A 56,641-nucleotide genomic window follows, 5' to 3' on the forward strand; every position below is an offset into this window, starting at 1 on the left:
GCACGCGTCGCCCTGCACACGCTGGATCAGAAGGTCAAAGCCCTGTTCCTGAATCAGCCCCAACAAATTTTTGCGAGAGCCTCCGGCAGCAGCCGACTGATGCTGGATCCCGCCACAATCAACCGCTGGCTCGCTGACCTTGGGCAGGCAGAGGCCGCCGCACAACTGAATAGCGCGGGCACGCCCGCCCACCGCGTGCGCGTCAAACAGTGGATGGACCAGCATTTGGGCAGCGCGCTGCCTGGATTGCTGGTGGCACTGAACATGTGGAATGTGCACAACACCTTCAGACAAGCGCAGAACGACGGCAGGTTTACGGCGGATGAGTTGCGCAGCTTGGGTGCCAATGCGGGGTATGCAGCGAATGCGATTGCGGCGTTGTGGTTGGGGCCGGCATGGAGTCGGGCTGCGGGGATGTCGGCGAGTTTGGGCGGTAATGCTCTAAACGTCGCTAAGGCTGGATATATTGAATGGTTGACCGCGGCTAGAAACTCGGCCAAAGACAGCATGGCTTTTGCGACGAAAACTGAATTTGCTAACTTTTCCAAAAATTTGATTTGGCGAACTGCAATGTGGGCAGCGCTTGCCGTTCTAGCAACAGCGTTGGAAGCTTGGCAGCTGTACAAAGACATCGATACCGCAACCAGTACAGGAGAACAAAATCTTCTAACAGCTAAATTTATAACGGTTACCTCGATGTCTGTAGTTGGGTCACTCCAGTTAGGCGGCGCAGTAGCTGGCTATATCACCGGCTATGCTTGGTTAATGTCCAATCCAGTAATGATCACCATAGCGCTGCTTGGCATCGCTTATCTATTGATTAGTATGGCTGCGAACCGCTACAAACGAGAAGAGCTACGCCTATGGTTATACCGCTGTAACTGGGGTCGGGGGGCAGTGAGGGAGTGGCTTGATGAAAAAGGTCATGTGTGTCAAATGCAGTCGTTGCTGGAAATATTGAGCAGACCCAGTGTTGTAGGGAAAGCGATAGTGTATGGGGGTGAACGAATGCCAAGAAAATGGCTAGGCCATTGGTTGCAAATACAGCTCCCTGCCATGTTGGAAGGACAAGAAGTGTCGATCCTCCCAACACTGGTCGAAAGAGCCTCCCAAAATAAGGAGGACAGTGACCACACGAAGACTCGCAAGTTATACGACCAGTACCTAAATGGTAATTGGGTAGATCCCAGAAAATTGGGAGAACTACCGAGCATTCCTGGCAGCAGGCTGCATTTTGAGGATTTCACTTACAGTGCAAGTGATCAGCATCGGCTGTGGCAGGTATGGATAGAGTCTTCGCTTGACAATCCTGTAATTGAGTTAGCAATCAGCTACCCATCCGATGCGCTACAAATGAATTACAGCCAACGCTATGGGTTTCGGCTGGAGCTCGATGTTTACACACGAAAGGCAGACCGAGCTAATGACTTGCTAAACGGCGAACTGAACGACTTTAAAACCATAAAAAGTCAATGCTTTCAGGGCATAAAAATATCTCTTCCTAAAAAGAAATGATGGACACTAAATTGTTTAAATTCCTCAAGCCACCGCAGCCACCTAAGAAACTGAAGTGGAAGATGGATGCAGAGCCAGAGTTACTGGCGTGGTCTATACGCGCTAGAAACTACAATGTCTTCCTAGGAAACATATTATTTTTCATACTTACAACGCTGGCAGCGACAGTCTCTATAATTATATATTCGGTATTTAAAAAGACGGGCCAGCCCTGGGGATTATTGTGGGCAACGTTTTTATTCTTTGTCTTGGTATCCCTGATTTTCTACGGAAGCCACCAAAAGGTTAACATTGCTTATCGAATTACACCCTCCGGCATTGAATATTGCAAATGGAAGTACGCTATCAGATTAAATTCAAAACTAGTAGGCATCATCTCGATTTTCGTCACTGTAGCCTTTCTTTCCCTCGCAATCACTACGTCAAGCTTGTCGCTGGTCGCCTTGGCAGGGCCAGGCGGCATGGGTGTGATTGCGTTGATGAGGCTCAGCTCAAAAAAATTTCGTGACCCGAACACTGAATATAATCATCTCGAATTCAAATGGAGGCAAATCACACAGTTGGCAATTGCCACTAATAGGGACGTTGTGGACTTGAAATATACCTATATTGATGACGGCCATGAAACGCACTGGAACTTCAATATTTTCTGCGAGAAAGGTCAGAAAGAGTCAGTGGCTGCTGTTATCCGTCTCCACTTGTCACCTGAAGTACCCTTCATCAGAGCCAAGGTCAATGTTCCACTTAGCACGGAGTAGTTCTTTAGCCTCGCACCAGGATAATGGAGATATTTAACCCGTGAACATTAGACGTTGGACTGTGTTTGCCAGCCCCCATTACCAAACCAAAAACACCAACCGACGAGACTAATAAACCCAGGAAAATAGCCAGAAGATTGGTCAAAAATTAGATTAATTGCCAGGCTTAAGTAAGGGTGCGAATGCGGAGTGTGCAGCGAATGCGATTGCGGCGTTGTGGGTGGGGCCGGCTTGGAATCGGGCTGGGGCGATGTCGGCGGTATTGGACGATAAAACGAAAAAGGTTGCTGAAGCGGGATACAGGCAATGGTTATCCGCCGCGAGGAACGCATCGAAAGATGGCGTTGCCTCGGCTGTGGCAAATGAATTCGTAGCGACCTCTAAAGCGCTAATCTGGAGAACTGCAACTTGGGCAGCTACTGCAGTACTAGCGACCTCGCTTGAGGCTTGGCAGATCGCTGACGATATTGATGAAGCGAGTAGCAGCCTTGAACGAAAATTGTTAAAAACAAAATTTTATATAGTTTCCGCGATGTCTATTGCTGCAACCGCACAGCTTTTTGGAGCGGTATCCGGACTTATGTGGACCTATGCCTGGGCGATGTCTGGACCACTAATTATTATCACTGCCGTATTAGGCATCGCCTATCTACTGATCAGCTCCGCTGCAAACCGTTATAAGCGAGAAGGCCTACGTCTGTGGCTGTACCGCAGCATATGGGGTCGCGGCGCGATATTCGAGTGGATGGGCAGCACAGGGCATACAAAACAGATGCATGCTTTGTGGACGATCCTTAACCAACCAAGCGTAGTAGCACGAGCGCTAACCTATGGCGGCGAAAGGACGCCGAGAAGATTTATAGGGCATTGGATACAGATACAATTTCCTGCAACATTTGAAGGAAAAGAAGTTACTCTTCAACCGACGCTTAATAAAAAAGCCTTTATGAATGGCAAGTGCGACACCACCCTCAACACTAGCCACTTATATAGTCAATACATCAATGGATACTGGGTTGATCCTGTGCAATTAGGTAACTTACCCGACCGCCCAGGCGGAAAGTCCAATCAGTCAGACTTCATTTACACCTCAGGTCATCAGCATCGACTGTGGGAGACATGGGTAGAAACTTCGCTTGACAGCCCCGTACTTGAGATCGAAATCGGCTACAGGTCTAATTCGGCGCAGCTTGAGAATAAACAAGATTACATTTTTCGGCTAGCGCTCGACGCATATACAAGCAAGGCCGATCAAGTCGAAGCCACGTGCGCCCTAGCCTCATCTGATGGAAGACTCAAACTACAGCTAGCAATTCCAAAATCCAAAGCAGGGCAACCGAAATGATCACACTCCGCAAGCCACTACCCCCCCCTCAAGAGCTTGATTGGAAACACGGAGAGGAACTCACGTCACTGACATGGACAATTCGAGCAAGAAATTACAATACGTTTGCAGCCAGCGTGATTTTCTGTCTACTCGCCGCTGTAGCTCTTACTTGGACAGTTATCATATACACCGTATTTGACGACACAGTCCAACCGTGGAGAAGTATATGCCCTGCCAGCTTCTTCATGATTGTTCTAACCGCAATCTATTTCCTAACGCACCAGAAAATTAACTTTTCCTACAGGATCACATCTTGCGGGATTGAGTACTGCACGTGGAAGAGAAATTTCAGGATCAACCCAAAATTTATAGGCGGCATAACAATCTTCATTACCGTGACTCTTATCTCCCTCGCTGCCACTACGCCGGGCCTTTCGTTCATCGCCATAGCCGGTCCGGGCGGCATGGTTGTAATGGCGCTGATAAGGCTCAGTTTGAAAAAATCTCAGGAACCTTATAGCGAATACAATCATCTTGAGTTCAAATGGAAGCAAATCACACAACTGGCAATTGCCACAAATAGAGAAGTTGTGGATTTGCAATACAGCTATATCCATGAGGGTCACAAGCGACACTGGAACTTCAATATCTTCTGCAAGAAGGGTCAGAAGGACTCAGTGGCTGCCGTCATCCGCTCCTACCTCTCGCCAGACGTGCCCTGTGTTAGAGCCAAGGTCAATGTTCCACTTAGCACCGATTAAATTTTCAGCGGTAGCAGCATGACGATGAGACGTCGATCACTAATATCAGACACAGGAGCATCGTGGGGATATTTAGAGTTTTCTGCCTCAGGTTTGAAACAGTCAGTAACCGCCCTCACCGGCCCTACAATTTCCCTGACCTGCTTGTGATAAGCCAAGGTCAACGCGCCAATGAGCACAGGCCGAAGTTTATGGGTAAAAAGCTCTCCTGAGGAGGCGCAAAAAAACTACGTAGCCCCACCCCAGGGTATTGAATACCTGTATAGACGTGCCGCAGATCAAACCGCTCCTGGCGCCGCGCCGACTGAACTCAAACCGCCATCGGCGCCGTCAGCGGCGGATGGTGCTCATACCCTTCCAGGGTGAAATCGCTCGGCTCGATCTTCTCCAGCCACTCTGGCTCGTACTTCCCAGTGTCGGCAAATGCCGGTACCCGGTCGCTGATGCGCAGCGTTGGCGCTGGCAAGGGTTCGCGGGTGAACTGTTCGTTGAGCATGTCCAGGTGGTTTTCATACACGTGGGCATCGCCGATGAAGTAGGTGAACCAGCGCGGTGTGTAGCCGGTCAGGCGGCCGAACAGCGAGAGCAGCGCGGCGCCTTCGGTGAGGTTGAAGGGCGTGCCGAAAAAACTCAACCCCCCAGATTACTGCACATTACGCTCTAACCTGAAGCCTTTCAAGCAACTTGCTATATGTGCATTTTAGCTTTTGCACAGTTCGAGATCAAGCTTATTCTGAACAAACTGAGTGGATAGAACCCAATCCATTGCGCTATGGGCACCATTACCGAGCCCTTAAATTAAGTTCTGCCAGGCGCCCTCAAACACCCCGACCCCGCGTTTATCAGACTCCCGAAACTAGTCAGCGAAATGGTAGCCTTGGGCAGGCCATTCAAGGAGGAAACCATGCGACTCGATCAGATGCCTTATCACTCTGTCCCCACCCTGGCGGTACTACCATTCCGCCGATTCCACATTGGCTGGGTATGGCACCTGCGCGCGTTGAAACTTTTCCCCGAGTCGCACCTCGCGTGGAAGCGGTATTTTTTTGATAACGGCAGCGGACATGCCAGGGGAGCGGTGTTCACAACCTATGCAGAGGCCATGAGCGCTGCTGACGAGTTCAACCAAGGCGTTGATGACCGAGTCAGACAGGCTCTGAGCGACCCACAACTCCAAACCTCTACCATCCTGAAAGTCGAGAAAGCCCTGACATCTGGGCGCCGAATCCGAGATGAGGAAGAGCTGATGGAGCGCGAGGCTATAAAGCGAAATGCCCAGCTACCTCGCCCGGCCAGCCAAGATCTTGAACTCCCCATGAGTCTCGAACGCTTACGTGAGCCTTTATCAAAGCAACTGGACATCGCTCCGTACCTTCAGCTCGCAGCTTTTCCAGAATTCAAAGCCTGCCTGCACCGTACCGGGGAGCTGAAATGGGAGTACCTTGGCGCTTTGAACCCAAAGCTTTCGCAGGCCTGTTTTCGTGAGTCGATTGCCAGAGGCTACGGATATTCGGGGTTCGATCATTGGGGACAAACCAAAGCGCTGATTCGCGAACAATTGCTTCCTCGGGCAAATAAGCTGCTTCAGCTGGCCAGCGTCAGACAATTACTGGCCGAGGCGAGGAGCCGAGGACAAAGCGTGCTTGTGATTGGAGGCTTCGTCTTTTGGTATGAAGAGGATGGGGTGCCTCAATGGGTTGTGAAGAGCACGGGTGGCGAATCCAGTGGCGGCGAAGGCACTACCCTTTGGCATGAAGGCACCATTCTGTCGAAAAACCATGGCCGCATCGTAGTGCTTCCGTACGTTAAGGCAAACGGCGAGCATGTCCAGGGCCACACGAAGAACTCAGGACACGACGGAAAGGCGCTGCCACGCCACCCCGATCAATACGTCACCCTTCCTTTCGAGATCCTAGACGGCGATCTTATGATTGGTTTATTCGGTGAGTTGCACTACGAGTAATGCCCCGAGCAAGCACCAGTGCTTTTGAACAGTCAAAGCACGTTGGAAGATTAAAGCCTCAAAAACAAAACACAACTCCAAGTCTCTACCCTCCACCTAAGGACAGCAGATGATCACGAAGATCAAAATCCAGGGCTATCGGATCTACGGCGACTTCTCGCTGCTTCCAAACAAGGATCTCAACATTCTTGTAGGTGGCAATGACGCGGGGAAGTCGACCCTGATGGAGGCGATTGGTCTTGCGCTCAATGGGCGTATCGGTGGCCGCTCCGCTCAGGAAGAGCTGAACCCATTTTGGTTCAATAAACAGGTGGTTAATCAATTCCTGAAAGATTGCGACCGGGATGAAAATCCAGCTCTTCCGGAAATCCTGATTGAGCTATTTCTGGAAAATCTGCCTGAACTGCAGTTTCTCTGTGGCGCGGTCAATAGCGATAGGAAGACGAATGCCTGCCCTGGCATCTCGTTCAAGGTCATCCCCAACCCTGAGTACCACGAAGAGTTGACGCAATGGCGTACCAACCCGAGCGCACTGATACCCGTTGAGTACTACAAGATTGAATGGCGTACTTTTGGGGATGAGGTACTGACTCGGCGCCCCCGGCAACTCGCCGTTGCGACTATCGATTCCCGTACCGTCCGCTCGACCTCTGGCATCGACTACCACCTGCGCCAAATCCTCAGTGACCATTTGGAGCCGGGCGAGAAAGCCAAGATCTCCCAGCATTACCGCGAGGTCAAAGAGTCCATGACCTCTAACTCATTGGGAGAAGTGAACAAACGCCTGAAGAACATTCGAGCGCCACTGGATAACCAGGAGATGGCTTTGGCCATGGATCAAAGCGCTCAATCTTCCTGGGAGGGGTCGGTCACACCGCACGTGGATCATGTGCCTTTCGCGTTGGCAGGCCAAGGGCAGCAAGCTTCGATCAAGATTTCGCTGGCCATGCAGCGTATGTCCGAGCACACCAGCATTGTGATGATTGAAGAGCCTGAGAATCATCTGTCGCATACGAGCTTGACCACGCTGCTATCTCGCATTGAGGAGGCTGCAGGCGAGCGGCAGTTGTTCATCTCGACCCACAGTGCCTATGTGCTAAATCGCCTAGGTCTGAGCTCCTTGCTCCTCCTGCATCGCGGCAAGGCATCTCACATCGAGGCACTTGATCCGGACACGGTCGGCTATTTCCAAAAGCTCCCAGGCTTCGACACACTGCGGATGGTGTTGGCTCACAAGCTCGTCCTAGTAGAAGGCCCTTCAGACGAGATCCTGTTCGAACGCTTCTTCAAAGACCTCTACGGTAAACACCCGATGGAGCTGGGGATTGACGTGATGAGCATGCACGGGCTGACGTTGAAGCGCTGCCTGGAACTTTGTACGGCCATTGATCGGCCCGTTGCCGTGCTTCGAGACAACGACGGGGAGGATCCAGAAACCCTTAGGGAAGCTGTCAGCGAACTGCTCGAAACAGGAAAACGTGAGCTCTTCATTGGAGCGAAAGAAGCGGGCAAGACGCTGGAGCCGCAATTGATGGCGTGCAACAGCGATGAGTCTCTGCGCAAGATTCTTAAAGTCACTGATCGGGCCATTCTTGGCAAATGGATGTCGAGAGAAAAAACGGAAGCGGCGCTTCTCATCGCCAAATCCAAGGAAACAATCAACTCCCCGCCATACATGACTGCAGCAGCGAAGTTCATCCATGGCTAACAATTACCTGACCTTGGCAGTTGCGGGCGCACGTAAGACTCAAGGCCTGGTTGAGCACTGCAAGGCATTACCAGCCGATCGCAAAATCCTGCTCATCACCTTCGCACAGGCCAATCAAATCGAGTTGCGCGCGCGTGTGAGGCGGTATGTCGGCGATCGCCCCAGCTTGGAAGTCTCTGGGTGGTTCAGCTTCCTGCTGCGTCATTTCGTCAAACCCTTCGTGCCATTTGCATTCCCCGGCAAGCGCTGCAGGGGCTTCAATTTCGAAGGTGATCCAGGACGATACGCCGTCGACGAGAATCGATTTTTCGATTTTTCGGACAGCGTATATGCCAAGGAATTAGCACGCTTGGCCCACCAACTCATTGGCCAAAGCGGCGGTGCTTTGATTCAACGCCTCGAATGCCTCTACGACGAAATACTCATCGACGAGGTGCAAGATCTTTCGGGTTACGACTGGGACATCCTGGAGGCGCTGTTCGGCACCCGCATTGCTATAAGGCTCGTAGGGGACGTCAGGCAGGCAGTCTTGTCAACCAACCCTCGTGGCCAAATGAAGAAGGCGTTTGCCTACTCGAAATCAATTGCATGGTTCAAAAAACAGCAGAAAGCTGGCCGGCTTGAAATCAACTTCAGTTCTGTGACCTGGAGGTGCTGCCAGACAATCGCTACCTTTTCCGACACTATCTTCGAGGCGAGCTGGGAGTTTCCGGAGACGACCTCTCAGAATCACACGATCACACCCCACGATGGCGTGTTCCTAGTGAAGAAGACTCATGTCCGTCAGTACGTTGAGACATTCCAACCCCAGTGCCTGCGCAATAGCATCAGCTCGGGCAAGGAGTTCGATTTCGACTATATGAACTTCGGGGTATCCAAAGGCCAGACTTTCAACCGCGTACTGATCTATCCGACTGTCCCCATCGGCAAGTTCATCAGCAAAGGGGAGCATCTCGTGCCCCTATCCGCAGCCGATTTCTATGTGGCGGTCACACGGGCCGAGCAGAGTGTTGCGATTGTCCTGGATAAACCAGGGGCGTCACAGATCCCATATTGGCATCCACCTGTCGATGCTTCACCGCCAGATTGATATCTCGCTGTGTTACAGCTGAACTTATCTGGAGCCGGCGTCCTACATGGGCAATTGTATTGCACTTGACCACCCGTTTGCATTACCCCTGACCGGTCATTTGCATTCGACCTGACCAGCTGTTTGCATCCGATTTGACCAGCGCAATGGAGGCGCCTTGACCGGCAGCTGGCGACCCATTGCTGTCGTAGAAGGCCTAGTGGCAATCAGCCGGAAGCAGTCAACAAACTAAGCCGCAAATGGGTAGCGCCAATCTGAAAATGATGTTATACCGACGAAAATAAATGTCACTTAAATAATCTAGAATGTCATTTGAGAAAAACATGAACAGTTTTGACAGCTCCGAAACTGCACAGCAACTTCTGGATGCATGGAAGGCAATGAGAGAGGGGAAGCTGAAATTTCCTCCTTCTTTACAATCCCATGCGGATGAGCTATTGGCTGCCCCTTTGACGGTTACTGGATTGGTAGATACGAAAGGTTTATCTACAGAGACCGTACTGATGGCAAAGACTCTTGGCGCTGCGCTGTCAATACAGAGTGCAGAAGCGCCAAAGGATAAAGCCCCTCAGCCAGCAACTGCCATAAACGAAGTTCAAGCCGAACTATTTGCCCTTTTCAGTTCGTTATTTGCTGCATTGATATGCCGTTCGGTCGACTTGGTCAAAGACGAGGACGAGATCAAACAACGGATGATGTGGCGAGTGAAATATCAGCCAGACGTATTCGCCAACTCCGTAAACCAAGCAATGAATGAGCTGGGTGAATTCTATAATCATCACTCCGCCAATATCTACCAGCAAGCACAGAATTTTGGTGGAATGAAGTTGGTCACGGGTGGGCAGCGTTACTTTGGGCCATCCGCGCTAAAGGCAGTTCGCATAACCGGACTTTACGCAGACACACAGTTGATCCCGGATCCTATATTTCCATTCTTGAGTTCAGATCTAAACCTGAATGCTAAATACTTACAACTTGCCATTCAGCTCTTCCACATACTGCAATTGCGCCCGCTAGTAGATGCAAAACTTTCTGTGCCAGCTGTTTTTATTTTCCCAAGCTTTGAGGAGGTTTTGGAGCAAAACGATGCACATACCAAGCTGGGTTTTGAGCAGTTGGCGATTCGCTTGATATCCCCATTGTGCCACGGGCAGATTCAATCACTGGAAGAACTCTCCGAATATTCAATAAAGCAAGAAAATGCATTCCTTAAGGCACTGATGCCATCAGGCTTATTCGTCCCACCAGGTGCGGAGCCCGGCATTCAACTCAGCGCCAGCGAAGCGGCGAACCAGTATCTCACTGAGCTTAAGGGAACGCGCGCGCTCCATAGTCTAGATCAAATGAAGCGAATGCCAATCGGCGCACTGCTCCTCAATGGCGTCTTAGAGAGACTGCGCCCTCAATACCATTTATTTGAGAATTCCAGTGAGCTTGGGGCACAGGCACTTCTGTCGCAGCCTGTTCACTGGCACTATTTCGAAAAGATCGCCCAAGCAAACGCAAGAGATCTCCGTTCAAGAAATGTGATCTCTGATCAAGCGCTTCAGACGCTCCATGCGGTGCAGGATGACAGCCTATCCTGGCTCGCTAATATTCCTGTAACGACTCTCGCTCAGCTAATTTCGAATAGTGAACACCAGTGGCTCCGAGAGGAACTAAATAGATACACCAGTCAACTGGCATCCATCGGCCCAATTGATACGAATGAAATGATCAAAGAGGTCAGCCATGGCCTCGCGTCGCTGGTGCAGCGGCAACGTAAAAGTCTTAAGGATATTGAATCAAAGTACACGCCGAAGAAAGCGGCGATCCTTACAGGCGGCTTCTTAGGCGCGGGCCTGGTCGCATCGGCGGTCATGCTTCCCTTACTCTCCCCGCTTTTGGCCGTAGGTGCTCCGGCAGTTGCGCTCGCCGGCGTAGCCAGCGGTGCACTTATTGGTTTCGGTAAGGAAAAAGTAAGTGAAGTCGTTGAGAAGCGTCACGCGGGTAAATCCATGCTTGGCGTGCTCGCTACGACAAGACCTATTTAGTATCCACATATTCAGGATATCTGATGGGTAGCACGTCCGGTGCGGCACCTACCTAACTGGGGCGAGATACCGAAGCAGGTTCAACTGGCAAAGTCCCCAATGCTGCCCCCTTCGACGTGTAGAAGTATTCAACTCAAGCATCCCATTTGGGCGACTCCTGCCCCTCGTGAAGGGCAGCTTCGGGCCTATTTCGACCGGTTAGGTTCGGCTAGCGGACTGTTCAAATCCGATGCAAACGGCTAGTCAAGTCGAATGCAAATGGGGGTCAAGTCCATGCAATTACTCACTATACATTGAGGGTGTCCAAACGCAGCCTCTCGCAGATCTCTGCATGACGCTCTGAGACTTATACTCAGCCCTTCTGGATGCCCGGCTTATAGACCGAAGCCATGTTGCCATGCATTGGCTTCGGAGAGGCTATTCAACACCGACAGACAAATAGTCTGGTCGGCTGGATTGTAGGTTTCGTCCCGCTCGCTCTCTAGATTTGGCTCGACATGGACTTGACCAGTCCTTTGCATCGGATTTGACCAGTCGCTGGCCGACCCCTGACCGTCGGAAATCGGCCAGTAGCTGACATTCCTTTAACGACGGCAACCGGCCTCAAACAGCGAGGCATCCTTGAAAAAAAGGGGGATTCAGTTATGCCGCCTCATTACCTGATTTTGATAACGATCCCACCAAATCCCTCAGCCGGGTTTCCGAAAGCGGTTCACTGAACAGAAACCCTTGCGCCATGGCACAGCCTGCCTCACTCAGCCACTGCGCTTGAGCACGCGTCTCAACACCCTCCGCAAGCGCTGTCAGGCTCAGTCCTTTGCTTAGGGAAAGGACGGCCTGAACAATGCGGGCATTCTTGTCGTTTTGAAGAACCGTGCTGATGAAAGCGCGATCAATTTTGAGCTTGTCAAAATTGAACTGGGCCAGTTGAGCTAAGCTGGAATAGCCTGTTCCGAAGTCGTCCATTGCGATACGGATGCCCATGTCATGCAGCGCTTCTATGTGCTTACTTGCCAATGCAAAATCGCTCACTACAGCTGTTTCGGTCACTTCCAATTCGAGCCTATTGGGCGGGAGACCACTTCGCTGTAATACGCTTCGTACCCGGTTGACGAGACACTCATCACGAAGATCTAAAGCGCTCAGGTTAAATGCCAGCAATAGGTGCTCAGGCCAAACTGTTGCCTCCCGGCAGGCTCGTTCCAACAACAACGTGGTGAGCTCGCGCATCAGACCGGATCGCTCCGCAGCAGGGATGAAATGCAAGGGTGAAATGGAACCATGCACGGGATGATTCAGCCGGGCTAAGGCCTCGAACCCAACAATACGCTCATCCTCCAGAGCAACAATTGGCTGATATGCCAAGCTCAGATATCCATGATCCAGAGCTTCGCGCAGCAACTGCACTACTTGGGATTGCTCTTCTAACTGCACATCCCGACTCGGATCAAAAAACCGAACAGTATTCTTGCCGTCATGCTTACCCTGGTACAGCGCAAGATCGGCCCGTCGGAGCAAGCTGCTAAGGTCTATCCCGTCTTTTGGAAATTGCGCAACACCATAGGTGCCCGCTGTGCAGAGACGTACGGAGTCAAACACCATAGGGCTTGAAATCAAAGAGGCGAGTTGATCCAGGAAAAGACATGCGGATTCAGCGGTTTTTGTAGACCGAAGGATGAGTGCAAACTCATCCCCGCCCAAGCGGCAGGCAAAATCACCGTCTGGCAAGCTCGCACTGATACGGTCTGCCAATTCCCGCAACAACCGATCGCCATAGCTATGGCCATAGACATCGTTTACGGATTTAAAGCCATCTAGGTCAAACAGCACGAGAAAGAAAGGATCATTAGGACAGAGCCGGCGTGAATGGAACTCCAATTCCAGTCCTCTGCGGTTGGGCAACCTCGTCAAGGTGTCATGGATGGCCATGTCGACGGCAGCTTTTTCAGCAAGACGTCGATTGAGAATCTCCTTGCGAAGCTCGTAGACCCTCCGGATACCAAAGGCAAAGCCACACCAGCCCATGACGACGAGGCCTAAAAAGAACTCGTCTGCCTGCCAGCTCTCGTGCTGGGTATTGAAACGAGCAAGTTTTTCATACAGGTCAAGGTGAATGCCAGCCCAGAGCACACAAGCACCCAAACAGGCGACGACGAGTAAGTCTAACCACGCTTGGTGAAGGCTTAAGAAGCGACGTAGTGCATGGTCGGCCATAGGAATGCCATCATTTGGGGGCTTTGATCTTTAGCTATCGACGCATTCAACATTTCCTTGAGTCCATCGATGACTCAGGCCGCATCCCCCTAGTCAGTGCTAGTCATGCTTTCACTTTTGGCCACGTGCTGTCACGGGCAATGGCCGCTTTGGGTCGAAAGCAGCCGGTCGTGGCTGATGGCTTTCGACCCGAAGCGGTCACTCCGCCCGCTGGCCCCTGGCCGACTCCTTCTTAAAAATGTCCGTCGTCTGGACAAAATCGACGAAACGCTTGTTAGCGAAGGAAAGGTATTCGCCCGCGCGCCAGCGCAAACTGAAACTCATGGTTTGTGGGGGGGTGAAAGGCACGCCCAGAATGCCCGGCTCGCGCTTCTGAGCAGAGCGCAATAAGGTGGAAATCCCCATACCATCGGCAGCGGCCTTAATGACGAGTGACACGAAGTTGCTTTGCAGTGCAATCCGGTAATTTGCGCTCCCCGCATCGCAGAAAGCGTCGAGTAATGGCGTTGCAGGAATGTTTGGTCAAACACCACCATGGGCTCATCCTGCAAGTGCCGGGCTTCCAGAAAGGGTTTCTGGGCTAACGGGTTGTGTTCGTTCATGCATAGCACCATCTCGTCTGTTCCCAGTACTACTGAGTCCCAACTCGATTGCACTCGCCGCGACTCCAACAACGCGACGTCGATGTTGCGGTCTTCAAGGCGCTGCCCATCGTGTCGACCCGCGACAGCAACTGCGCTGCCAAAGCACGCAGTTGCTCGGGGGAAATTTGGTCGAGATTGGGAGAAGAAGTCATGCGCCGGATTTTGCCAGAGCAGGCGCTTCGCGGCGATAGACCGATAGACTAATGGCAGCCGTTAAAGCAGTGTGATCGAGCCTCCAGAACCCGCGCGTAGCCATGGCAGACCCGGCACCAATGCCTGAAGTTGCTCGGTATCCAGTTCCATCTCAGAACCATGGCGAATGCCAGGCCGATGGAACTTGCCTTGGTTCAACCGGCGCGCCGCCAGCCATATTCTAAAGCCGTCATGCACCAGCACTTTCATGCGATTGGCGCGGCAATTGGCGAACAGATAAGCACAGTGCGGCTGCGCCGCACCGAACACCGCTATCACGCTGACCAATGCCGTCTAGGTGCCGGCGCGCATGTCCATCGGCTCGATGGCAAGCCAGATGGCGTCGATGCGAATCATCGCAAAAGGTCTCGAAGAAAGGTCGCGCAGGCAGCAGCATTTTCAGCGGGCCAGTTCACTTTGACGGTGCCTCGCGGGTGCTGTATTTCAACGCAACTGTTCGATGAGGACGGGTGAGATTTTGCCCCAGCCAGCCACACGGGTAATGGAATAAATGCAGGTCGCAGCGCTGTGCTTTTCTGCGATTGCAGCCGAATCCATTTGTGGACGAGGTTATGGCTGAGTGCGATGCTGGCAATCGAAGCACCAGGCTGGGCACACTCTTGAATGACTTGGGCTCTGAAGGAATTGGAGTAGGAACGGCGTGTTGGTTGCACGAAATACCCGCTTAAAAGGCTATAACTGGTGTCCACTTAATTTAAGTGAACACCATGTCTTGGCTTTTCGGAGCTGGGTAGATGACTTGGCCGGACGCATACACCGTATCGTTCACAAGTCCCACATCATCGAACTGAAAGGCGAATCAATGCGAAGAATCAAAATTCGCAAACGGTCGTAAGAGCATCTGACGCTTATCCAGGTGGGGAATACGAATGCAATTGGTCAAGTTGAATGCAAGCAGGTGGTCAAATACAACTAAATCAGATTTTTTAAGTAATTTTTCCTTAACGGAATTAAGTTTTTTGCTATGCTCCTTGGATCATCCTACCTAATCAGATCTGTGGGTTGAAACCGTAATAAATCCCAGTCCCGCTGCTAGCCCCTATTGGAGTTCAACAGTCCAGAGGTGATCCAGGTGGGTTGTGTAGATGCGGCTTAGTTTCTGGAGGCTTCATACCCCAGGCTGGCGTTACGGGAATACGTCCAAGGTGTACCGTACCTCGGCCCCATTTTTCGTTGAAATGATCCATCAAAGATTTATGAGGCGCGGCGGCTGTATGTTGGCGAAATTATCAGGTGTGTATTCTTCTGGCTTACGCCACTGACAAAGCCAGTGGGGTAAGCCAGCCTATTAATTATTTGACGTTACGGCTTGGCAACGTGCCAGACTTGGTTGACGCCGTCACCGGTTGTATCCCCTGGCTTGGTATCTTTGACCCAGCTGTAAAGTGGCATGCCTTTGTATGCCCATTGTTTTGTGCCATCGTCTCGAGTGACGACAGAGTAATCATGACCCGCTTTCGCGTCTGCGGATACCGGTAAAGGTGGCCAGTTTGAAGCGCATGGCCCATTGCAGACCGACTTGCCCGAGGTGTCCTTCCCGAAGGTATAAAGAGTCATTCCTTTCGCGTCTACGAGTACTTTTCCCTTGTCCGTTTCAGCAAGCTTGACTGGCGCATCGGCGAGCGCCAAACCCGACATGCAGCTGGCGGCAATAGCGACGGTGAGAATCATCTTTTTGAACATCTGTATTTCCTTTGGTCATTTTTAATTTTTAGAAGACCCACCTGCTTTTGAAACGGCAAGCGATCAGACAGTAGACGAGCCACAAACAGGTTAATTCGATTCCGTAGAAAAAACGTCCCGATATCATTTTTTGCTGGAATGCTGGGCTCCCCCCCCCCGGACCCTGTGCCTTCCTCAATTGAGCAAAGCGACGCTCACGGTCAAGCATCACTGGCTCATCTCAATGAGCGACGGCGATCCATCATCCAGGACTCATCATTTTCACTCATTATTATTCACTTGGTCGTGGAGTATCAGCAGGCCCCCATGAAGGCCTGCGCTGTTCAATCAGTCGGCCTTGAGCGTCGACACCACCTTGTTGCTGGCGAGATCGACTGTGGAGATACTCAAGTCCTCATTAAGGACATACGCCTTCGATTTGTCTTTGGTGAAGACAATGGCCTGGCGGGGTGCCTTCAAACCGGTCACAGTGGTGGTCACTTTCAGCGTTTTGGTGTCGATCACTGAAAGGCTGTTGTCACCGAGGTTACCCGAGTAGACGTGCAGCCCGTCTGGAGTGAGGGCTGCGCCGTAGGGGTCTTTGCCAACCATGACGGTGGTTGTGATGGCGCGTTTTTGAGTGTCGACAACTGCGATGCTGTTACTGCCGCTGTTAGCCGCGTACAGCGTATTGCCGTCCGCCGATATGGAGATGGCGCGCAACTTGTTGAAGCCAGTGATCTCACCTTCAATCGTATTGGTTTTGCTGTCGACCAAGGTAATTTTGTCCCCAAGAAAGTTGGTGACATAGACGGTTTTGCCGTCAGGGCTTACTCGGATGCCCTGGCGCGGTTGGGAGAAGCCAGGTACCACAGCTACTGGCCGCTGGTGATCAAGGTCAATGACCGACAGCGTGCTGGCCGCTTCATTGTTGACGTAGAGCAGGCTTCCGTCCTTGCTGAGTGTGGTACCAAAAGCACCTGCGCCCAACGGAATATCTGCAATCACTTTTAAAGTCTTGGTGTCAATCTTGCGCACGACCCCCAAACTGCTGTCGGAGAGGTAGAACACATCGCCAGTTGGCGAAAACACAATATTTCGCGGCGTGACGTAGCCGGTGAGAACCTGGCGAACCTTACCGGTTTTCAAATCATAAACCACTACATCTGGACGCTGACTGTAAGAGACCACCGCCGTCGTTTCATCAGGGCTGACGGCCAGCGAGTTGTTGTGAATATCGCCGTCAAACGTCCAGCGATCTTGCGCGGCCCACGCGCTCATTGATGCGGCCAACGCAACACCCAACGTCAGGGCTGTGACGGTTTTCTTTATCACATTCATCAGAGTTTCCTCATAGGGTAAGCAAGGCATCCAGTCGCGCCTTGGCATATACAACTCGTTCATCGCTGCAGGGCAATGAGTTGACTTTATGCGTCGTTGATAAGTTCCGGAAACAAATTGTTTTGGTAGCTCTTACCTGTTTTATAAATAGGTCTAGCTATTCCTGGCTCACGAATTGACTGCAGTTTTCCCAGAATCGCTCAAGTCCAGGCGAGATGTATTTGTCCCGGTGGCGGATCAGAAAAAAACGTCGGGTCAGTGCAGGCAACGCGTGCGGCAGTCCAACCAGAACTTCAGAGGCCAGTAGATCCCGAACGACCCAGCGGGACAGGCAACTGATGCCGATGCCTTGTGCGAGGGTATGCTTGATGGCCTCTGAACTGCCGATCTGGCGCGTTTCGGCGAGATCGTGCAGATGAAGCAGCAGCAATCGTTCGACTTCTTCACGGGTACCAGAACCTGGCTCGCGCAGTAGCCATTCAGCCGTACGAAGATCATCAAGTGTGACCTGCTGCTTTAGTGCCAAGGGGTGCCGTTGGCCTGCGACAATAAGCAATTCATCAATTAGCCAAGGCTCGGCACTGAGTTCGGGCAGGTGGCAAGGCCCCTCGATCAGGCCCATATCAATCTCGAAATCAGCGACTCTTCTTGCGATAGCCATGCTGTTGGCCATGTCGACATCGACCCTCAAATGTGGTGCTGATTGACGTAGCTCACCGAGAATCAATGGCAGAACATAATTGCCTATCGTGGTACTGCATCCTACCCGCAAGCGTGTCTTCAGCCCGGCATGGCCGGGTAAGAAACTGGCCTCTATCTGTTGTGCATTCTCAAGCATCCTTCTGGCTTGAGGCAGTAAGGCATGGCCGTTATCGTTCAGCACTAAACGCTTGCCTACTCGGTCGAACAGCCTGGTATCCAAGGCGCTTTCCAACTCGTTCAGTGCGGCGCTGGTTGCAGATTGGGACAGTGACACCGAAATGGCGGCGCTGGTGGTGCTACCGTGCTGCGCGACGGCGCAGAAAATTTGTAGCTGGCGTAGGCTTAGCTTCAAGTAATCTACCTTCTTAATAGGTAATGTAAACCTATACTATCCGTTTTTACCGCTATGCCCATCAAGCTATACTTCAACCATGTCATATTGAAGGCACACTGAAGCGGGAGCGCGAAAATGAGTGAGACACGACTCGCAGCTATAATTGGCGGCAGCCACCCACTGGCGGCTTTGTCCAATCCACGAGAAGCGATCCGCCAGTTCACACCCAACTGGTTCGCCGCCACGATGGGCACCGGGATTCTGGCGCTGGCTCTGGGCCAACTGCCCTTTGTTGCGCAGTGGCCCAAAGCGTTAGGGGAAGCCTTGTGGTTTTTTAATATCGTGCTGTTTTGCCTGTTTACGCTGATGTACGCGAGCCGTTGGGTATTGTTCTTCGATGAGGCCAAACAGATCTTCGGCCACTCCACTGTATCGATGTTTTTTGGAACTATCCCCATGGGATTGGCGACCATCATCAACGGTTTTCTCCTTTATGGTTTGCCACGCTGGGGGGGTGGGGTAGTCGCTTTAGCCGAAGTGTTGTGGTGGATCGATGTCACCATGGCATTGGCCTGCGGGGTGCTGATCCCGTATATGATGTTTACTCGCCAGCAGCACAGCATTGATCAGATGACAGCGGTATGGCTGCTGCCAGTAGTTGCGGCTGAGGTGGCTGCCGCCAGTGGCGGTCTATTGGCTCCGCACCTCGCTGATGCGAGCGCACAGTTCACCATGCTCATCACCAGCTACGTGCTGTGGGCCTACTCGGTGCCCGTCGCCTTGAGCATACTGGTGATCCTGTTACTGCGCATGGCGCTGCACAAACTACCTCATGAAAGCATGGCAGCATCGAGCTGGCTGTCTTTAGGGCCGATCGGTACCGGGGCTTTGGGGATGTTGCTGCTGGGCAACGATGCTCCAGCAATCTTTGCTGCTCATGGAATGGCAAGCATCGGCGGCGTAGCCGAGGGCATTGGCTTGATCGGTGGTGTGCTGTTCTGGGGGCTGGGATTGTGGTGGATGGTATTGGCGCTGCTAATTACCGGGCGCTACTTCAGGGAGGGCATTCCGTTCAACCTCGGCTGGTGGGGCTTCACCTTTCCGCTGGGAGTGTACGCCGTAACAACCCTCAAATTGGGCTCTATGCTGCACCTCACGTTCTTTAGCTTCTTTGGCGTGGTGCTGGTGTTGATGCTGACTGTCATGTGGATGATCGTCGCGGCTAAAACCCTGGCTGGTGCCTATCGCGGCAACTTGTTCGTCTCGCCGTGTATCCGCTCGCTGAGCAAGGCGAGCAAAACCTGAGCCTTTGGCTACTTGATCGACTGTTTGGCGTGACGCAGTGTGGACAAAATGCGCTGCCTAACATTCGGGTGAGTGCAAACAGAAAGGGGACTTGGGTGTGGCATTTCCAGCAATGAAAAATTAGGGAAGGCGAGCCGAACACGCGGTATGGCTTTCTGGGCAACACGTCCAGCAAACACGATAGTGACGAGATCAGGGAAAAGCGTCAGTAGCGTGATCAGCATCTCGATACCTTCCTCAATTTGCGCTCTGCGGAGCGGACCCTTGGGCTTATCGAGATCTGGTAACCAAGGGTACAAATTCCAAAGGACGGTTTTGTGACGTGCCAGTCCAACCTGCTCAATGAAACCTTTCAGGTTGCGTTGTGCAGGCCCCGGATTGTCTCTTGAGACATACCGTGGAAGACTGACCGTTCGAGCGGGCGATTCCAACAAGATCAATACCCTTGCGAAGACGCCGCCATCCAGTGGATCGAAATACGGTAATGTTCTTTCGCCCGTGGACTGGGCCATTACCCAGCGCGTCAATTCAGCAGTTTTCGGCAGCAGCAGAAAGTCTTCTCTTACCTTCAGAGAAATTTCCTGCTCTGCGCTCTTCTGATTGAGTAACACTACTTGGAAGCCTCCTTCTTCAGGTTATAGGCCGCTACCGATTTACGAATATCTTCCCGCGCTTCGTCTGCGCTCCCCCAGCGGCCCATTTTCACCCACTTACCCGGCTCTAACGCTTTGTAGTTTTCGAAGAAGTGCTGAATCTGTGCGAGGAGTAACGCAGGGAGGTCAGAGCATTCCTTTACATTGCTGTACATAGAGCTGAGTTTTTCATGAGGCACTGCGATTACCTTGGCATCCGCACCAGCTTCGTCCGTCATGTACATCACACCTACTGGGCGACTGCGGATGACAACGCCAGGTGATACCGGGTAAGGGCAAATCACGAGGACGTCCAAAGGATCGCCGTCATCGCTCAAGGTATTTGGAATGAACCCGTAGTTAGCCGGGTAGAACATCGGCGTGCTGAGGAAGCGATCAACGAAGATCTGTCCACTTGGCTTGTCCACCTCGTACTTGATCGGCGAGTGGTTTGCAGGAATCTCGATAACGGTGAAGAAGTCATCGGGGATCGCGTTACCAGCTGGAATATCCGTGTAGCTCATGCTCATATCTCCAAGCGTCTAGGAAAGGCCAATGCCACTGACGTTTTTGCCAACAGCTATACGTGGTTCATTTTTTACGGTAACCAGTCCAACAGGTTTAGCGGCGATAGGCCGTCAGCGCACGAATGCATCATGTCCTGCATAAAACGCACGGCTGCCAAGATGCTCTTCTATTCGCAGAAACTGATTGTATTTCTCGACCCGCTCCCCCCGGCATGGAGCTCCTGTCTTGAGATGGCCAGTCCCCATCGCGACAGTCAGATCAGCGATGGAGCTGTCCACCGTCTCCCCGCTACGATGAGAAACCATCGCCCCCCAATTTGCCCCATAGGCCATTTCGATGGCGGCTTTGGTCTCAGTCAGCGTTCCGATTTGATTAGGTTTGATCAATACGGCATTGGCGACGTTTTCTGTGATGCCTCGCTGAATCCGTTCGACATTGGTGACAAATAGGTCATCTCCAACCAACTCGATCCGGTCACCCAGCGCAGTATTCAATAGCTTCCAGCCCGACCAATCGTCTTCCGCGAGGCCATCTTCCAGTACCGCAATCGGGTACTTGTCGACCCAGGAGGAATAGAGGCTAATCAGCTCTTGGGCATCTACCTTCCGACCTTCCGAACGCAGATGGTAAAGACCGTTTTCATAGAAACCGCTGGATGCTGGATCGATAGCGATCTCGATCTGAGATCCAGGGGCGTAACCGGCCCTTTCAATTGCCTTGATGATCAGCTCAATGGCATCTGAGTTTTTCTTGAGCGTCGGAGCAAAGCCGCCTTCGTCTCCGACCGCAGTTGAGTAGCCGGCGTCCTTAAGCACTACTTTCAGCTCGTGGTACACCTCAGCGCCCCAACGAAAGGCTTCCTTGAAACTGCCAGCCCCTGTAGGTGCAATCATGAATTCCTGAAAGTCAGGGCCTTGCCAGTTGGCGTGAACACCGCCATTGAGAATATTGAACATTGGGACGGGCATTCTTGCTGCTTGCTCGCCGCCCAGATATTGGAACAAGGGCAAGTTCAGCGCAGAAGCCGCCGCTCTGGCAACGGCGAGGCTCACGCCTAAGATCGCGTTTCCTCCAAGCCTGGATTTATCAGAGGTTCCATCCAGCTTAATCATCAGATGATCAATCTGTTCCTGGTCAGCCGCATCCAGGCCTCTCAAAGACTCAAATATTTCGGTATTTACATTGCTAACGGCCTTCAAAACTCCTTTGCCGGAATACCGCTGTATATCTTGGTCACGCAACTCAACTGCTTCGTGAGCGCCTGTAGAGGCACCGGACGGTACTGAAGCCCGGCCCATGGCGCCGCACTCCAAGGTGACGTCGACTTCAACGGTAGGGTTGCCGCGTGAATCGAGAATTTCACGTGCATGAATGGCCTGGATTTGCGTTTTCATAGATTTTCTCCAAGTAACGATTCGGGAACGTCATTAACGATGTGAAACCGTTGAGAGGCCTCTATGTCGGACGTCAGCTCTCCATGAGTATCCTGAACAGCTGCACTGCCGACACCGCGATTGCGGGAACCAAGAAGCCTCCAATAATTAGTTCAGGAATCTCTCCCACCAAGGGCATGAACTGCCCTCTTTTTGCCATCTGGAAAAGCTCCATCATTTGGTTTGAAGCAACCATTACAGAGCAGCAATACGCCGTCTGGGCTTGTAGCCTGACGCGCCTTTGATTTAGCAGATGAAAGGTCAGCAAGGACACTCCAACGCTTACGATGAAAAGCGCGGCGAACTCATAGACGGATCCTGTGAAAAACCTGCCCATCACAAGCCCGAATACGATGCTCAGCGTCACTGCGCTCATGTGGTCTCCCAATTCTCTAAAATGATTTTGATGAGCCGACGTCGGTGAGCTCCATTTCGCGATCTCATCTTTGGATTGCCAACCGCCATCGCGCTCAATGTTGCTGTGCTCTCAGCTCGTAGCCCGGTACGCAGGTCTGGGCTACGTCGGCCTTGCAGGACTTCTCACTGGGCATACGCAGCGTAACCAATGCGCCTTCGAGCGAGGTGACGATGTACCACCCCTCGCTCGAGACCTTTTGACTGCCTGCGATGCCGGCCAGAAAAAGTGACCAGAAAACCAGTCCTACGAGAAGCGGCTTGTTGTCACGAGCCCAGTTAGCAGGGGCTGGCTGTGGACGTAGGTTATAAACTCGGTACATGGCGCTTATCCTTTTTATTGGTTGTCCAACAAGGTGCGTTTTTTAGTTTTTCGCCTGGCCCACTCGACCGTATTCGATGGGCAATTTGATATAGCTCAGTGAAAACGACTCCTTGGCCAATGCCTCCAGCAACCTGTCGCACCCAATTTCATCAGTGGATATAGTCACCGTGACGGGATGGTCGGCACCGCCGAGGAAATGCGCCGTATGCAAATGCCCCAAATGATCTAGCCCCTCTGTACCGCTCACCAACGTCGCACCCAACGCGCCCTCTCGCTTGGCGAACTCGACCAACCACTCTCCCAGTGGAAGGTGCTGGTAGTTGGTACTCTGTTCGGTGAAAAACGTCAGTTGAAAGCCGTTCATAGCTACATCCTCTAATGTCGCGAGTGACCGACGCTTCGGTCGGCCGTACCTCTTCATTTCCGAGCTGTTTTCAAACTGAATTACGACGCGTCAGTGAGCGGTAACTCACATAAGAGAAGAACTGCTCGCACTTTGCGTAACTCGTCAGCGTGGTCGCGCAGGAATGCGCGCAGCTTGTCCTCTGTATCTAGCAATTCCAGACTGTAGTGGTCTAATGAAACCGGACACCCATTTAGGCGAGAATGCTCGCCACAGAGAGGTGTCTGATGACCAAGCAACGTCGTACCTTTACCCCTGAGTTCAAGCGCGAGGCGGCGTGCCTGGTGCTCGACCAAGGCTACACCCATACCGAAGCAGCCCGTTCGCTTGGGCTGGTTGAGTCGGCCTTGCGTCGTTGGGTGAACCAGCTCCAGCAAGAACGTGGCGGTGTTACTCCAACCAGCAAAGCCCTGACGCCTGAGCAGCAAAAAATCCAGGAACTCGAAGCTCGTATCAATCGGCTCGAACGGGAAAAATCGATCTTAAAAAAGGCCACCGCGCTCTTGATGGCCGAGGAACACGAGCGTTCGCGTTAATCGATCAACTTCGGGCTCAAGAGCCGATTGATCTGTTGTGCTCGGTATTTGAAGTAACCCGATCTTGCTACTACGCCTACTGCCGGAAACGTCGGTATCCGGATGCCGAACGGGTGGTTTTGCGCAGCCGTGTGAACGAGCTGTTTACGCAAAGCCGAAGCGCTGCGGGCAGCCGGAGCATCATGCTGATGATGAAAGAGGACGGTATGCGAATCGGGCGATTCAAGGTACGCAAGTTGATGCGCGAGATGAACTTGATCAGCAAACAGCCGGGTTCCCATGCCTATAAAAAGGCGACCGTGGAGCGGCCTGATATCCCGAACGTGCTTGATCGAGGGTTCAGCGTGGCGTCCCCCGACAAGGTTTGGTGCGGTGACATCACGTACGTTTGGGCCGAAGGTCGGTGGCACTATCTAGCGGCGGTAATCGATCTTTATGCGCGCCGGGTTGTGGGCTGGGCGTTCTCGGCCAAGCCCGACGCCGACCTGGTGATCAAAGCGCTGGACATGGCCTATGAGCAGCGTGGCCGGCCTCAAAATGTGCTGTTTCACAGTGATCAAGGCAGTCAATACGGCAGCCGGAGTTTCCGCCAGAGACTGTGGCGATACCGCTTCACGCAGAGCATGAGTCGTCGCGGCAACTGCCATGATAATGCGCCGATGGAACGACTATTTCGCAGCCTAAAAAGTGAATGGATACCGACGGTGGGCTACATGAGCGCTGCGCTAGCGCAACAGGATATCGGCCGGTTCCTGATGGAGCGATACAACTGGCGGCGACCGCATCAGTTCAACGAAGGGCTAGCGCCTGCGGTCGCTGAGGAAAAACTCAATTCAGTGTCCGGGATCAGTTGACCACTACATCTTAACCACCGACAAAGCCTCAGCGCAGGGACGTTCGGCGTCTGCGGCGAGAGCGATTAGCTCCCGGATATCTTCGAGAGGAAAGCCCAGCTCCCGATTTTGACGGATGAAGACAAGCCTTGATCGATGCTTTTCTGTGTAAATGCGATGCCTTCCGGTCGACCGCAAGGCTGGGGGAAGAAGGCCTATTTTTTCGTAGTAGCGAATCGTTTCGATGTGGCAACCCGTGGATTTTGAGAGCGCTCCGATTCCTGACATGTGATCTCCTCAAGCAACCTCTTGAATCTGTAGTGGCTACAGATATTAACCTGTCCCCAGAAAATAAATTCGTGCATCTGAAGGGCAATTCGTGGACAGAGAACAGCTAGAGAAAAACCAGATTCCCGTGTACTTCATTGCGGTCATTGTCGCAGCCATAGGCGGTCTGCTAGCACCCAATGCTTCCCAAAATTTGGGGGTGATGGTGACGCCGGCCATTGCAGTGCTGATGTACGCCATGTTTCTGCAGATCCCGTTTTTGGATCTTCGCGAAGGGCTTACGAACAAACGCTTCATGGCAGCCCTGCTAACGGCCAATTTCCTCGCCATCCCCCCGTTGGTTTGGGGGTTGACCTCAGGATTAGGAGATCACCCGGCGATTTTAGTAGGTGCTCTGCTGGTTTTGCTCACGCCCTGTATCGACTATGTGGTGGTATTCACCCACATAGGCAGAGGCGACTCTAAACTGATGCTGGCAGCTACCCCATTGCTGCTTTTGCTTCAGCTCATGCTTCTGCCACTGTATCTAGCGTTGATGGTGGGTAACGACTCAGCAGTGGTCATCTCTGTCGGCCCATTTATAGAGGCCTTTGTAGCGCTGATCGCCTTGCCTCTTGTCCTAGGGGTAGCCACAGCTGCCGGGGCAAAAAGGTTTCGCCTCATTGAGGGCTGGAACAATGCATGGGCGTGGATGCCAGTACCGGCAATGGCGTCTGTATTGGTCGTGGTCATCGGCTCGCAGATTGCTGCAGTGGTCAGAGACATGGACAAGTTGCTGCCTGTCATCCCTGTCTATATCGGTTTTATGCTCTTGGCGCCCCTGGCAGGTGCACTCGTGGCTCGGGCATTCAAATTGCCGGCCAGCACGGCGAGATCCGTAGCCTTCAGTAGCTCCACACGTAACTCATTGGTAGTTCTACCGTTGGCACTGGCTTTACCCGAGGACATCAGAGGGCTCGCAGCGGCAGCAGTCATCACCCAAACGCTGATTGAATTGGTCAGCGAGCTGATTTACATCCGGGTTATTCCTGCGTTGATTTGGCGAAAAAACGTAGTTGGTTGGTAAGCATCAGCCGAACTCAACCCGCACAACTACGCGTAGGTGAGCACGACCTGTGCGAAGTCGGTGAGGCTCGAAAATCCCTCTGACTGCTCCCTGCGCAAGAGAAAGCCGCTGATACCACACTGGCGAGGCCCGTCCCTGTCGCATCGCGCCGAGTCGCCAATCATCACTACTCGTCCATGGCTGCCGTAGTCATCACCGGGCCTGACCCCAAGTAAGTCACAGGTATGTCGATAGATGATCGGGGAAGGCTTCATGGCCCCAACTTGGTAACTGAAACCGTAGCCATCTAGGTTCGGAAAGATCTGTTGTATCGCTGGGCCATATGCCATGGCCAAATTGGAGCATGTGGCTATTCGCATGTCCGCAGCCCGGAGCATCGCTATGGCTTCCAAGGCATCTGGGAACGGCTCAATGCTCGCAAGCTCTGCTTTGAGGGCTTGCTCCAGCAGACCAAGCCGGTCGGGCGACAGTTGGATACCAAGACGTGCAGCCGCCTCTGAAATGCACAGTCTCTGGGTCATCAGGGTCTGCATGTCGTCTGGCCTAAAATTGCGGCCTTGCCGCTTGCCTTCGCGCAGCAGCTGACCATAGGGATGTGTTGGCCGTGTTATCCGGGCAAGGGTGCCGAACGCATCGAAGATTACTGCCGCGATTTTCATCAGATTCCCCGGCAAGGACATCGGATCAGGGGCCTACTCATCAAGATGGCCGTTGGTTGAAAACGACACGCTTGCCATCCTGTTGATTTGGGCTTGAGCAGCGCGCACGGTTTCGATATCCGCTGACTTGCGAAAGCCGTGCGACAACAGGATGTAGACCGTATCGACTGTTTCAAAAATACCTGCCGGATCCATATAGGCCGCATACCCAGTCATCACCGAATCCCCTCCAGACAACTGACCGCTACTGTGTGAGAGCACGTGATGTACGTACAGGACGGTAGGCTTCAGGTGTATGCCATGAGTGATTTCAGGGTCAACACCTGCGACATCAATGATTATCCATGCGGACACAACACAATAGGGTTTGCTCGTTAGTCTGAGCTTCTGCTCGATAGCCGCTTTACTCGCCATCGACGCACCACTCACCCGCTCGCCGTCTAGGCAAAGCATCTCAGCTATACGGGGCAGGCTCATCCAATTTCCTGTCCGGCAACGTCAGCACCCAAGGCCCACCCTCTGCCACAAGGGCATAGCGGCTCCCACTCCATGTCATGGCAACCACGTAGCCGTCGCACGTTTCGAACTCCATTACCGCTGAAGTACGTATAAGTCGACCGGACTGGAATCTATCCTTTCGATCCAGATAGATGGTTCCCTCCAAGCAGAAACCTACGAGCTGTGGCTCAAAGAGGTACGCGGTGATTCCTAGCTCGAAGTTAATCGTCGCAGCTTCAAGGACAGCTCCTGGTACTGACTCGCGAGCACTCATGTTTCCTCGCTACTGAATCGCGTCACAACGACGTAATGGTCATTGCCGCACAAGCTTTGGAGCATCTCAAACTTTCCCACCGCAGCTACCTGCCGAACAGGCGGCGTCAAGATGGTCATCCCGTCAGAAGATGCTCCCGACAGGTCGCAATACACGGAGGCAGCGAATCGATTGCCTACCTGCGCAGCGTTCATGAGGTATGCATCAATGAGCACTCCCCAGTCGATTCCCTTGGCTTTCTCAACCACATTAGGGATTTCTGAAACGTTACCAAAGCCCACGAATGTCTCCGCATTTACTGAAATTCTATGACCTTGCTGGGGTTGAAGCCGGTATCTTCGCCTGGATAACCTCTGGGGTTGCTCACGGTGCGGCAACCTCCCAGAACGGTATCTACAGCGCGATGCGTGTGACCGAAAATCCAGCCGTCCGCTTGCAGGAGCAACGAGTGCCATGCGTTGCAGTAAGCGGCGCTCAGATGTCCCCCATGCTCATCGCCTGAGACCTCCGGAACGGGCGCATGATGGGTGACTACGATCGACCGACCATCAAATGGTCTGTGCAGTTCTGCCGTCAGCCATGCTTTGGCTTGGCGATTGCGCGCAGCAACATCATCAGGTCGCAAACGTCGAAAGTTGGTATCCGCTCTGATGGCTCGGAAGTCCGTCATCGTCTCTCGCGCCACTGACATTGCGGCGCTTACATCACCAGTGCTGGAGAAATCCGTCCACGCGGTGCAACCCAGGAAACGGGCCTGCTTCCAGACAAACGTCTCGTTCTCTAGCACATGCACATGGCTAGCGGCGGCCTTACGTGCCTTGTCGAGCGTTCGATCAAAATGGCCTGTGTAGTACTCGTGGTTCCCCATGACGTACACGACATCGCAACTGAAGGTGTCGTTGGCCCACTCGACCCCACGTGTTTTTTTGTTGATGTCCCCAGCCAGCACGACTAGGTCGACCTCAATGGCGGGAGGCACAAATGCCTCAAACTCTGCGTGCAGGTCAGACAGGACGTGAACCTTCACGGATGCCTCGTTAGTCGGATTAAGCGTAAATTGATAACTCACCCAGTCAAGGTGAGATCCGAGCCATGCATCAACAGTGTGATCAGCTCGTACCCAACACAGCGGTTCTGGCGTGGCATGATACCCACAACAACCTATTACGCACAACATACGCTGTTTATTGGGCTGACAACCCTGTGGCTCTATCCTTGTTTTTTGGACGCTTATGCCCCTTAAAACAGAGATAGCTGCGACGCTGAGGGCCATCCGGCAGCAGCGCAAGCTCAGTTACGATAACCTGGGTGATGCGGCCTTTCGCACAACGCTTAGTTTGCTGGAAAGGGGTAAGTCCGGCGTGAGTATCGGAAAACTCACAGAGCTCGCCCAGGCCCTCGAATTTGATCCTGTAGCGCTCATGGCTCTCTGTGTATCCCTGCAACGTGGGGAGAGGTTTGAAGATACGCTGGCTTCAGCTCAGGCAGAACTTAAGCGCTTTGCTGAGGCGGGCGGCATTGAGTTACTGCATCAGCAGATGGATGGCAAAAACCTAGCCAAGCGATCTCCAGGCAAGCCACTGCGAATTCAGAGTCTGCTGGCCGTCCAAGCCCTAAAAGCTCAAGGCAAGACGCAGGCCGAAGCCGTGCGTGAATTGGGCTTGTCACACTCGACAGTGCAACGTTATTGGCACTCTGATCATCCGACTCCCTGACCCGTCAGGCGATGTCAGTGAGATAGCTTTGCACTTGCTTGACCACATCTCTTGCGGTACGGGTTACTCCGATCAAGGTAGCCGAAGCAAGCCCTGTCCAGTCACCGTAGCCCACCAGCCACAGATTAGGTAAATCAACACTTCGGTTTTCATCTACGGCCACTTTGCCGTCCTGACCTACGATACCCAGGTCGCTCAGGTGCCCGAGCGATGGAGAAAATCCAGTACACCAGATGATGGCATCAATCTTCGTCTCGGTTCCCGATGGCCACACAACACCTGTTGAAGTGAAATGAGTGAATGGCCGTACAGCATTTAGAACCCCGCGTTCGCGAGCCTCCTTCACCGGTGGCACCATTACGATGTCGCCCAGCCCTCCCACGGGAAGTTGGGGCTCCACGCCATCCTGCTGCGCCTTCAAACGAGCTGTGGCTCGCTCGAAAAGGACACGACCATCGACGTCATCTGGAAGAAATTTCGGGGCCTCCAGAGTCACCCAGGTGACCTGACCCGCTTTTGAAACCTCGGCGTAAATCTGGGCACCCGAGTTGCCACCGCCCACCACCAAAATTGTCTTCCCCTCGAACTCACCCGGCCCAACGTAATGGGCGGAGTGAATCTGCTGGCCCTTGAACACTTCTTGTCCTGGATAGGCTGGGATAAACGGGCAGCCCCATGTGCCCGTTGCGCTGATGACTACCCTGGCATCCCAGCAGCTATCGTCAGAGACGACGCGCAGTCCGCCTTCGATTTTTTCGACATGGCTTACCTGCGTGGAGCGGACGATGGGAAAGTCGTAGCGGCGCTCATATTGAGTCAGGTAGGCGATAACGTCGTCACGACTTGGAGTTTCCTCAGAGACAGCTGGCATCTGCCAGCCCGCAATTGAACTCCATCCGGACGGCGAGAAGAGTCGGAGCGAATCCCATCCGTGCTGCCATGCGCCACCGGGCGCCGCCTCGCCATCGAGCAACACGAAGGAAAGGCCTGAACGCTTCAGAAAGTAAGCGACGGTCAGCGCGGACTGTCCGCCGCCAATGACCACAACATCAAGAATCGGATTTTGATTTACCACCATCCCTCCAGGCCCATTCGCTCGCATCGGCTCAAACCCTGTTGCCATTCTCATCAATGACGATTTGTCCGTCTTCCTTGATGAAGCTGCCGCGCTGCTCTTGCGGCAGCAGGTCGAGGACTGCCTCTGATGGACGGCACAAGCGTGTGCCCAGTGGCGTCACGACAATTGGGCGATTGATCAGGATGGGGTGAGCCATCATGGCATCGATGAGCTGTTCGTCAGTCAGTGATGCATCATCCAGTCCCAGCTCCTCGTACGGAGTGCCTTTGGTACGCAGGAGGGCTCGCACGTCGATTCCCATATCTTTGATCAGCCTGATAAGTGTGTCGCGATCAGGCGGGGTCTGTAGATACTCGACCACTATTGGTTCTTCCCCGCTGTTGCGGATCAACTCCAAAGTGTTGCGAGAAGTGCCACAACTGGGATTGTGATAGATCGTAATCTGGCTCATACAGCTTCCTCGCGGTGACGTTAAATGGAGCGCTGATTGACGCGCTTGGACAGCTCTTCGGAAGACTCTTTGCGCTCGGAGTAGCGATCAACCAGGTAGTCCTGACGATCCCGTAACAGCAGCGTGAACTTCATCAGCTCTTCCATCACGTCCACCAGGCGGTCGTAGTACGAGGACGGCTTCATCCGGCCTGCCTCATCGAATTCTGTGAACGCCTTGGCCACTGAAGATTGATTTGGGATGGTGAACATCCGCATCCACCGACCCAGCACGCGCAGTTGATTGACGACGTTGAACGATTGCGAGCCACCGCAGACCTGCATGACCGCCAGGGTCTTTCCTTGCGTAGGTCGCACCGCACCTATCGCCAGTGGAACCCAATCGATCTGGGCTTTGAAGACAGCGCTCATGGAACCGTGCCGCTCAGGAGAGCACCACACCTGTCCTTCAGACCACTGCATCAGTTCGCGCAGCTCTGCGACCTTGGGATGTGTCTCGGGAGCATCGTCCGGCAGCGGCAAGCCCGAGGGGTCGAAGATTTTGGCTTCTGCGCCGTACGCCTCCAACAGACGCGCTGCTTCCTGAGTCACCAGCCGGCTGAAAGAACGCTCTCGCGTCGATCCATACAGCAGCAAAATTCGAGGTTTGTGAAGTGACGGGGTGTGGGGTTCCAGTCGCTCCAGCGAAGGGATGTCGATCAGGTCAGTGTGTACGTTCGGCAATGCGTCTTGCATATAAACTCCTGAGCGGCGCGAGATGGGCGCCGCCTCGGTTGATCTTTAAAGCGAACCGATCCGGTTCAGTTCAGCTTTCAGCTGGTCAGCGCTCATCGTCTTCAGAGGCAGCTCAAGAAAGGCCGTGACGCGTTCACGAATTTTGGCGAGGATTCTTTCGAACGCCGCGCTGATGTCGGCTTCAGTCCCTGTCGCTTCGGACGGATCGGCCAAGCCCCAATGCGCCTTCAAGGCAGGCCCGAAAAAGATGGGGCATGCTTCACCCGCTGCCCGATCACAAACGGTGATCACGATATCTGGAGGCGAGTCCTCAAAAGCATCCGACGCCTTGCTGCTCAGGCCAGCAGTGGAAATGCCCGCTGCTTCCAGCGTCTGCAGTGCCCGCTGATTCACTCGACCGCTTGGAAAGCTTCCCGAGCTGACCGCTTCTACGCCCTCGGGCGCCAAGTGATTGAACAGCGCCTCGGACAGGATGCTGCGGCAGCTGTTATGGGTACACATGAACAGGACTTTCATCAAAAGACTCCTTTTCAAATACTGAGGCGCAGTGCCAAGGCGGATAGAGTGGCGATTAGGATCGGCAGAGTCAGCACGATTCCGGTTTTGAAGTAGTAACCCCAGCTGATCTTGATGTCTTTCTTAGCCAGCACGTGCAACCACAACAGCGTGGCCAGGCTACCGATGGGGGTGATCTTCGGGCCTAAGTCGCAGCCAATGATGTTGGCGTACACCATTGCCTGCTGGACGACGCCATCGACTTCGGCGGCATGGATCGACAAAGCCCCGACCAGGACGGTCGGCATGTTGTTCATGATGGAAGACAAAAACGCCGTGAGCAGGCCGGTTCCAAGCGAAGCGCCCCAGATACCATAGCCAGCGAATAAGTTCAGGATCTGTGCGATGTGATCCGTTAGCCCTGCATTTTTGAGCCCGTATACGACCAAGTACATGCCTAAGGAAAAGACCACCACTTGCCACGGGGCGCCTTTGAGCACCTTCCCGGTGTCGATGGCGTGACCACGGGCAGCGACTATGTAGAGGATGAATGCGCAGACTGCAGCAATGACGCTGATCGGAACGCCTAAAGGTTCAATCACGAAGAAGCCGACCAGCAACATCACCAGGACTAGCCAGCCGGCCATAAATGTTGGCCGGTCGCGAATTGCTTCAGAAGGTTGATGCAACTGTTCAAGATCGTAGGTCGCAGGTAACTCTTTGCGGAAGAACCACAGCAGCATCGCCAATGTCGCCATGACGCTCACAACGTTCACCGGCACCATGACAGAGGCATATTCGGTGAAGCCGATGTTAAAGTAATCGGCAGAGACGATGTTGACCAGGTTGGAGACCACAAACGGCAAGCTCGCAGTATCTGCGATGAATCCAGCTGCCATGACGAATGCCAAAGTGGCTGCCGGAGAAAACCGGAGGGCTAATAGCATCGCGATCACGATGGGGGTAAGGATCAGCGCTGCACCGTCATTGGCAAAAAGCGCCGATACGGCGGCACCCAGCAATATGATGAACGCGAAAAGCTTTCTGGTGCTGCCTGCTCCCCAGCGAGCGACATGAAGCGCAGCCCATTCGAAAAAGCCTGCCTCATCCAACAGCAAGCTGATGATTATTACCGCAATGAAGGTGGCAGTGGCGTTCCAGACGATATGCCAGACCTCAGGAATGTCCCCAAGGCTGACGACGCCAGTTAGCAGAGCCAGAACAGCGCCAAGGGTCGCGCTCCAGCCAACCCCCAAGCCTTTGGGTTGCCAGATGACCAGCACGATAGTGACGATGAAAATTAATACGGCAAGAAGCATATCAAGCACTCGTAAGGGTGTGGATCAGTCGCAAACGACTTGTTTGACTGGGCGACCGTCCATGTCACACAGGCGAGTCGTCTCGTCCTGCAGCCACTTGAGGTTCGCATCGACAACGCTTTTAAGTATGGAGGTCACCCACTCCGGCAGATCTCGACGCAGTCGGTAGTAAACCCACTGCCCTTGGCGGCGATCCATGAGCAGACCTGCCGACCGGAGAAGAGCGAGATGGCGGGAAATTTTGGGTTGGCTCTCGTCAAGGGCTGCCGTCAGTTCGCAGACACACAGCTCCCCCTCTCTCACAATCAGCAACGTGATCTTGGTGCGAGTGTCATCGGCCAGGCATTTGAACAACGCCGTGGGCGTCATGAGCTCAGTCATACATCCTCCAGATGCTTTGTCTTCACCAAAACAAAGAGTTTGATGCGTTCATGAATGTCTTGAAGAACGTGCCGAAATGCGCCGGGATCATTACTGGTGACGGGATCGGGGAAATCCCAGGCAATGACCTCACCGGCGTCAGGTACTGACTGGCATTCCTGTGCGGACTTGTGACATAGCGTTATGACGTAATCGAATCGCTCACCCTTGAATTCGTCAACGGACTTGCTCCGCAGCCCGGAGGCGTCTACGTCGACGTTTTCAAGCGCGGCGATAGTTCGCGGATCAACACCAGACGGCTGGGAGCCTGCACTGAATGCTGCGAAACGCACATCAGTAGCGCGTAGAAGGGCCTCTGCAAGCTGTGAGCGGGCAGAATTGGCAACGCAGACGAAAAGGACTTTGATGGGTTGGTTCATGGTAGCCACCATACATGCGGGAATGTGAATATATGTATTATCGTATATTCAGTAAAGCACATGTTTTTGATATCGCAATTTTCTCGCTTCGCAAAGTACTTCTACTCAGGCCGTTGGACGACTTTTCGCTGGAAGGCAGACGCTGACTACCACGCAAACCAACAGCAGGCAGCAAAGCGTGCCCAACAGGACTACCGGGCCGAATGTGTCCAGCACCCAGGCGGCTAGGATGGGCCCACACGCCTGAGCAACCATAACCGGTCGAGCAAGCAATCCCATTCGTGACCCGTAACCCTGAGCACCAAACAAGGCCAGCGGCAGTGTGCCGCGAGCAATGGTGAGAATGCCGTTACCTGCTCCATACAGGGCAATTGCAACGAACGAGAGCCACGGTCTTCCCGAGATCAGCAAGCCAAGTCCGAACAGACAAAGCAGCACGCCCACACGTGCCGACCATGTGGGATGCAGGTTTCTGCCGATTGAAAACTCTGCGATCCGTGCTGCGACTTGGGCGGGGCCGATTACCATGCCAATCGCCAGCGCCACGGCGGTCACCATCCCCAGTTGCTTGAGGGTGTTCAGAAGATGCACCGAGACACTCGATGCCACCAGCGCGAGAATGGTCAGCATCACGCCGATGAGCAAAAACAGGGCGCTAGACTGTCTTGGCGTACGAGTCGTCTTGTCGTCATTTGTGATGACAACAGGCCTTAGGGGTTGCCTCGCGCTACCAGGGATCATCAGAGCATGGACAGGTAATCCGATGAACAGGTGAGCAGCGGCAATGCAAAGACATGTTCCTCGCCAGCCGAGCCACTCCTCCATAGCCGCTATTGCAGGCCAACCCAGCGTACTGGCGAACCCACCCAGCAGGGTTAACCCTATGATCGATGTTCGAGCTCTGTCACCAAGAAGTCGCCCCAGTGTTGAGAAGGCCGCATCGTAAAGCCCCGCAGCCATTGCGATGCCTATCAAACTCCATGCGAAATAGTACGTCGCCACGTTTTCGGCGACCCCCATGGTGGCAATGCCGACGGCGAGAAGCCCTGAGCTGAGGGTCATCACCAGACGCCCCCCATAAAGGTCAATGCGACGTCCTACTGCGGGTGATGTTGCTCCTGCGACCAGCATCCCCCACGACAGACCGCCATCGGCACTGGTGATCGACCAGCCCGTGTCCCTCGCAACCGGGGCGGCGAGAACTGCAGGCAGGTAGTAGGTAGAGCCCCACGCAAGGATCTGAAGGATGCCCATGGCCCAAACCAGCCTGGTTCTGTTGACCGTGGGGTGTAACGCCTCAGGAAGACTCACCAGCTGAACTCGTTTTGGTTGGTTAGCAGCAAACTGGCGCGATCGATCTGTCGTCAGCTAAGGGAGCTTCGTTGACGGCTCAGCACTCACGCGATTATTGTTGCAGCTAACAACAAATTTGTGACGATTATGCCGAAGCGGAAAAAAGATCAGTTGACTCAGGATGCAGAGGATTTGTACGAGGCGCTGAACCAGCTCGTCCGCGTTTATCAGTTCCGAGACCGAGATCGAATCTGCTGCTATGACGTTTCGGTAACGCAGTGCTACGCAGTCGAAACGCTGGTCAAGAAAGGAGCCCTGCGACTTCAGGTGCTGGCTGAAGAGATGTTTTTGGACAAAAGCACGGCGAGCCGGGTAATCGATGCGCTTGAACGCAAAGGATATGTGTCTCGCGTCGAAGATGATAAAGACCGCCGCGCTGTGAAGATCCAGGCCACGGGCGCTGGCAAAGAGCTCTACGAGAAAATCAGGAGCGGCCTCGTTGCTGAAGAGAAAGTAATGATCGAAAACCTTTCAGCCGAAGCCAGGCAAGGAGCGTTGAGCCTGCTCAGACAACTCACACGAGCTACCGAAAAACGGTGTGGCGTCACCAGTGAGACTTGCTCAGACCCCAAGCAGCCAAGTTGATGCTGAATTTTTTTGGCCTAAATGTTGTCGCTACCAACTAATGGAGTCCACCCTATGCGCATTCGTCCCGCCGAGACCAACGACGCACTAGCAATAGCTGCGATTTACAACCAAGGGATTGAGGAACGAAGCTCGACCTTCGAAACGACGCCTCGGAACCCAGAGGAAATGCTTGAAAGAATCCAATCAGTTGATCGTTATCCTGTACTGGTAATGCTTGGCGAGCACGACCAGGTTATAGGGTGGGCGAGCCTGAGCGGATACCGCGCTCGCGTTTGCTATAACGGCATCGCTGACTTTTCTATTTACTTGAGCCGTGAGGTTCGAGGCCGGGGGCTGGGCAAGCATCTGCTGCAAGCACTACTTAAAGAAGCGCAGGAACGGGGTTTCTGGAAAGTCCTCTCCCGCGTATTTACCTTCAACCGTGCCAGCCTTGCCTTGTGCGAAGCGTGCGGTTTCCGCCAAGTGGGTGTGTATGAGAAACACGCATGTCTTGACGGTCGTTGGATCGACTGCGTGATTGTCGAACGACTTTTTCCTGAGAACCAAGCTACAGGTGGAGCACCTGTCTGCGGGATCAGTGCTGCAGCAGGCGGGCTAAGCGGCTGCTAAATGGCCGCTTTATTCAAGGAGGCCCTAGTATGCCTTGGATCGCTCCCGTTTCCCGAAAGCATCAATCCAGTGGGAGAACGAGCGGTTCATAGCTACAACTTCGGTATGACCGGAACAAATTCCTTCCGATTTCGCAGCTTCTTAAGGGCTCACGCGCTTTCTAGTGAAGCAAGTTTTCAGGGTTGAATACAGAATCAAAAGGATTAAAACGGCCTGAGGCCAGATGCCATGCCTGCCGCAGAAGGGGTAAAGAAATATGGATCGTAAAATCAACGCCGAGACGCCGGACAAAATGAGGTTGATCAGGTGAGGGCTGGAGGGCGATAAGCTTTCAACCCCTAGAGCGTCGGTGAAGCTGGCTCTGTGCTCGGGTTTCAGTCCTCGCGGATGGAGCATCCAACCTCGCTCAACCCTACCGGACAACAAGCCGTCCTTCCCCCGACCCTTCGTTACGAGACCATTCAATGTGGCAAGGATCATCATTGCCAACTATTCGAAACAACGAAATCACGGCATCGATGGTGATGAAGTACAAGCAGCTGTCCTTGTCACGATCTGAGTTGAAAAAAGCCCCATGGAGACCGCCAGTATCAGATACACAGGGGCAAAAAACGAAGCTGTGTATTAATCGTCCACAGACGAATAAGACGTCACGGATCTCATTCCCACTTTTCGAAAGGTCATAAAGCTCATCGAGCTTATGATGATTTCGCCACGTCACCGGTTTGATGTTTGAATGCCTTTGAAGGCTCAGGGTGTGCCCGCGTGCCTGGTCGGTAACCTTAGTAGGTGCTTCGAAGAGCTTCCTGACCGAGTAAAAGCCGATGAACACATCACGCTCTATCTGAGCCATCTGCTCGTCAGATAAATCATCAGAAGCTTTCAGGCGTTCCAGCCGATCAGCCATTTCCAGTAAAGGCTTCTTCCAATAATGACTTTCCCAGATCATCTGCCTTCTCCAGTCCGCCAGACTAACGAAGCGAGCCTGCGCTGGCGGGCGCAGCACGCGAGAGATGGGCTAGAGTAAAGGATCCTAGCGATTGAACCGCAATGGCCACCCGACCCACCTCCCTCGAACCTTCAAATCGAAACAGGAGCAGAGATATGCGGATGCGGGTCGTATCCCACGATCTCGAAATCCTCAAACTTGTAGTCGTAAATGCTGGCTGGCTTACGCTTTAGAACTAGTTTTGGCAGAGGACGAGGCTCACGAGTTAATTGCAACTTAACTTGCTCAATGTGATTCAAGTAAATATGTGCATCACCCATAGTAACGATAATTTCGCCAACACCCATATCACACTGTTGAGCAAGCATATGAGTAATAAAACTCGCCCCAGCTAAGTTGTACGGATTCCCAAGCAGCAGATCACTAGACCGGATATAGAGGTGTGTCGACAATTTATTGTTGGCCACATAAAACTGGTAAAGCAAATGGCACGGCGGCAATGCCATCTTTCCGTTGCGTGCATTTTCTTGAGGGCTGACAGACTCATCTGGCAGGTACTCAACATTCCATCCATGGAACAGAATGCGACGGCTGTTCGGGTTCGTTTTAAGCGTGTTAACAACGTAGTCGATCTGGTTGATGGTTTTGCCGTCCTGAGTCGGCCAAGCAGTCCACTGCTTGCCATAAACCGGCCCAAGATCGCCATCCTCGGTTGCCCATTCATCCCAGATTTTGACACCATTCTCCTTGAGCCATTTGGTGTTGGTATCGCCGTTCAAGAACCAAATCATCTCATTGATGATGCTCTTGAAATGCAGTTTCTTCGTGGTCAGCAGCGGGAAGCCATCTTCCAGGTTGTGGCGGAATTGACGACCGAACACGCTAATCGTGCCTGTCCCTGTGCGATCGTCTTTCTCGACGCCGTTCTCCAGCACGTCGGCCAGCAAATCGTGGTACATCTTCATTTCGGATCCTCTAGATTTGCGCTGACCATATGCAGCGCATCACGCAATTTCTGAATTTCAGTATCCCGCTGTTTTAGCTTGGCCGTGAGCTCGGCATTTTGATCCACGTAGTAGGCCCTGGACTCAATGACACCGGCCAGCCGTTTATCAAGGGTCGCATACGAGCTCTCAACATCCTGATACCTATTGAACCAATAAAGCACTTCCAGTCGGCTCTTTTCAAGCCGTTGCATCAGAATGGTCTTGGGATCTTGCTTCTTCTCAGCTTTGACCCTCTGAACCATAACCTCAACGAGGCGGCTTTCCTTGATGGCCTCAAGCTTCTCCATCGGCCACCCCCGCATCCTGATGGTATTGCGATGGATCCCTGTGATGCGACTGAGCTCAGCAACCGTAGGCTTCAGCGATTTATCGGAGGCAATCTGGAGGATGCCTTCGGCCAGCTGCTCGCTATTCTTTTCGAAGTCGAGCTTATTCCGAGAATCAAAAGCTTGGGTGGTCATAGCTCAACCTCTTCTCCCAGATACTCCAGAACTCCTTTAGCTTCCTCCATAGCAGCACGAAGCTCCTCTTCCGTGCTTGCGGACGACGGGGAGCTCAACGCAAGGCTGTTCGAGACATAAATTTCTCGCCACTTGGGCGCATGCACTTTGGTGACGACAGCGTTCTTGCAGCGATTAGGGTTGCACCGCAAAGTCCCGATGCAAGGCAAGGAATCGTCGTGAGACTCCCGCTGACCGCCATAACAAAATCCTTGGCCAACGTTGATGATCGCCAGGCGTTTCTTTGCCATCTGAGCAATGACCTGCTCTTTTGTATACCCAGCCGCCATGTAACCTTCGAATACTTTCTTCATTCGAGCTTTATGGCTCTCGGCATTAGGCCCGGCGTAGTTGCCGTCTGGATCGCAGTAGCTGGTGATGTACTCTTCCTCAGCTACCTGTGTAGGCGTCTTACCACCAGAGCGGCCACCCTTCGAAAGGATCTCCGCAATTGCGCCGTACCCGAGCGAAACGGCGCTGAACGCTTGGTTTTGTCCTGCTCCACCGATAAGGTCACCAAAGTGCTTCAACTGGTGTGAAATGAACGGGAGGCCAAGCTCAGCCCTTGCCATTTGGTAAGCCAATGTGTGCCGTAAGGTGTAGGGCGAAAACTCAAGAGACTCAAATTCTTCGTCCGTCAGGATTTCCTGAAAGAATGATCTGAACTGATGTGAGATCCCAACCGAGCTCATAGAGGCCGGCTCCGCTCCCTGGGCGACCGTGTCCACATTCGAAAACAGATACGGGTTCTGTGTGACCTTGGCGATTAGGCAGGCCGCACGAATGGCGTCGCGCACGATAGGAATTGCGACCCATTTGTCATCAAACAACTTGGCAAGTCCTTGACGGTGTTTTACAACGTTGCTGATGAGCAGCCAGTAGTCATTCTCTTTCTCCATGCAGGACTCCACCAAGATCTCAGAGAGCTCGGAGGGTCGCATTCCCGTGTACTGCGCCACGAGATAGCACGCACTGTAAGAAATAAAGTTGATGTACCGACGAAACTCATCATCCAGGGGCACGTGGGTAAGCTTAAGCAAGGTTTCTGGCGCTTTAAAGTCGTGCTGCCTGTTTCCCGATAGAAAGTCTGGGCGAACAGCACCAATCGCCGCCCCCATGGCGATGGAGTCATAACCCTTGCGTCGAAGCCGTAGGGCCACGTAAAGGTCGTAATTGTAAGGCGTCAATCTCTGGCTCTTGGCCGATGAGTAACCTTTAGCGTTCTGACGCGTCAGAGCGATCAGGTCATTCACCGGCTCGCCCAGTACGCTTAGGAAGTCAACGACGGCAAATGAGGCTTCGCGAGAGGCTTTCTCGAATATATCGTTGGGAAGAATCCGATACGTTTTTTGAGACTCGTCTACCCGCTTAAGCAGCTTCGCCCAAGGCAACGAGTCAAGCTCAACGTAGGGCAGAGGCTTATCAAAAACCTGCTCCAGAAGGAACGGCGACCTAATCGCTGTGAAAAATCTCTGAAGCTCAGGGCCGAAAGCATGGGGGTGTACGAGAGCGGCGGTACGATATATCCCTGCATCAAAGTAGGAGAGGCCATGGTAACCGACCTCGAAAAACTCATCCGTCAGAATTTCCCGCGCCTGTCCTGACATCGTGTTAACAAAGCTGAGCCCCGCCTTGAAGCAGGATATGGCAGTATTGGCCTTGATGTTCCTTGCGGAGTTTGTCACTGATTGCAGGCTGGCAGGCATCTTCAGCCAGCAGTACATCGCCACCTTAACCTCCAGGATTGCTAACTGGTTGACCAGTGGGAAACTCCTGAAATCAAGCCTCAGCTTGGCACCTTGGATGTTCCTGGCTGCATTCGGGTAATCCTCGTTGAAGTCCCAAATGGGATCACCCAATACGGATGTTTTGCTCACAGGTAGGGCCAAGAGAGCGTTGAGCCAAGACAGCGCCTCAACTGGCACAGCGCTAGATTCGCCAACATCTTTCTGCAGGCCCAGCAGCAGACCATGAGCGGCCATACGCCATTTTTTGAAGGCTGCAAATTCAGGAATGATGGATTCGCTCACAGAGTTACCCCCTCTGTCAGGATGTCGACCTGCAGGTTTTCAGAAAGGCGCTCGGCTTTAGCCAGTTCCTCTGCGGAAAAATCAGATGTCTGCGGGTCGAGGATGCTGTTGAGCACGTCCAGGTTATCCAGGATGACGGCGCCGTAGGGCGTATCGAGCACCCGGTTCACCTCAATCATCCGCTGGTAATCGCGACGGCGAGCAAAGAGCTCGGGTAGGTGCGAAACCGTGATGATGCTGTTACTGCACGAGAGGCACTTGTTGAACAGCGTGCAAGGCTTGCTGGGGTCGTAGTCCCTCAGATTTTTGATGAAGTCTGGCGGGTCGTACACATTCATGCACGTGACCGTACCGGTTTCCATCGGCATGCCTTTTGGGGTCGACTCGATCGTTTTCGTTGGGATGATCGTCACCGACTCGTCCATCGTTTCTTGGTGCATCTCATGGAGCACTTTATTCAACATCTTGCGCGCCATAGGGTTGAAATCCATCTGATCAAGGTATGCCATAGTGGTGCTAATGTTCTTATGACCTAACATCACCTGAATCTCCCGAGGAGACACACCACGCTCAATCAACTCGCTAACAAAGCTTGGTCGAAAACGAGAGGGCGACAATGGCAATGGGTTGCCCTCCTCATCAAGCAATCCCCAATCTTCAGAGAAACCTTTCATGATCTTATTAATCATACTGCTGGAGGAATTCTCAATGGAGTCAACCACCCCAAACTTTCTGGGAGAGCTTGAGCGATAGATGAATAACTTATTCTCAACTTCAGGCTGAGCTTCAGCGCGAAGATTACGGGTCAAGAATTTAATGTCATCAAACACCTGTTTTACTGCGCGCCCCTGAGAAGTTGTAAGCCACGAAATCTCGGCATGAAACAAATCAAGATGGTACATCTTCTCGCCATCTGATCGCTCTTTCCAATACAGCAAGCAAGGCCGATCGGTTAAATCGTGACGTTCGATAAAGTCATCGAGATCAAGACCCAACAACGAATCAGCGTTCATGCCAGTAACCTGGGCGAGCCGGATCACATAGGGTGCTAGCACCCGGCTGTCAATCTGGTAAAGTACACCCCATTCCTTATAAATATCAAAAATAGATATACTGGAGGTATTGACAATAGTAATAAATGCTTTTTCATAGGGATCTTCGCGATTGGCCGACTTGAAACCCAAGGGCTTGCAGTCGAGTTTGTTCTCAAAGATCCAACGGGCGTTTTCAAGAGTGGCGCACCCACGCCGAACCTTGCCATTAGGCGCAAGGGGATCCTCCCCTACATGGCTCAGGACATACGGCTGTGCCAGACGGTTAGTCTCCGCAATCTCTTCAAGAACGGCTTCGGAAATGCGAGCACGTACCGGAGCAGGGTAAGGCCTATATTGATCAGTTTCTCGCTCAGCATCGAAGCCTTGGGCCGCCATAAAGGTCGTTAGGCCCATTCCATCGATCTGGAGTGCACGCTCCATCATTTTCCGGGCCGAACTCATCAGCGTGTTGCAATGGCTTGTTGACAACACGCGCTCAATAATCTTTTCTTGTAGATATACCCGAAACTTAGGCAAAGCATAGACGCTTACCAGCTCCTGAAGATCTTCTAGCCCCGTGAATCCGGCCACCCTCAAATAGTCGCGAAAGTACTTATACGCTTCGATGAAGTTTGACTGGCCCGATTTACTGCTGGCGCTCATTGAAGCGGCGCTGAACAGATGGAGCAGGTGAATAAATGGACGCTCTGGCTCGACTGGCATGACATCTGAAAGTCGATGAATGGAGACCGAACGAAGTGAACGGAAGGCCGCCGTCAGCTTCCCCGCTTCCGTTTGCTCGACGGGCTTTTTCGACGCGACGCGCTCTTCGACCGTTTGATAGTCCCTGTCTAGAACTCCCAGTGCTCTGAGGTCTTCAAGGATCTCCTCGAACGTAGAACGCACCAGCTCATATTTTTCCCTCGCAGAGGGGAGGCCTGCCAATTCAGGAACATTATTTAAGTAGCCTCGATACCGAATGGTGTTTGCCGCCACTGGAATCGCTAGCTTCTGTTCTTTAGGCATACCCTCATACCAGGCAAGAAGCCTGCGGCGCCATTCGCAAGCGCCCGATGGATGACCTGAGACGATGATCCCCTCATCTGCCATCGCATCCAGGATGGGCTGAAAAAGCGGCGCTCGCTTCATGACCGTCGAGGCACCCAAACCGGTGTGTTTGACTGCATACCCAGTAGATACCGCTAAGTCGGCATTTTTGCTTAAGCAGACCTGAAGCAACGACTCTCGATCATCGGTAGCTCGGGCTACAAACGATTCAATGGTCGCGTCTACCTGCGCGCTATTTAACCGACTAATCATTTCGTATCTCCCGCATCAATTCTCAAGCGCGTCCGGTCGACGAGCGCCGTCATCTCGCCTGCTTTTGTTTTGGTTTCAGTCCCAGGACGAACAAGCTTCTGATAGATGTCGTGAGGAATCTGTGTGTAAGTTTCGGCTGTCTTGAGCCGGGAATGCCCCAACGTTTTTTGTACAGCTACCAACCGGTCAAGGTAGCTCGTGCCAATATCCGGCGTGCGGAGAAGGGCATAAGCATTCCCATGGCGCAGCTTATGCGGGGAGATCATTCTGTTGATCTTCATAAGATTCAAGGCACGCTTCGAGGTGCGCTCAAGGAGCTTGGATACGGAGCGCGCTGTGAACTCGCCACCCTCAGCATTCAGGAACGCAGGGGTGGTCTCGGGGCTGCCGAATTGGCGCTTGTGCATCTTGTACAGCGGAGAGGCGTGGTACTTCTTTATGCGAAGCAACGTTGCCCTGCTCACCAAGGTATCGCGAGGCTTGAAGGAGTCAGCAGGGCCCTTACTCCCATCGATACGAAGGGGGCAGTAGTCGGCATTTACTGCGACAGAGGCACCAGGTGAAATGAACATCGTGTCCTGGAAGCGGAGAGCATCATCAATCGCCCTGAGGGTCACACGAGGGACTTCTGAGCGACGAATGCCTGCGTCATATATGAACTGAAGGAGGCACCGCTCACGCTCGCTCTGGGTGGCAAGGATTAGCTGCAAGAGGTCGTCCAGGGAACAGGACACCACCAGATTCTTGTTTGGACGCGGAGACAGCAGCCCACCCGCATAAGGATTACCTTCTTTACGAAGAGGAGGGACATCGTCCACCCAACTACAAAGCGACTTGTTGAAGAATGCCATGAGCGCCGAGTCTCGATTGCGGACAGTCTTCTTCGAGATCCCCTCAACCTCGCGCAGGTGCGCAAAGTATTCTTGGATGACGTGGGTACGGATCTCCAGATAAGCGGAGTCCCGATCGCAGCTTGCGTACTCACGGCGCTTGGTTAGGTACTCATGGGCGTAACCAAGGTTCCGGCCAAAGGTCATGGCCGTCTGCTCAGCGATCAGCGCAGCTTTGAGTTGCTGGGAGAGGAAGCCAGATATCAGAGGCATCAGGCGCTCATCGTCATCAAAGACGGCAGATCCTGTGACCTTCACGGCTTCTTGGGTTTGATGCCCATCAAGGGTGTCGTCCCGCCTGGTCGGGGACTCACTGAGATTTAGGGCTTTGCCCCTTACTGCGATTACCTTCACTGCTTCCTTCCTTTTCAAAGCGGCCCGTACTATACACAATGTGCATTTTGATAGGGGGCACAATAAATAGGCTTGGAAGGCTTACTGGGTTACGCAGGCATTACGTACTGTGCAGTTTCTTGTAGGGGGGATAAAAGGCCCAGGTCGTTCGAGCGGATGTAGAGGGTCAGGGAAATTTCTCGTTTCTTCACGTCCGGGTGGAACTGGTACAGCAGGTGGCACGGCGGCAAGGCCATCTCGTCGAGCTGGGCGCAGTTCCAACCGTGAAACAGGATGCGGCGGCTGCCGGGATCATTGACGATGGTGTCCAGGCACTGGCGCACCTGGTCGATCGCCTTGTAGAGGATGACGAATGCCTGGCCGTCTTCCTGGTCCTGGGCGATCTGCCGAAAGCCCTGCCCTTCGGCCATGGCGATGGCCTCGGGGTTGCTCAACGGCACACGCTTGTAGCCTGGCCACTGGCGCCATTGCACGCCGTAGATTTCACCGAGGTCATCGGTGCCTTGGCGGAACGGGTTGGCCAGCCACTGGGCGTTCTCGTTGGCGTTCTGGTCCCAGACCTTGCAGCCGAGCTCACGGAACTGCGCGGCGTTCTTCACCCCGCGCAGAAAGCCGACCATTTCGCCGATGGCCGACTTGAAGGCCAGACGACGCGTGGTGATGGCCGGGAAGCCTTCCTGCAGGTCGAAGCGCAGCATGGCGCCAGGACGGCTGATGGTGCGGGTACCGGTGCGGTTTTCCTGCAGCGTGCCGTGGTCGATGACGTCACGGACCAGGTCTAGATACTGTTTCATAACCTACCTGTAGCGAGGCAGCCGGAGGAGCGCCCCGGCTGCGGGAATCATTTGACGGGGGTTGCCGTGGACTGGCGATTGTACGCCCACCAGATCAGGCCAAGCCCGGCCATGATCATCGGTACACACAGCACCTGACCCATGGTCAACCAGCCGAAGGCCAGGTAACCGAGCTGCGCATCCGGCACGCGGAAGAACTCCACGATGAAGCGGAAGATGCCGTACAGCAGCGCGAACATACCGGACACCGCCATGGTCGGCCGAGGCTTGCGCGAGTACAGCCAGAGAATGACGAACAGCGCCACGCCTTCGAGGGCGAACTGATACAGCTGCGAGGGGTGACGCGGCAGTTGCGCAGGGTCGCTGAACGGCGGAAACACCATGGCCCATGGCACATCGGTGGGCTTGCCCCAAAGCTCGGCATTGATGAAGTTGCCGATGCGCCCGGCGCCCAGGCCAATCGGCACCATCGGCGCGATGAAGTCCATCAGCTCGAAGAACGACTTGTTGTGGCGCTTGCCGAACCACACTGCGGCGAGCATCACGCCGATGAAACCGCCGTGGAACGACATGCCGCCCTTCCACACCTCGAAGATCAGCATCGGCTTGGCCAGATACGCGTTCAGGTCGTAGAACAGCACGTAGCCGAGCCGCCCGCCGACGATCACCCCCATCGACAGCCAGAACACCAGGTCAGAGAGCTTTTCGCGGTTCCAGGTCGGGTCGAAGCGATGCAGCCGGCTGGCTGCCAGCAGCCACGCACCGCCGATGCCCACCAGGTACATCAGGCCGTACCAATGGATTTTCAGCGGCCCAATGGCCAAGGCCACGGGGTCGATCTGCGGGTAAGGCAGCATGGTGATTCCTCTTGATTCAAATCAGAAAGCTGAGACCGACGCTGCACGACAGCGCGGCAGAAAAGGCTTGGGCATGCGCGGCGGCTAGCGCGCGCTATCACGGTCGACCACCCGCCGCGGCACGGATCGCACGCTGCACGCGCCCGCCAGGCTCCAGGCGCAAGCGCCCGGCACACGTAGAGTCCGAGCGCCAACGGGTGTTCCCCGAGGAAATCAGTCCGCCATGGTAACGGAAGCCGGGCATGAGGCTCCAGACTCAGCGTGAATTGTCACTCTAGGCAAGCCATGCAGGGCATTGCACAGAAAGCCGGAAACACTGCCGGCGACGCCTCGTCAGATCGCGAAGGCGACCCAACGGCGATGGCCTGAGGCCTGCACGCTGGGTACAGTGGATGAATTTCTGGAGGCCCACCCATGTGCCTGATCGTATTCGCCTGGCGCCCCGGCCATTCGCTGCCGTTGCTGGTGGCGGCCAACCGTGACGAGTTCTATGCCCGCCCGGCTCGACCCCTGGCCGCCTGGAGCGACGCGCCGGGCGTCTATGCCGGACGTGACTTACAGGCCGGCGGTAGCTGGCTGGGCGTGGGACCGGGCAATCGCTTCGCCGCGCTGACCAACATCCGCGACCCCGGGCAGCCGGTGGGGTTGCGCTCGAGAGGGGAACTGGTGGCGGGCTTTCTGCGCGGCCAGGACGATGTGCCAGGCGCCCTGGCCAGGCTGGCTGGGCGCAGCGGCGAATATGCCGGCTTCAACCTCCTGCTCGGCGACGGCCAGCACCTGGGCTACCTGAATGCCCAGCAGGCTCGGCCTGAACTGCTTGAACCGGGTGTCTACGGCTTGTCCAACGCCCAGCTCGATACGCCCTGGCCGAAACTGATCAAGGCCCGCGAGGGCTTGCGCGCGCAGCTCGATGCCGCGGATCCACACCGCATGATGGCGTTGCTGGCCGATGCGCAGGTGGCGAGCGATGGGACGTTGCCCGAGACGGGTGTGGGCCTGGAAACCGAGCGGCTGTTGTCGAGCGTGTTCATCGCCAGCCCGCATTACGGCACACGGGCGAGCACGGTACTGATCAGCGATGCGCTGGGTCATCGGCAACTGATCGAGCGCAGCTTCGGGCCCTGCGGCGGGCATCTGGGCGATGTCACGCTGACGTTGAGCCCGAGCTGAGCGCCCGCCGACCAGCCAGCGCGTGGCGTGGCGCGAACAGGCCCGCAACACAGGCCGACTCCACGGGCCAGCGATGAACTCAGAGCGGGGTCTTGGCCCCAGGCCCGATCATGCGCGCCAACCCAAGGTTTTTCAGTGCCAGTTGCAGGGCACTGTGGGTCAGCTGCGGGTTGTCGTGGCTCATGGCATCGGCCAGCAACTCCCGGGCTTTCTCCAGGCTGACCTGGCGCAACATCCATTTCACCTTCGGCAGGTTGGTGGCGTTCATCGACAGGCTGTCAAAGCCCATCGCCATTAGCAGGATAGCCGCAGCCGGGTCGCCCGCCATCTCGCCGCAGATACTCACCGGCCGGCCTTCGCCATGGGCATCGCGCACCACGGTCTGCAGCGCTTGCAGCACCGCGGGGTGCAGGTAATCGTAGAGGTCGGCGACCCGTGGATTGTTACGGTCCACGGCCAGCAGGTACTGGGTCAGGTCGTTGGAGCCGACCGAGAGGAAGTCGACCTGGCGCGCCAGCTCGCGGGTCTGATACACCGCTGCCGGGATTTCCACCATCACACCCACCGGTGGCATCGGCACGTCGGTGCCTTCATCGCGCACCTCGCCCCAGGCCCTGTGGATAAGGTGCAGCGCCTCTTCCAGCTCGTGAATGCCGGAAATCATCGGCAGCAGGATGCGCAGGTTGTTCAAGCCCTCGCTGGCCTTGAGCATGGCGCGGGTCTGCACCAGGAAGATTTCCGGGTGGTCGAGGGTCACGCGAATGCCGCGCCAGCCGAGAAACGGGTTTTCTTCCTTGATCGGGAAGTACGACAGCGACTTGTCGCCACCGATGTCGAGCGTGCGCATGGTCACCGGCAGCGGGTGAAACGCCTGCAACTGCTCGCGGTAGATGGCCAGCTGCTCTTTTTCGCTGGGGAAGCGCTGGTTGATCATGAACGGGACTTCGGTGCGGTACAGGCCCACCCCTTCGGCACCGCGCTGCTGGGCGCGGGCCACATCGGCGAGCAGCCCGGTGTTGACCCACAGCGGCATGCGGTGGCCGTCGGGCGTGATGCAGGGCAGTTCGCGCAAGGCATCAAGGCCCTGGGCTAGCTGGCGTTCCTCTTCCACCACTTCGCTGTATTGCTTGCGCAGCACTTCGCTGGGGTTGGTGAACACCTCGCCTTTGTACCCGTCGACGATCAGTTCGATGCCATCGACCTTGGAATACGGCAGGTCGACCAGGCCCATGACCGTGGGAATGCCCATGGCTCGCGCCAGGATCGCTACATGGGAGTTGCCCGAGCCGAGTACCGAGACCAGCCCCACCAGCTTGCCTTCGGGGACTTCGCCGAGCATGGCCGGGGTCAGCTCTTCACTGACCAGGATGGTGTTTTCGCCATACACCAGCGACATCGAGCGGGCTTGCTGCAAGTAGGCCAGCAGGCGCCGGCCCAGGTCCTTGACGTCGGAGGCGCGCTCGCGCAGGTAGTCGTCGTCCATCAGCTCGAAGCGGTTGACGTGCTCGCTGACCACCTGGCGCAAGGCGCCCTGCGCCCACTGCCCGGTCTTGATGACTTCGACCACCTCGCCGCCCAGGGCGGCGTCTTCGAGCATCATCAGGTACACGTCGAACAACGCCCGCTCTTCCGGGCGCAGCTGGGTGGCGAGTTTGGCCGACAGCGTGCGCATGTCGGCGCGTACGCCTTCCAGCGCATTGCTGAACAGCGCAAGCTCGGCATCGATGTCTTCAACGGTCTTGTCTGGCACCACATCGAGGTCTGCCGGCGGCAGCATCACCACAGCCCGGCCGACCGCTGCGCCTGGCGAACCTGGCACACCGACGAAGCGCGCTTCCTGAATGCCCTTGCCCTGGCGCCCGAGCCCGCGAATCGAACCGGTGGCTTCGGCATGGGCGATAACCCCTGCCAACTGGGCGCTCATGGTCACCAGGAAGGCTTCCTCGCCCTCGTCGAACTGGCGACGGTCCTTCTGCTGGATCACCAGCACGCCGACCACACGGCGGTGGTGGATGATCGGCGTGCCGAGGAACGACGCGAAGCGTTCTTCACCGGTTTCGGCGAAGTAGCGGTAGCGCGGGTGGGCGGCGGCGTCTTCGAGGTTCAGCGGTTCTTCGCGCGTGCCGACCAGACCGACCAGGCCCTCGTTGGGGGCCATGCTGACCTTGCCGATGGAGCCCTTGTTCAGGCCTTCGCTGGCCATGAGGACGAAACGGTTGGTTTCCGGGTCGAGCAGGTAGACCGAGCAGACCTGGCTGGCCATGGCTTCTTTGACGCGCAAGACGATGATACCCAGCGCCGTCTTGAGATCTTTGGCGGAGTTCACTTCCTGGACGATCTTGCGCAGCGTATTGAGCATGGCTCGGGGTCGGACTCCGTGGTCAGTCGCGCATCAGCAAGCGCGGGGCAAGCTCTTTTAACGCGCGGCGGTAGACCTCGCGCTTGAATGTCACCACCTGGCCCAACGGATACCAGTAGCTGACCCAGCGCCAGCCGTCGAATTCCGGTTTACCGGTCAGGTCCATTCGTACCCGCTGTTCATTGGTCACCAGGCGCAGCAGGAACCATTTCTGCTTCTGCCCGATACACAGCGGCTGGCTGTGGGTGCGGACCAGACGCTGGGGTAGACGATAACGCAACCAGCCGCGGGTGCAGGCAAGAATTTCCACGTCATCGCGTTCCAGGCCGACTTCTTCATTCAGCTCGCGGTACAAGGCATCTTCCGGCGATTCATCAGGGTTGATACCGCCCTGGGGAAACTGCCAGGCATCCTGGTTGATTCGCCGAGCCCATAGCACCTGTCCGACATCATTCGTAAGAATGATCCCGACATTAGGACGAAAACCATCCGGGTCGATCACGGCCGCAACCTCGAAAACGCATGTCGCCGCATTGTTCCACAAAGCTTGCGAGCGCAGCAACGCGCCTGCTGCGCTTATCTGCGGCAAGCTCAATGGCGGAGAATTCGGGGCCTGCACCGCGCTGAGCGGTGGCGAGGGCGCCGCGGCGTGCACCACTGCGGTACATCTATAGCCCCTGTATAGCCCAAGCGCATGAACAGCCGGTGACAACGCCGCTCAGACGGGCTTGGCGCCCATCAGCGCCGCGCTGGCCAGGAGCCCGGCGGCGCTGAACACGGCCAGCCCTAGCGTCAGGCGCAAGCCGCAGGGCGCGCCCTTGCGCAGGCGGTTCAAGCGCAGCAAGAGCCAGGCGCTGCTGCAGGCGGTCAGCAGGTAAAGGACGCTGGAAGCCAGCAGCCAGGTCTGCCCCAGCGGCCAGCCGATCAGGTGCACCAGCCACCAGCCACTGACCGGCAGGCTCGCCAGGCACAGCAGCATCAGCAGCCAGACGAACAGCAACGGTCGGCGTAGCAAGCGTGCGCCGGCATCCGCCTGGCCGCCACGCCGTGCGCGCCAGGTCCACAGGGCCAGGCCCAGGGCACCGATGAGTACCAGCGAGGCGGCCAGGACGTGCAAGGTCTTGAGCGTGGTCAGGTGTTCCATGGCAGGGGCTCCGGTGGCCTCAGGCGCTGTGTGAACAGACTTGAGGCGAAATGTCAGGCAGGGCGAAAGCAACTGGCCAGGCGCAGCGTACCGGAGCGCCTGAGCACTGCGGCGCTGTTTTCAACGCAGCTTGTGCCCACGCTTCACGGCGTTGCAGGCGGCGCAAGGGCCAAGCCTGGCCCCTCAGCCCAGGAACAGTCGGTAGGCCGGGTTCTCGGTTTCGTCCCAGTACGGGTAGCCGATGATTTCCAGGGCAGCCGGGACCAGATGGCGTTCATCTTCAGGCACTTGCAGGCCGGCGACCACGCGGCCATCGGCGGCGCCATGGTTGCGATAATGGAACATCGAGATATTCCAGCGCCCGCCCAGCTTGTTGAGGAAGTTGAACAGCGCGCCCGGCCGCTCGGGGAACTCGAAGCGCAGCACGATTTCGTCATGGGCCTTGGCCGAGTGCCCGCCGACCATGTGGCGAATGTGCAGCTTGGCCAGTTCGTTGTCGGTCAGGTCGACGACCGGAAAGCCCTGGTCCTGCAGATGCTGCACCAGGGCAGCGCGCGGGTCGGTGTCAGGGTGGGTCTGTACGCCGACAAAGATGTGCGCCTCGTCTGCGGTGTGCTTGCGGTAGTTGAACTCGGTGATCTGCCGGCGTCCGATCGCTTCGCAGAAGGCCTTGAAGCTGCCAGGACGCTCGGGAATCGTGACGGCGATGATCGCCTCGCGCTTTTCGCCCAGCTCAGCGCGCTCGGCCACATGGCGCAGGCGGTCGAAGTTGACGTTGGCGCCTGAATCGATAGCCACCAGGGTGTGCCCCGTGATGCCGGTCACTTCCACATACTTCTTGATCCCCGCCACGCCCAGAGCGCCGGCAGGTTCGGTAATCGAGCGGGTATCGTCGTAGATATCTTTGATGGCCGCGCAGATCTCGTCGGTACTGACCGTTACCACGTCATCCACATGCAAGCGGCAGATATCGAAAGTGTGCTGGCCGATTTGCGCCACGGCCACGCCATCGGCAAACAGCCCGACCTGTGGCAGCACCACACGCTCACCGGCAGCCATGGCCGCTTGCAGGCAGTTGGAGTCGTCCGGCTCGACGCCGATGATCTTGATCTCCGGGCGCAGGTACTTCACATAGGCCGCGATGCCGGCGATCAGCCCGCCGCCACCGACCGGCACGAAGATCGCGTCCAGCCGCCCGGGATGCTGGCGCAGGATTTCCATGGCCACGGTGCCCTGGCCGGCAATGGTGTGCGGGTCATCGTAGGGGTGGATGTAGACGAAGCCCTTTTCCTCCACCAGTTTCAATGAGAAGGCCAGCGCCTCGGGGAACGAGTCGCCATGCAGGACCACATTGCCGCCGCGCGAACGCACGCCCTCGATCTTGATCTCCGGGGTGGTCTTGGGCATGACGATGGTGGCCTTGATGCCCAGCTCGCGCGCCGCCAGGGCTAGGCCCTGGGCATGGTTGCCGGCCGAGGCCGTGACCACGCCACGGGCCAGCTCCTCCGGGGTAAGCTGCGCCAGCTTGTTGTACGCGCCGCGGATCTTGAAGGAGAACACCGGCTGCAAGTCTTCGCGCTTGAGCAGGATCTGGTTGCCCAGCCGACGGCTCAATTGCCCGGCGCTGTGCAGCGGGGTTTCGACAGCAACGTCGTAGACGCGCGAGGTGAGGATCTTCTTGACGTACTGTTCGAGCATCGGGGAAGCACACTAGGCGGCAGGACAGGGGCTGGAAGTCTACCGCAGCGCCATGGAGCCGGACCACAGCAAAGGCGAGCGAGTCGCTATACTGGTCGTCTTTGAATCCCTCCCCGCCCCTCCCGGAGCCCGCATGACCCAGGACCAACTCAAACAGGCCGTCGCCCAGGCTGCTGTCGACCTCATCTTGCCGAAACTCGACAAGGACAGCGTGGTAGGCGTCGGTACCGGTTCGACGGCCAACTGCTTCATCGATGCCCTGGCACAGCACAAGAATGCTTTTGACGGTGCCGTCGCCAGCTCCGAAGCCACCGCCGTGCGCCTGAAGAACCACGGCATACCGGTGTATGAACTGAACAGCGTCGATGCGCTGGAGTTCTACGTCGATGGCGCTGACGAGAGCGACCAGCACCTGAACCTGATCAAGGGCGGTGGCGCAGCCCTGACCCGCGAGAAAATCGTCGCCGCCGTCGCGCGCCAGTTCATCTGCATCGCCGATGCCAGCAAGCTGGTTGCGGTGCTGGGCGCGTTCCCACTGCCGGTGGAAGTGATTCCGATGGCCCGCAGCCATGTGGCGCGCGAGCTGGTCAAGCTGGGCGGCGACCCGGTCTACCGCGAAGGCGTGGTGACCGACAACGGCAACCTGATCCTCGATGTGCACAACCTGCAGATCACCGACCCGCGCCTGCTGGAAAGCCAGATCAACGCCATCGTCGGCGTGGTCACCAACGGCCTGTTCGCCGCGCGCCCGGCCGATGTGCTGCTGCTCGGCACTGCCGAAGGCGTGCAGACCCTCAAGGCCCGCTAAGCACCCACGTTCACGCCGCACTCAGTCGGGTTGCGGCTTGAACACGTAGAACAGATTGGGTTCGCTGACCAGGTAGATCGTCCCCGCCTCGTCCATCGCCAGGCCTTCGGCCTGCGGCACGGTCTTCTCCAGCCCCTGATAGCCCTTGCGCAGCGACAGCGTGCTGAGCGGCTTGCCTTCCACACTCAATTCCAGCACCAGCCGTGATTCGTCCGACAGCGCCAGCAAGTGCCCGCTGCGCTCATCGAACTGCAGGCTCGACAGGTCGCGCACGAACAGCCGCGAATCGCGCTCGCGATCTTGCACCACATGCACCGCGTAGGGCTTTTCCGGGTTGGCACTGGGGAAACCGCGGACCTCATAGATCACCATCGGGTCGCGTTCCTTGGCCACGAACAGGCGCTTGCCCAAGGAGTCATAGGCCAGGCCTTCGAAACCCTTGTTGCCATTGAGGCCGATGCCCAGGGTCAACTGTTCGGCGTCATTGGCGTCGAGCGCGGTGGTGGTGTCGTCCAGGTGCACCAGGATCAGGCGTTGCTGACGCTCATCGGTGATAACGAAACTGCCCGGACCGACGTATTCGACGGCTTCCGGATCACCAAAGCCGGTCAGCGCCACGCGGCGCAGGATGCGCCCGTCCAGCGACAGCTCGATCAGTTCGGAGCGGGCGTTGGTGACGGTGAAGAGGGTCTTGCGCTCGGGGTCGTAGGTCAGCGCCGAGACATCGTCGTTGAGCCCTTCGATGGGCTGAGCCTGAAGCGTGGCGCGGTAGCGGTGCAGGGCGATGCCTGCTGCCGGCGGCTGCCACCAGTTCTTGACGTTGAACCAGCCGCGCTCGAACAGGCGGAACTCCTGGGCGGCCACGCCGGCCAGCAGCAAAGCGCCAAAACCCAGGATCAACAGCAGCAGCGGAAAACGCAGGTAACGACGCATGAACGGCGACTCGACGGAAAAGATGGCGAATCTAAGCACGAACAGCTGAAGCAACGCTTAAGTTCGAGCCAGAAAATTCCGAAAATCCCGTCAGTTTTTCTTGAAGCGATAGAACAGGTCCGGCTCGCTGACCATGTACAGCGTGCCGTGCTCGTCCATCGTCACCCCTTCGGCCCGCGGAATCCGCGAGGTCAGACCGTTGAAGCCGCCGAGCAGGGTCATGAAGCTGACCTGCTCGCCCTGCTCGTCCAGCTCCAGGAGCATGTTCGAGTCGGCCGACAGCGCCAGCAGGTGATGGGTCCGCGGGTCGACCGCCAGCGCTGACAGGTTGCGCAGGTCCAGCTCACCACTGGGAATGCGGTACTTGCTGCCGGTCAGCGGGCCATGGCCGTTAGTGTCCCAGCCGTAGAGCTGCGGCGGGCGCTCTTCGCCGATCACCAGGCGCTGGCGCTGCGGGTCCCAGGCGATGCCTTCAAAGCCCTTGTTGTCGTCTGCCGACCTGCCCAGGTCATAGGTGGTGAAGTCGGCGCGGTTGAGCTCGGTGGTGCGTGCGTCGACCTTGACCAGCACCAGGCTGTGCTGACGCTCGTCGGTGATCGCGATCCGGCCGTCTTGCAGCACGGCCACGCCTTCGGGGTTGTCCCAGCCACGCAGGGTGATCTTGCGCAGCACATCGCCGTCCAGGCTCAGTTCGACCAGAAACGGATGCTTGCCCATCACCGAGAACAGCGTGCGGGTAAGCGGGTTATAGGCCAGGTCCGAGGCTTCGTCATCGCCGATACCTTCGAGCACCTTGGCGTCGATGTCGGCCACATAATCGGGCAACCAGACGCTTTCATGGCGCTCGGCCGGGCTCTGCAGGCTCTCCTTGATCCACAGCAGGCCCCGGTCGTCCCAGTGCATGAGCCTGGCCAGGCTGAGGCCAATCACGGCCGCAGCGGCCAGCCAGAAGGGCCAGCGCCGCCACACCGTGCGTGGACGCTGGGGCGAAGCCAGGGAAGCAGACGAAGGGCTGGGCATGACGGTATCACCTGGATCGTGCGCACTCTGCCGAACGCGCAAGGGCCGCCGGGCGGCCCCCGCACCTCAAAGGGCGCCTGGGGGAAAGACCCGGCGATTATCCACAAGGGTTGTGAAAAAAGAGTAAAGCGCAGCGCGAATCCGTTTTCGCCTACAACACCCGGCTTTCGAAGCGGCTGACACCGGGCAGTTCCAGCACCAGCTCATCGCCCGCCTCGAACGGCCCGACACCTGCCGGCGTACCGGTGAGGATCACATCGCCGGCCTGCAGGGAAAATTGTGCGGCCATGTGCTGAATGATTGCCACGATGGGGTTGAGCATCATCGCGCTGCTGCCGTCCTGGCGCACGTCGCCATTGATGGTCAGGCGAATCGGGATGTCGTTGACGTCGGCGAACGCGCCCGGGGAAACGAACGGCGGCAGCACACAGGCACCGTCAAAGCACTTGGCCAGTTCCCACGGCAGCCCCTTGTCCTTGAGCGTGGATTGCAGGTCGCGCAGGGTCAGGTCCAGGGCCGGCGCATAGCCGGAAATGGCGTCAAGCACGTCCTCGGCCGTGGCCGCTGCCGACAGCGGCTTGCCCAGCAGCACGGCGATTTCCGCTTCGTAATGCACCGAGCCGCGACCTTCGGGAATCTTGAAGCCGCCCTCGGCCGGCACCACGCAGCTGCCCGGCTTGATGAACAGCAGCGGCTCGGTGGGGATCGGGTTGTTCAGCTCCTTGGCGTGCTCGGCGTAGTTGCGTCCGACGCACACCACCTTGCCCAGGGGAAAGTGGATGCGCGTACCGTCTGCGTACTGGTGCTGATAACTCATGGCCGACTCCATTGCTGACTGTTATTCGGGAGCGAAGATCTTACCCGGATTCATGATGCCGTTCGGGTCGAACACCGCCTTGATGGCTTTCATGCAGGCGATTTCTTCGGCCGAGCGACTGTAGTGCAGGTAATCGCGTTTGGTCATGCCCACGCCATGCTCGGCGGAAATCGAGCCGTCGAAGCGCTGGACGATCTCGAACACCCACTGGTTGACCTGGGCGCAGCGGGCGAAGAACTCATTCTTGTCCATGCCGCCTGGCTTGAGGATGTTCAGGTGCAGGTTGCCATCGCCGATATGGCCATACCAGACCACCTCGAAGTCGGGATAGTGCTGCGCCACCACCGCATCGATCT

General features: G+C 55.4%; 56 protein-coding genes and 5 pseudogenes (1 of these 61 cut by a window edge). 17 read left to right on the forward strand and 44 right to left on the reverse strand.

Annotation, left to right across the window (positions count from 1 at the left end; genetic code table 11):
- From SJI00_RS08880 to SJI00_RS08895, 4 genes and pseudogenes are all read left to right on the forward strand, one after another.
- Positions 1-1,515: pseudogene (locus SJI00_RS08880) on the forward strand (T6SS effector BTH_I2691 family protein); the annotation flags it as partial.
- A complete protein-coding gene (locus tag SJI00_RS08885) occupies positions 1,515-2,273 on the forward strand; it encodes a hypothetical protein (protein ID WP_322461377.1) in 759 nt (252 codons plus the stop codon). The pseudogene SJI00_RS08880 and the gene SJI00_RS08885, both read left to right, overlap by 1 nt.
- 250 nt (positions 2,274-2,523) lie before the next feature.
- The gene (locus SJI00_RS08890; protein ID WP_322461378.1) at positions 2,524-3,618 is read left to right on the forward strand and encodes a hypothetical protein; all 1,095 of its coding nucleotides are present in this window, start codon (positions 2,524-2,526) and stop codon (positions 3,616-3,618) included.
- Positions 3,615-4,361, forward strand: a complete 747-nt coding sequence (locus SJI00_RS08895; protein WP_322461379.1) for a hypothetical protein — start codon at positions 3,615-3,617, stop codon at positions 4,359-4,361. Before SJI00_RS08890 ends, SJI00_RS08895 begins: the two co-directional genes overlap by 4 nt.
- A 310-nt stretch (positions 4,362-4,671) precedes the next feature.
- On the opposite strand, the pseudogene SJI00_RS08900 reads toward SJI00_RS08895, so the two are convergent.
- Positions 4,672-4,983: pseudogene (locus SJI00_RS08900) on the reverse strand (thymidylate synthase); the annotation flags it as partial.
- A 282-nt stretch (positions 4,984-5,265) separates the two neighbouring features.
- On the opposite strand from SJI00_RS08900, the gene SJI00_RS08905 reads away from it, so the two are divergent.
- The 4 genes from SJI00_RS08905 (at position 5,266) to SJI00_RS08920 (ending at position 11,155) form a co-directional block, all read left to right on the forward strand.
- The gene (locus tag SJI00_RS08905) at positions 5,266-6,324 is read left to right on the forward strand and encodes a hypothetical protein (protein WP_322461380.1); all 1,059 of its coding nucleotides are present in this window, start codon (positions 5,266-5,268) and stop codon (positions 6,322-6,324) included.
- 109 nt (positions 6,325-6,433) lie between these two features.
- The gene (locus tag SJI00_RS08910; protein WP_322461381.1) at positions 6,434-8,032 is read left to right on the forward strand and encodes an ATP-dependent nuclease; all 1,599 of its coding nucleotides are present in this window, start codon (positions 6,434-6,436) and stop codon (positions 8,030-8,032) included.
- Positions 8,025-9,122 carry a UvrD-helicase domain-containing protein gene (locus SJI00_RS08915; protein ID WP_322461382.1) on the forward strand — a complete coding sequence of 366 codons (1,098 nt, stop codon included), beginning with the start codon at positions 8,025-8,027 and terminating at the stop codon, positions 9,120-9,122. The genes SJI00_RS08910 and SJI00_RS08915 overlap by 8 nt, the downstream gene beginning before the upstream one ends.
- 323 nt (positions 9,123-9,445) lie before the next feature.
- Positions 9,446-11,155 carry a hypothetical protein gene (locus SJI00_RS08920; protein WP_322461383.1) on the forward strand — a complete coding sequence of 570 codons (1,710 nt, stop codon included), beginning with the start codon at positions 9,446-9,448 and terminating at the stop codon, positions 11,153-11,155.
- A 642-nt stretch (positions 11,156-11,797) separates the two neighbouring features.
- Here the strand turns inward: SJI00_RS08920 and SJI00_RS08925 are convergent.
- From SJI00_RS08925 to tnpB, 3 genes and pseudogenes are all read right to left on the reverse strand, one after another.
- Positions 11,798-13,369: a putative bifunctional diguanylate cyclase/phosphodiesterase gene (locus SJI00_RS08925; protein WP_322461384.1), complete on the reverse strand. Its 1,572-nt coding sequence runs from the start codon at positions 13,367-13,369 to the stop codon at positions 11,798-11,800.
- Positions 13,370-13,567: 198 nt separating this feature from the next.
- Positions 13,568-14,025: pseudogene (locus SJI00_RS08930) on the reverse strand (LysR family transcriptional regulator substrate-binding protein).
- Between the two features lie 201 nt (positions 14,026-14,226).
- Positions 14,227-14,415: an IS66 family insertion sequence element accessory protein TnpB gene (tnpB, locus tag SJI00_RS22565; protein WP_416221022.1), complete on the reverse strand. Its 189-nt coding sequence runs from the start codon at positions 14,413-14,415 to the stop codon at positions 14,227-14,229.
- On the opposite strand from tnpB, the gene SJI00_RS08940 reads away from it, so the two are divergent.
- Positions 14,344-14,679: a hypothetical protein gene (locus SJI00_RS08940; RefSeq protein WP_244647105.1), complete on the forward strand. Its 336-nt coding sequence runs from the start codon at positions 14,344-14,346 to the stop codon at positions 14,677-14,679. The genes tnpB and SJI00_RS08940 overlap by 72 nt on opposite strands.
- Before the next feature lie 95 nt (positions 14,680-14,774).
- Here SJI00_RS08940 and SJI00_RS22720 read toward each other — a convergent pair.
- From SJI00_RS22720 to SJI00_RS08955, 5 genes and pseudogenes are all read right to left on the reverse strand, one after another.
- Positions 14,775-14,915: pseudogene (locus tag SJI00_RS22720) on the reverse strand (transposase); the annotation flags it as partial.
- 360 nt (positions 14,916-15,275) lie between these two features.
- Positions 15,276-15,413, reverse strand: coding sequence for a DUF4113 domain-containing protein (locus SJI00_RS22570; protein WP_406644087.1), 138 nt, complete (start codon positions 15,411-15,413; stop codon positions 15,276-15,278).
- 115 nt (positions 15,414-15,528) lie between these two features.
- Positions 15,529-15,909, reverse strand: coding sequence for a COG4315 family predicted lipoprotein (locus tag SJI00_RS08945; RefSeq protein ID WP_185795482.1), 381 nt, complete (start codon positions 15,907-15,909; stop codon positions 15,529-15,531).
- Between the two features lie 327 nt (positions 15,910-16,236).
- A complete protein-coding gene (locus SJI00_RS08950; RefSeq protein WP_042928567.1) occupies positions 16,237-17,229 on the reverse strand; it encodes a beta-propeller fold lactonase family protein in 993 nt (330 codons plus the stop codon).
- Between the two features lie 157 nt (positions 17,230-17,386).
- A complete protein-coding gene (locus SJI00_RS08955) occupies positions 17,387-18,283 on the reverse strand; it encodes a LysR family transcriptional regulator (protein WP_185795481.1) in 897 nt (298 codons plus the stop codon).
- Between the two features lie 117 nt (positions 18,284-18,400).
- Here SJI00_RS08955 and SJI00_RS08960 point away from each other — a divergent pair, with 117 nt between their 5' ends.
- A complete protein-coding gene (locus SJI00_RS08960) occupies positions 18,401-19,570 on the forward strand; it encodes a TDT family transporter (RefSeq protein ID WP_322461385.1) in 1,170 nt (389 codons plus the stop codon).
- Positions 19,571-19,578: 8 nt separating this feature from the next.
- Here the strand turns inward: SJI00_RS08960 and SJI00_RS08965 are convergent, their stop codons facing one another.
- From SJI00_RS08965 to SJI00_RS08990, 6 genes are all read right to left on the reverse strand, one after another.
- The gene (locus tag SJI00_RS08965; protein ID WP_003317532.1) at positions 19,579-20,181 is read right to left on the reverse strand and encodes a uracil-DNA glycosylase; all 603 of its coding nucleotides are present in this window, start codon (positions 20,179-20,181) and stop codon (positions 19,579-19,581) included.
- Positions 20,181-20,726: an inorganic diphosphatase gene (gene ppa, locus SJI00_RS08970; RefSeq protein WP_003317533.1), complete on the reverse strand. Its 546-nt coding sequence runs from the start codon at positions 20,724-20,726 to the stop codon at positions 20,181-20,183. Before ppa ends, SJI00_RS08965 begins: the two co-directional genes overlap by 1 nt.
- Positions 20,727-20,840: 114 nt before the next feature.
- On the reverse strand, positions 20,841-22,124 hold the full coding sequence (gene eno / locus SJI00_RS08975; RefSeq protein ID WP_057409478.1) for a phosphopyruvate hydratase: 1,284 nt from the start codon (positions 22,122-22,124) through the stop codon (positions 20,841-20,843).
- A gap of 73 nt (positions 22,125-22,197) precedes the next feature.
- Positions 22,198-22,539 carry a hypothetical protein gene (locus SJI00_RS08980; RefSeq protein ID WP_003317535.1) on the reverse strand — a complete coding sequence of 114 codons (342 nt, stop codon included), beginning with the start codon at positions 22,537-22,539 and terminating at the stop codon, positions 22,198-22,200.
- 94 nt (positions 22,540-22,633) lie between these two features.
- Positions 22,634-22,900, reverse strand: coding sequence for a hypothetical protein (locus SJI00_RS08985; protein ID WP_057409479.1), 267 nt, complete (start codon positions 22,898-22,900; stop codon positions 22,634-22,636).
- Between the two features lie 42 nt (positions 22,901-22,942).
- Entirely contained in the window at positions 22,943-23,266 is a 324-nt protein-coding gene (locus tag SJI00_RS08990) for a DUF190 domain-containing protein (protein WP_003425060.1), read from the reverse strand.
- A 266-nt stretch (positions 23,267-23,532) separates the two neighbouring features.
- On the opposite strand from SJI00_RS08990, the gene SJI00_RS08995 reads away from it, so the two are divergent.
- Positions 23,533-24,695 (forward strand): IS3 family transposase gene (locus SJI00_RS08995; protein WP_126364779.1). Its coding sequence is split into 2 segments (ribosomal slippage): positions 23,533-23,785 and positions 23,785-24,695, totalling 1,164 coding nucleotides; the frame shifts between segments, so codons are not numbered across the junction.
- Between the two features lie 3 nt (positions 24,696-24,698).
- Here SJI00_RS08995 and SJI00_RS09000 read toward each other — a convergent pair.
- The gene (locus SJI00_RS09000) at positions 24,699-24,962 is read right to left on the reverse strand and encodes a MerR family transcriptional regulator (RefSeq protein WP_322461386.1); all 264 of its coding nucleotides are present in this window, start codon (positions 24,960-24,962) and stop codon (positions 24,699-24,701) included.
- A gap of 91 nt (positions 24,963-25,053) precedes the next feature.
- On the opposite strand from SJI00_RS09000, the gene SJI00_RS09005 reads away from it, so the two are divergent.
- Positions 25,054-26,028 carry an arsenic resistance protein gene (locus SJI00_RS09005; RefSeq protein WP_322461387.1) on the forward strand — a complete coding sequence of 325 codons (975 nt, stop codon included), beginning with the start codon at positions 25,054-25,056 and terminating at the stop codon, positions 26,026-26,028.
- 26 nt (positions 26,029-26,054) lie between these two features.
- Here SJI00_RS09005 and SJI00_RS09010 read toward each other — a convergent pair whose 3' ends face one another.
- The 4 genes from SJI00_RS09010 to SJI00_RS09025 all read right to left on the reverse strand — a co-directional run bounded on the left by SJI00_RS09010 (position 26,055) and on the right by SJI00_RS09025 (position 28,486).
- Positions 26,055-26,687, reverse strand: coding sequence for an HAD family hydrolase (locus SJI00_RS09010; protein ID WP_322461388.1), 633 nt, complete (start codon positions 26,685-26,687; stop codon positions 26,055-26,057).
- Positions 26,688-26,720: 33 nt separating this feature from the next.
- Positions 26,721-27,164 carry a DUF6957 family protein gene (locus tag SJI00_RS09015; RefSeq protein WP_322461389.1) on the reverse strand — a complete coding sequence of 148 codons (444 nt, stop codon included), beginning with the start codon at positions 27,162-27,164 and terminating at the stop codon, positions 26,721-26,723.
- 291 nt (positions 27,165-27,455) lie between these two features.
- Entirely contained in the window at positions 27,456-27,740 is a 285-nt protein-coding gene (locus tag SJI00_RS09020; RefSeq protein WP_322461390.1) for a hypothetical protein, read from the reverse strand.
- A 14-nt stretch (positions 27,741-27,754) separates the two neighbouring features.
- Positions 27,755-28,486, reverse strand: a complete 732-nt coding sequence (locus SJI00_RS09025; RefSeq protein WP_322461391.1) for a metallophosphoesterase — start codon at positions 28,484-28,486, stop codon at positions 27,755-27,757.
- Positions 28,487-28,691: 205 nt separating this feature from the next.
- Between SJI00_RS09025 and SJI00_RS09030 the strand changes: the two genes are divergently transcribed.
- A complete protein-coding gene (locus tag SJI00_RS09030) occupies positions 28,692-29,174 on the forward strand; it encodes a helix-turn-helix domain-containing protein (RefSeq protein WP_322461392.1) in 483 nt (160 codons plus the stop codon).
- Positions 29,175-29,178: 4 nt separating this feature from the next.
- Here the strand turns inward: SJI00_RS09030 and SJI00_RS09035 are convergent, their stop codons facing one another.
- The 8 genes from SJI00_RS09035 to SJI00_RS09070 all read right to left on the reverse strand — a co-directional run bounded on the left by SJI00_RS09035 (position 29,179) and on the right by SJI00_RS09070 (position 35,305).
- Complete coding sequence (locus SJI00_RS09035; RefSeq protein ID WP_322461393.1) at positions 29,179-30,252, reverse strand: ArsO family NAD(P)H-dependent flavin-containing monooxygenase; 1,074 nt, start codon at positions 30,250-30,252, stop codon at positions 29,179-29,181.
- Between the two features lie 28 nt (positions 30,253-30,280).
- Positions 30,281-30,703, reverse strand: coding sequence for an arsenate reductase (glutaredoxin) (arsC, locus tag SJI00_RS09040; RefSeq protein ID WP_322461394.1), 423 nt, complete (start codon positions 30,701-30,703; stop codon positions 30,281-30,283).
- 20 nt (positions 30,704-30,723) lie between these two features.
- On the reverse strand, positions 30,724-31,437 hold the full coding sequence (arsH, locus tag SJI00_RS09045) for an arsenical resistance protein ArsH (RefSeq protein ID WP_322461395.1): 714 nt from the start codon (positions 31,435-31,437) through the stop codon (positions 30,724-30,726).
- Between the two features lie 45 nt (positions 31,438-31,482).
- Positions 31,483-31,953, reverse strand: a complete 471-nt coding sequence (locus SJI00_RS09050) for an arsenate reductase ArsC (RefSeq protein WP_322461396.1) — start codon at positions 31,951-31,953, stop codon at positions 31,483-31,485.
- Between the two features lie 14 nt (positions 31,954-31,967).
- Positions 31,968-33,251 carry an arsenic transporter gene (locus tag SJI00_RS09055; RefSeq protein ID WP_322461397.1) on the reverse strand — a complete coding sequence of 428 codons (1,284 nt, stop codon included), beginning with the start codon at positions 33,249-33,251 and terminating at the stop codon, positions 31,968-31,970.
- Positions 33,252-33,275: 24 nt separating this feature from the next.
- Complete coding sequence (locus SJI00_RS09060) at positions 33,276-33,632, reverse strand: metalloregulator ArsR/SmtB family transcription factor (RefSeq protein ID WP_213631539.1); 357 nt, start codon at positions 33,630-33,632, stop codon at positions 33,276-33,278.
- A complete protein-coding gene (locus SJI00_RS09065; protein ID WP_322461398.1) occupies positions 33,629-34,051 on the reverse strand; it encodes an arsenate reductase ArsC in 423 nt (140 codons plus the stop codon). Before SJI00_RS09065 ends, SJI00_RS09060 begins: the two co-directional genes overlap by 4 nt.
- Before the next feature lie 105 nt (positions 34,052-34,156).
- Positions 34,157-35,305, reverse strand: a complete 1,149-nt coding sequence (locus SJI00_RS09070) for an MFS transporter (protein WP_322461399.1) — start codon at positions 35,303-35,305, stop codon at positions 34,157-34,159.
- Between the two features lie 186 nt (positions 35,306-35,491).
- On the opposite strand from SJI00_RS09070, the gene SJI00_RS09075 reads away from it, so the two are divergent.
- Together SJI00_RS09075 and SJI00_RS09080 are read left to right on the forward strand one after the other, a co-directional pair.
- Positions 35,492-35,989 (forward strand): MarR family winged helix-turn-helix transcriptional regulator, encoded by a 498-nt coding sequence (locus SJI00_RS09075; RefSeq protein WP_322461400.1) that lies wholly within the window; start codon positions 35,492-35,494, stop codon positions 35,987-35,989.
- Positions 35,990-36,043: 54 nt separating this feature from the next.
- Positions 36,044-36,601 (forward strand): arsinothricin resistance N-acetyltransferase ArsN1 family A, encoded by a 558-nt coding sequence (locus SJI00_RS09080; protein WP_322461401.1) that lies wholly within the window; start codon positions 36,044-36,046, stop codon positions 36,599-36,601.
- Between the two features lie 412 nt (positions 36,602-37,013).
- Here the strand turns inward: SJI00_RS09080 and SJI00_RS09085 are convergent, their stop codons facing one another.
- From SJI00_RS09085 to lgt, 8 genes and pseudogenes are all read right to left on the reverse strand, one after another.
- A complete protein-coding gene (locus SJI00_RS09085; protein ID WP_322461402.1) occupies positions 37,014-37,550 on the reverse strand; it encodes a hypothetical protein in 537 nt (178 codons plus the stop codon).
- A 131-nt stretch (positions 37,551-37,681) separates the two neighbouring features.
- The gene (locus SJI00_RS09090) at positions 37,682-38,515 is read right to left on the reverse strand and encodes a thymidylate synthase (RefSeq protein ID WP_322461403.1); all 834 of its coding nucleotides are present in this window, start codon (positions 38,513-38,515) and stop codon (positions 37,682-37,684) included.
- Positions 38,512-39,018 (reverse strand): hypothetical protein, encoded by a 507-nt coding sequence (locus SJI00_RS09095; protein ID WP_322461404.1) that lies wholly within the window; start codon positions 39,016-39,018, stop codon positions 38,512-38,514. The genes SJI00_RS09090 and SJI00_RS09095 overlap by 4 nt, the downstream gene beginning before the upstream one ends.
- Positions 39,015-41,087 (reverse strand): tyrosine-type recombinase/integrase, encoded by a 2,073-nt coding sequence (locus SJI00_RS09100; protein WP_322461405.1) that lies wholly within the window; start codon positions 41,085-41,087, stop codon positions 39,015-39,017. The genes SJI00_RS09095 and SJI00_RS09100 overlap by 4 nt, the downstream gene beginning before the upstream one ends.
- Positions 41,084-43,441, reverse strand: coding sequence for a site-specific integrase (locus SJI00_RS09105; protein ID WP_322461406.1), 2,358 nt, complete (start codon positions 43,439-43,441; stop codon positions 41,084-41,086). The genes SJI00_RS09100 and SJI00_RS09105 overlap by 4 nt, the downstream gene beginning before the upstream one ends.
- Complete coding sequence (locus tag SJI00_RS09110) at positions 43,438-44,685, reverse strand: tyrosine-type recombinase/integrase (RefSeq protein ID WP_322461407.1); 1,248 nt, start codon at positions 44,683-44,685, stop codon at positions 43,438-43,440. Before SJI00_RS09110 ends, SJI00_RS09105 begins: the two co-directional genes overlap by 4 nt.
- Before the next feature lie 113 nt (positions 44,686-44,798).
- Positions 44,799-45,479: pseudogene (thyA, locus tag SJI00_RS09115) on the reverse strand (thymidylate synthase); the annotation flags it as partial.
- Positions 45,480-45,526: 47 nt separating this feature from the next.
- Positions 45,527-46,336: a prolipoprotein diacylglyceryl transferase gene (gene lgt, locus SJI00_RS09120; RefSeq protein ID WP_322461408.1), complete on the reverse strand. Its 810-nt coding sequence runs from the start codon at positions 46,334-46,336 to the stop codon at positions 45,527-45,529.
- Between the two features lie 414 nt (positions 46,337-46,750).
- Here lgt and SJI00_RS09125 point away from each other — a divergent pair, with 414 nt between their 5' ends.
- Positions 46,751-47,506, forward strand: coding sequence for an NRDE family protein (locus tag SJI00_RS09125; protein ID WP_322461409.1), 756 nt, complete (start codon positions 46,751-46,753; stop codon positions 47,504-47,506).
- Between the two features lie 79 nt (positions 47,507-47,585).
- On the opposite strand, the gene ptsP is transcribed toward SJI00_RS09125, so the two are convergent.
- The 4 genes from ptsP to ilvA all read right to left on the reverse strand — a co-directional run bounded on the left by ptsP (position 47,586) and on the right by ilvA (position 52,707).
- Positions 47,586-49,865 carry a phosphoenolpyruvate--protein phosphotransferase gene (ptsP, locus tag SJI00_RS09130; RefSeq protein WP_322461410.1) on the reverse strand — a complete coding sequence of 760 codons (2,280 nt, stop codon included), beginning with the start codon at positions 49,863-49,865 and terminating at the stop codon, positions 47,586-47,588.
- Positions 49,866-49,887: 22 nt separating this feature from the next.
- Complete coding sequence (locus SJI00_RS09135) at positions 49,888-50,367, reverse strand: RNA pyrophosphohydrolase (protein ID WP_312937042.1); 480 nt, start codon at positions 50,365-50,367, stop codon at positions 49,888-49,890.
- A 216-nt stretch (positions 50,368-50,583) separates the two neighbouring features.
- Positions 50,584-51,009, reverse strand: a complete 426-nt coding sequence (locus SJI00_RS09140) for a DUF2269 family protein (protein WP_322461411.1) — start codon at positions 51,007-51,009, stop codon at positions 50,584-50,586.
- Between the two features lie 183 nt (positions 51,010-51,192).
- A complete protein-coding gene (gene ilvA, locus SJI00_RS09145) occupies positions 51,193-52,707 on the reverse strand; it encodes a threonine ammonia-lyase, biosynthetic (protein ID WP_322461412.1) in 1,515 nt (504 codons plus the stop codon).
- 133 nt (positions 52,708-52,840) lie between these two features.
- On the opposite strand from ilvA, the gene rpiA reads away from it, so the two are divergent.
- Positions 52,841-53,515: a ribose-5-phosphate isomerase RpiA gene (gene rpiA / locus SJI00_RS09150; protein WP_322461413.1), complete on the forward strand. Its 675-nt coding sequence runs from the start codon at positions 52,841-52,843 to the stop codon at positions 53,513-53,515.
- A gap of 21 nt (positions 53,516-53,536) precedes the next feature.
- Here rpiA and SJI00_RS09155 read toward each other — a convergent pair whose 3' ends face one another.
- From SJI00_RS09155 to SJI00_RS09170, 4 genes are all read right to left on the reverse strand, one after another.
- On the reverse strand, positions 53,537-54,448 hold the full coding sequence (locus tag SJI00_RS09155; RefSeq protein WP_322461414.1) for an SdiA-regulated domain-containing protein: 912 nt from the start codon (positions 54,446-54,448) through the stop codon (positions 53,537-53,539).
- Between the two features lie 90 nt (positions 54,449-54,538).
- Entirely contained in the window at positions 54,539-55,468 is a 930-nt protein-coding gene (locus tag SJI00_RS09160) for an SdiA-regulated domain-containing protein (RefSeq protein ID WP_322461415.1), read from the reverse strand.
- 151 nt (positions 55,469-55,619) lie between these two features.
- Positions 55,620-56,285: a fumarylacetoacetate hydrolase family protein gene (locus tag SJI00_RS09165; protein WP_322461416.1), complete on the reverse strand. Its 666-nt coding sequence runs from the start codon at positions 56,283-56,285 to the stop codon at positions 55,620-55,622.
- Between the two features lie 21 nt (positions 56,286-56,306).
- Positions 56,307-56,641, reverse strand: the 3' end of a protein-coding gene (locus SJI00_RS09170; protein ID WP_322461417.1) for an FAD-binding oxidoreductase. It continues 1,063 nt past the right edge of the window; 335 of the gene's 1,398 nt are visible here — the last part of the coding sequence; its start codon lies off the right edge, out of view — the gene reads right to left on this strand; its stop codon occupies positions 56,307-56,309.

It is taken from the genome of Pseudomonas gebzensis (genome assembly GCF_034427815.1).
GTDB lineage: Bacteria > Pseudomonadota > Gammaproteobacteria > Pseudomonadales > Pseudomonadaceae > Aquipseudomonas.

Bases quoted from the DNA above. Each gene is read 5' to 3' on its own strand.
- SJI00_RS09030 (WP_322461392.1), top strand. From the start codon at position 28,692: ATGCCCCTTAAAACAGAGATAGCTGCGACGCTGAGGGCCATCCGGCAG.
- SJI00_RS08905 (WP_322461380.1), top strand. From the start codon at position 5,266: ATGCGACTCGATCAGATGCCTTATCACTCTGTCCCCACCCTGGCGGTA.
- SJI00_RS08985 (WP_057409479.1), bottom strand. From the start codon at position 22,900: ATGTACCGAGTTTATAACCTACGTCCACAGCCAGCCCCTGCTAACTGG.
- ilvA (WP_322461412.1), bottom strand. From the start codon at position 52,707: ATGCTCGAACAGTACGTCAAGAAGATCCTCACCTCGCGCGTCTACGAC.
- SJI00_RS08915 (WP_322461382.1), top strand. From the start codon at position 8,025: ATGGCTAACAATTACCTGACCTTGGCAGTTGCGGGCGCACGTAAGACT.
- SJI00_RS09140 (WP_322461411.1), bottom strand. From the start codon at position 51,009: ATGGAACACCTGACCACGCTCAAGACCTTGCACGTCCTGGCCGCCTCG.
- SJI00_RS09000 (WP_322461386.1), bottom strand. From the start codon at position 24,962: ATGTCAGGAATCGGAGCGCTCTCAAAATCCACGGGTTGCCACATCGAA.
- rpiA (WP_322461413.1), top strand. From the start codon at position 52,841: ATGACCCAGGACCAACTCAAACAGGCCGTCGCCCAGGCTGCTGTCGAC.
- SJI00_RS08950 (WP_042928567.1), bottom strand. From the start codon at position 17,229: ATGAATGTGATAAAGAAAACCGTCACAGCCCTGACGTTGGGTGTTGCG.
- SJI00_RS09075 (WP_322461400.1), top strand. From the start codon at position 35,492: ATGCCGAAGCGGAAAAAAGATCAGTTGACTCAGGATGCAGAGGATTTG.
- SJI00_RS09080 (WP_322461401.1), top strand. From the start codon at position 36,044: ATGCGCATTCGTCCCGCCGAGACCAACGACGCACTAGCAATAGCTGCG.
- arsH (WP_322461395.1), bottom strand. From the start codon at position 31,437: ATGCAAGACGCATTGCCGAACGTACACACTGACCTGATCGACATCCCT.
- ptsP (WP_322461410.1), bottom strand. From the start codon at position 49,865: ATGCTCAATACGCTGCGCAAGATCGTCCAGGAAGTGAACTCCGCCAAA.
- SJI00_RS08990 (WP_003425060.1), bottom strand. From the start codon at position 23,266: ATGAACGGCTTTCAACTGACGTTTTTCACCGAACAGAGTACCAACTAC.
- SJI00_RS09095 (WP_322461404.1), bottom strand. From the start codon at position 39,018: ATGACCACCCAAGCTTTTGATTCTCGGAATAAGCTCGACTTCGAAAAG.
- SJI00_RS09160 (WP_322461415.1), bottom strand. From the start codon at position 55,468: ATGCCCAGCCCTTCGTCTGCTTCCCTGGCTTCGCCCCAGCGTCCACGC.
- tnpB (WP_416221022.1), bottom strand. From the start codon at position 14,415: ATGAAAGTGCTGGTGCATGACGGCTTTAGAATATGGCTGGCGGCGCGC.
- SJI00_RS09165 (WP_322461416.1), bottom strand. From the start codon at position 56,285: ATGAGTTATCAGCACCAGTACGCAGACGGTACGCGCATCCACTTTCCC.
- SJI00_RS08895 (WP_322461379.1), top strand. From the start codon at position 3,615: ATGATCACACTCCGCAAGCCACTACCCCCCCCTCAAGAGCTTGATTGG.
- SJI00_RS08920 (WP_322461383.1), top strand. From the start codon at position 9,446: ATGAACAGTTTTGACAGCTCCGAAACTGCACAGCAACTTCTGGATGCA.
- SJI00_RS09060 (WP_213631539.1), bottom strand. From the start codon at position 33,632: ATGACTGAGCTCATGACGCCCACGGCGTTGTTCAAATGCCTGGCCGAT.
- SJI00_RS08940 (WP_244647105.1), top strand. From the start codon at position 14,344: ATGGAACTTGCCTTGGTTCAACCGGCGCGCCGCCAGCCATATTCTAAA.
- SJI00_RS08910 (WP_322461381.1), top strand. From the start codon at position 6,434: ATGATCACGAAGATCAAAATCCAGGGCTATCGGATCTACGGCGACTTC.
- SJI00_RS09015 (WP_322461389.1), bottom strand. From the start codon at position 27,164: ATGAGCCTGCCCCGTATAGCTGAGATGCTTTGCCTAGACGGCGAGCGG.
- SJI00_RS09085 (WP_322461402.1), bottom strand. From the start codon at position 37,550: ATGATCTGGGAAAGTCATTATTGGAAGAAGCCTTTACTGGAAATGGCT.
- SJI00_RS09105 (WP_322461406.1), bottom strand. From the start codon at position 43,441: ATGATTAGTCGGTTAAATAGCGCGCAGGTAGACGCGACCATTGAATCG.
- SJI00_RS09010 (WP_322461388.1), bottom strand. From the start codon at position 26,687: ATGAAAATCGCGGCAGTAATCTTCGATGCGTTCGGCACCCTTGCCCGG.
- SJI00_RS08885 (WP_322461377.1), top strand. From the start codon at position 1,515: ATGGACACTAAATTGTTTAAATTCCTCAAGCCACCGCAGCCACCTAAG.
- SJI00_RS09050 (WP_322461396.1), bottom strand. From the start codon at position 31,953: ATGAAAGTCCTGTTCATGTGTACCCATAACAGCTGCCGCAGCATCCTG.
- SJI00_RS08945 (WP_185795482.1), bottom strand. From the start codon at position 15,909: ATGTTCAAAAAGATGATTCTCACCGTCGCTATTGCCGCCAGCTGCATG.
- SJI00_RS09055 (WP_322461397.1), bottom strand. From the start codon at position 33,251: ATGCTTCTTGCCGTATTAATTTTCATCGTCACTATCGTGCTGGTCATC.
- lgt (WP_322461408.1), bottom strand. From the start codon at position 46,336: ATGCTGCCTTACCCGCAGATCGACCCCGTGGCCTTGGCCATTGGGCCG.
- SJI00_RS09035 (WP_322461393.1), bottom strand. From the start codon at position 30,252: ATGGTGGTAAATCAAAATCCGATTCTTGATGTTGTGGTCATTGGCGGC.
- SJI00_RS09155 (WP_322461414.1), bottom strand. From the start codon at position 54,448: ATGCGTCGTTACCTGCGTTTTCCGCTGCTGCTGTTGATCCTGGGTTTT.
- SJI00_RS08960 (WP_322461385.1), top strand. From the start codon at position 18,401: ATGAGTGAGACACGACTCGCAGCTATAATTGGCGGCAGCCACCCACTG.
- SJI00_RS09090 (WP_322461403.1), bottom strand. From the start codon at position 38,515: ATGAAGATGTACCACGATTTGCTGGCCGACGTGCTGGAGAACGGCGTC.
- SJI00_RS08980 (WP_003317535.1), bottom strand. From the start codon at position 22,539: ATGAGCGCAGTGACGCTGAGCATCGTATTCGGGCTTGTGATGGGCAGG.
- ppa (WP_003317533.1), bottom strand. From the start codon at position 20,726: ATGAGCTACACGGATATTCCAGCTGGTAACGCGATCCCCGATGACTTC.
- SJI00_RS08890 (WP_322461378.1), top strand. From the start codon at position 2,524: ATGTCGGCGGTATTGGACGATAAAACGAAAAAGGTTGCTGAAGCGGGA.
- SJI00_RS09125 (WP_322461409.1), top strand. From the start codon at position 46,751: ATGTGCCTGATCGTATTCGCCTGGCGCCCCGGCCATTCGCTGCCGTTG.
- eno (WP_057409478.1), bottom strand. From the start codon at position 22,124: ATGAAAACGCAAATCCAGGCCATTCATGCACGTGAAATTCTCGATTCA.
- arsC (WP_322461394.1), bottom strand. From the start codon at position 30,703: ATGAGCCAGATTACGATCTATCACAATCCCAGTTGTGGCACTTCTCGC.
- SJI00_RS08925 (WP_322461384.1), bottom strand. From the start codon at position 13,369: ATGGCCGACCATGCACTACGTCGCTTCTTAAGCCTTCACCAAGCGTGG.
- SJI00_RS09070 (WP_322461399.1), bottom strand. From the start codon at position 35,305: ATGGGCATCCTTCAGATCCTTGCGTGGGGCTCTACCTACTACCTGCCT.
- SJI00_RS09065 (WP_322461398.1), bottom strand. From the start codon at position 34,051: ATGAACCAACCCATCAAAGTCCTTTTCGTCTGCGTTGCCAATTCTGCC.
- SJI00_RS22570 (WP_406644087.1), bottom strand. From the start codon at position 15,413: ATGGATCATTTCAACGAAAAATGGGGCCGAGGTACGGTACACCTTGGA.